This window comes from Streptomyces sp. NPDC002853 (genome assembly GCF_053591915.1).
Window position 1 is genome coordinate 514,909 of record NZ_JBSFUS010000006.1, and the last position, 57,007, is coordinate 571,915.

At 70.6% G+C, this 57,007-nt stretch carries 53 protein-coding genes and 1 pseudogene (1 of these 54 cut by a window edge); 40 read left to right on the forward strand and 14 right to left on the reverse strand.

Features of this window, described 5'->3' with window-relative positions:
• From ACWD02_RS19440 to ACWD02_RS19465, 6 genes are all read right to left on the reverse strand, one after another.
• Nucleotides 1–7 carry the beginning of an NAD-dependent epimerase/dehydratase family protein gene (locus ACWD02_RS19440; RefSeq protein ID WP_451211885.1) on the reverse strand. It extends 998 nt beyond the left edge of the window, so 7 of the gene's 1,005 nt are visible here — the first part of the coding sequence; it begins with the start codon at nt 5–7; the stop codon falls past the left edge of the window.
• Entirely contained in the window at nt 4–945 is a 942-nt protein-coding gene (locus tag ACWD02_RS19445) for a phytanoyl-CoA dioxygenase family protein (protein WP_451211888.1), read from the reverse strand. The genes ACWD02_RS19440 and ACWD02_RS19445 overlap by 4 nt, the downstream gene beginning before the upstream one ends.
• Nucleotides 946–962: 17 nt before the next feature.
• Complete coding sequence (locus ACWD02_RS19450) at nt 963–1,853, reverse strand: phytanoyl-CoA dioxygenase family protein (protein WP_451211891.1); 891 nt, start codon at nt 1,851–1,853, stop codon at nt 963–965.
• Entirely contained in the window at nt 1,850–5,155 is a 3,306-nt protein-coding gene (locus ACWD02_RS19455; protein WP_451211894.1) for a lantibiotic dehydratase, read from the reverse strand. Before ACWD02_RS19455 ends, ACWD02_RS19450 begins: the two co-directional genes overlap by 4 nt.
• A gap of 55 nt (nt 5,156–5,210) precedes the next feature.
• The gene (locus ACWD02_RS19460) at nt 5,211–6,644 is read right to left on the reverse strand and encodes a lanthionine synthetase C family protein (RefSeq protein ID WP_451211897.1); all 1,434 of its coding nucleotides are present in this window, start codon (nt 6,642–6,644) and stop codon (nt 5,211–5,213) included.
• A 130-nt stretch (nt 6,645–6,774) separates the two neighbouring features.
• Entirely contained in the window at nt 6,775–6,966 is a 192-nt protein-coding gene (locus ACWD02_RS19465) for an FDLD family class I lanthipeptide (protein ID WP_365818900.1), read from the reverse strand.
• Between the two features lie 157 nt (nt 6,967–7,123).
• Between ACWD02_RS19465 and ACWD02_RS19470 the strand changes: the two genes are divergently transcribed.
• Entirely contained in the window at nt 7,124–8,050 is a 927-nt protein-coding gene (locus ACWD02_RS19470; protein ID WP_451211900.1) for an LLM class F420-dependent oxidoreductase, read from the forward strand.
• 176 nt (nt 8,051–8,226) lie between these two features.
• On the forward strand, nt 8,227–8,679 hold the full coding sequence (locus ACWD02_RS19475; RefSeq protein ID WP_451211902.1) for a hypothetical protein: 453 nt from the start codon (nt 8,227–8,229) through the stop codon (nt 8,677–8,679).
• A 25-nt stretch (nt 8,680–8,704) separates the two neighbouring features.
• On the opposite strand, the gene ACWD02_RS19480 is transcribed toward ACWD02_RS19475, so the two are convergent.
• On the reverse strand, nt 8,705–9,436 hold the full coding sequence (locus ACWD02_RS19480; protein WP_451211905.1) for a class I SAM-dependent methyltransferase: 732 nt from the start codon (nt 9,434–9,436) through the stop codon (nt 8,705–8,707).
• 216 nt (nt 9,437–9,652) lie between these two features.
• Here ACWD02_RS19480 and ACWD02_RS19485 point away from each other — a divergent pair, with 216 nt between their 5' ends.
• Nucleotides 9,653–10,324, forward strand: a complete 672-nt coding sequence (locus tag ACWD02_RS19485) for a response regulator (protein WP_451211908.1) — start codon at nt 9,653–9,655, stop codon at nt 10,322–10,324.
• A gap of 36 nt (nt 10,325–10,360) precedes the next feature.
• Here the strand turns inward: ACWD02_RS19485 and ACWD02_RS19490 are convergent, their stop codons facing one another.
• Nucleotides 10,361–11,380, reverse strand: coding sequence for a Gfo/Idh/MocA family protein (locus ACWD02_RS19490; RefSeq protein WP_451211911.1), 1,020 nt, complete (start codon nt 11,378–11,380; stop codon nt 10,361–10,363).
• A 127-nt stretch (nt 11,381–11,507) separates the two neighbouring features.
• Between ACWD02_RS19490 and ACWD02_RS19495 the strand changes: the two genes are divergently transcribed.
• Nucleotides 11,508–12,257, forward strand: coding sequence for a GntR family transcriptional regulator (locus ACWD02_RS19495; protein WP_451212103.1), 750 nt, complete (start codon nt 11,508–11,510; stop codon nt 12,255–12,257).
• Between the two features lie 63 nt (nt 12,258–12,320).
• Here ACWD02_RS19495 and dps read toward each other — a convergent pair whose 3' ends face one another.
• Together dps and ACWD02_RS19505 are read right to left on the reverse strand one after the other, a co-directional pair.
• Nucleotides 12,321–12,881, reverse strand: coding sequence for a DNA starvation/stationary phase protection protein Dps (gene dps / locus ACWD02_RS19500; protein ID WP_451211914.1), 561 nt, complete (start codon nt 12,879–12,881; stop codon nt 12,321–12,323).
• Between the two features lie 103 nt (nt 12,882–12,984).
• On the reverse strand, nt 12,985–13,851 hold the full coding sequence (locus ACWD02_RS19505; RefSeq protein WP_451211917.1) for a SigB/SigF/SigG family RNA polymerase sigma factor: 867 nt from the start codon (nt 13,849–13,851) through the stop codon (nt 12,985–12,987).
• A gap of 183 nt (nt 13,852–14,034) precedes the next feature.
• Between ACWD02_RS19505 and ACWD02_RS19510 the strand changes: the two genes are divergently transcribed.
• From ACWD02_RS19510 to ACWD02_RS19545, 8 genes are all read left to right on the forward strand, one after another.
• Nucleotides 14,035–14,208 (forward strand): CsbD family protein, encoded by a 174-nt coding sequence (locus tag ACWD02_RS19510; protein WP_451211920.1) that lies wholly within the window; start codon nt 14,035–14,037, stop codon nt 14,206–14,208.
• Nucleotides 14,209–14,433: 225 nt separating this feature from the next.
• Nucleotides 14,434–15,426 (forward strand): sugar ABC transporter substrate-binding protein, encoded by a 993-nt coding sequence (locus tag ACWD02_RS19515; protein WP_451212106.1) that lies wholly within the window; start codon nt 14,434–14,436, stop codon nt 15,424–15,426.
• Nucleotides 15,427–15,521: 95 nt separating this feature from the next.
• Nucleotides 15,522–16,535: a sugar ABC transporter substrate-binding protein gene (locus tag ACWD02_RS19520; RefSeq protein ID WP_451211923.1), complete on the forward strand. Its 1,014-nt coding sequence runs from the start codon at nt 15,522–15,524 to the stop codon at nt 16,533–16,535.
• The gene (locus ACWD02_RS19525; protein WP_451211926.1) at nt 16,532–17,602 is read left to right on the forward strand and encodes an ABC transporter permease; all 1,071 of its coding nucleotides are present in this window, start codon (nt 16,532–16,534) and stop codon (nt 17,600–17,602) included. The genes ACWD02_RS19520 and ACWD02_RS19525 overlap by 4 nt, the downstream gene beginning before the upstream one ends.
• A complete protein-coding gene (locus ACWD02_RS19530) occupies nt 17,599–18,408 on the forward strand; it encodes an ATP-binding cassette domain-containing protein (protein WP_451211929.1) in 810 nt (269 codons plus the stop codon). The genes ACWD02_RS19525 and ACWD02_RS19530 overlap by 4 nt, the downstream gene beginning before the upstream one ends.
• A gap of 209 nt (nt 18,409–18,617) precedes the next feature.
• Nucleotides 18,618–19,775, forward strand: a complete 1,158-nt coding sequence (locus tag ACWD02_RS19535; protein ID WP_160508012.1) for an ROK family glucokinase — start codon at nt 18,618–18,620, stop codon at nt 19,773–19,775.
• A gap of 4 nt (nt 19,776–19,779) precedes the next feature.
• Complete coding sequence (locus ACWD02_RS19540; protein ID WP_451211932.1) at nt 19,780–20,382, forward strand: sugar kinase; 603 nt, start codon at nt 19,780–19,782, stop codon at nt 20,380–20,382.
• A 53-nt stretch (nt 20,383–20,435) separates the two neighbouring features.
• A complete protein-coding gene (locus ACWD02_RS19545; RefSeq protein WP_451211935.1) occupies nt 20,436–21,710 on the forward strand; it encodes a sulfite oxidase in 1,275 nt (424 codons plus the stop codon).
• Between the two features lie 4 nt (nt 21,711–21,714).
• Here the strand turns inward: ACWD02_RS19545 and ACWD02_RS19550 are convergent, their stop codons facing one another.
• The gene (locus ACWD02_RS19550) at nt 21,715–22,650 is read right to left on the reverse strand and encodes an ornithine cyclodeaminase family protein (RefSeq protein ID WP_451211938.1); all 936 of its coding nucleotides are present in this window, start codon (nt 22,648–22,650) and stop codon (nt 21,715–21,717) included.
• Nucleotides 22,651–22,792: 142 nt separating this feature from the next.
• On the opposite strand from ACWD02_RS19550, the gene pcaDC reads away from it, so the two are divergent.
• The 3 genes from pcaDC to ACWD02_RS19565 are packed head-to-tail and all read left to right on the forward strand — an operon-like array spanning nt 22,793 to nt 25,589.
• The gene (gene pcaDC, locus ACWD02_RS19555; RefSeq protein WP_451211940.1) at nt 22,793–24,091 is read left to right on the forward strand and encodes a bifunctional 3-oxoadipate enol-lactonase/4-carboxymuconolactone decarboxylase PcaDC; all 1,299 of its coding nucleotides are present in this window, start codon (nt 22,793–22,795) and stop codon (nt 24,089–24,091) included.
• 40 nt (nt 24,092–24,131) lie between these two features.
• Nucleotides 24,132–24,764, forward strand: coding sequence for an MBL fold metallo-hydrolase (locus ACWD02_RS19560; RefSeq protein ID WP_451212108.1), 633 nt, complete (start codon nt 24,132–24,134; stop codon nt 24,762–24,764).
• Nucleotides 24,765–24,809: 45 nt separating this feature from the next.
• Complete coding sequence (locus ACWD02_RS19565) at nt 24,810–25,589, forward strand: exodeoxyribonuclease III (protein ID WP_451211943.1); 780 nt, start codon at nt 24,810–24,812, stop codon at nt 25,587–25,589.
• Nucleotides 25,590–25,642: 53 nt separating this feature from the next.
• Here ACWD02_RS19565 and ACWD02_RS19570 read toward each other — a convergent pair whose 3' ends face one another.
• Together ACWD02_RS19570 and ACWD02_RS19575 are read right to left on the reverse strand one after the other, a co-directional pair.
• On the reverse strand, nt 25,643–27,439 hold the full coding sequence (locus tag ACWD02_RS19570) for an SGNH/GDSL hydrolase family protein (protein ID WP_451211946.1): 1,797 nt from the start codon (nt 27,437–27,439) through the stop codon (nt 25,643–25,645).
• A gap of 215 nt (nt 27,440–27,654) precedes the next feature.
• Nucleotides 27,655–28,656 (reverse strand): ScbA/BarX family gamma-butyrolactone biosynthesis protein, encoded by a 1,002-nt coding sequence (locus ACWD02_RS19575; protein WP_451211949.1) that lies wholly within the window; start codon nt 28,654–28,656, stop codon nt 27,655–27,657.
• 357 nt (nt 28,657–29,013) lie between these two features.
• On the opposite strand from ACWD02_RS19575, the gene ACWD02_RS19580 reads away from it, so the two are divergent.
• The 3 genes from ACWD02_RS19580 to ACWD02_RS19590 all read left to right on the forward strand — a co-directional run bounded on the left by ACWD02_RS19580 (nt 29,014) and on the right by ACWD02_RS19590 (nt 31,430).
• The gene (locus tag ACWD02_RS19580; RefSeq protein ID WP_451212111.1) at nt 29,014–29,697 is read left to right on the forward strand and encodes an HAD family phosphatase; all 684 of its coding nucleotides are present in this window, start codon (nt 29,014–29,016) and stop codon (nt 29,695–29,697) included.
• A 99-nt stretch (nt 29,698–29,796) separates the two neighbouring features.
• Complete coding sequence (locus tag ACWD02_RS19585) at nt 29,797–30,567, forward strand: SDR family NAD(P)-dependent oxidoreductase (protein WP_451211952.1); 771 nt, start codon at nt 29,797–29,799, stop codon at nt 30,565–30,567.
• Between the two features lie 191 nt (nt 30,568–30,758).
• Nucleotides 30,759–31,430, forward strand: coding sequence for a ScbR family autoregulator-binding transcription factor (locus tag ACWD02_RS19590; protein ID WP_451211955.1), 672 nt, complete (start codon nt 30,759–30,761; stop codon nt 31,428–31,430).
• 182 nt (nt 31,431–31,612) lie between these two features.
• Here ACWD02_RS19590 and ACWD02_RS19595 read toward each other — a convergent pair whose 3' ends face one another.
• Nucleotides 31,613–32,329 carry a ScbR family autoregulator-binding transcription factor gene (locus ACWD02_RS19595; protein ID WP_451211958.1) on the reverse strand — a complete coding sequence of 239 codons (717 nt, stop codon included), beginning with the start codon at nt 32,327–32,329 and terminating at the stop codon, nt 31,613–31,615.
• Between the two features lie 387 nt (nt 32,330–32,716).
• On the opposite strand from ACWD02_RS19595, the gene ACWD02_RS19600 reads away from it, so the two are divergent.
• The 22 genes and pseudogenes from ACWD02_RS19600 to ACWD02_RS19705 form a co-directional block, all read left to right on the forward strand.
• On the forward strand, nt 32,717–33,436 hold the full coding sequence (locus tag ACWD02_RS19600) for a response regulator transcription factor (protein WP_451212114.1): 720 nt from the start codon (nt 32,717–32,719) through the stop codon (nt 33,434–33,436).
• A 67-nt stretch (nt 33,437–33,503) separates the two neighbouring features.
• On the forward strand, nt 33,504–34,379 hold the full coding sequence (locus ACWD02_RS19605; protein ID WP_451211961.1) for a hypothetical protein: 876 nt from the start codon (nt 33,504–33,506) through the stop codon (nt 34,377–34,379).
• A 312-nt stretch (nt 34,380–34,691) separates the two neighbouring features.
• Complete coding sequence (locus ACWD02_RS19610) at nt 34,692–36,161, forward strand: FAD-dependent monooxygenase (RefSeq protein WP_451211963.1); 1,470 nt, start codon at nt 34,692–34,694, stop codon at nt 36,159–36,161.
• 82 nt (nt 36,162–36,243) lie between these two features.
• The gene (locus ACWD02_RS19615) at nt 36,244–36,573 is read left to right on the forward strand and encodes a TcmI family type II polyketide cyclase (RefSeq protein ID WP_365818852.1); all 330 of its coding nucleotides are present in this window, start codon (nt 36,244–36,246) and stop codon (nt 36,571–36,573) included.
• Nucleotides 36,570–37,841 carry a beta-ketoacyl-[acyl-carrier-protein] synthase family protein gene (locus tag ACWD02_RS19620; protein WP_451211966.1) on the forward strand — a complete coding sequence of 424 codons (1,272 nt, stop codon included), beginning with the start codon at nt 36,570–36,572 and terminating at the stop codon, nt 37,839–37,841. Before ACWD02_RS19615 ends, ACWD02_RS19620 begins: the two co-directional genes overlap by 4 nt.
• The gene (locus ACWD02_RS19625) at nt 37,838–39,052 is read left to right on the forward strand and encodes a ketosynthase chain-length factor (protein WP_451211969.1); all 1,215 of its coding nucleotides are present in this window, start codon (nt 37,838–37,840) and stop codon (nt 39,050–39,052) included. Before ACWD02_RS19620 ends, ACWD02_RS19625 begins: the two co-directional genes overlap by 4 nt.
• 81 nt (nt 39,053–39,133) lie before the next feature.
• A complete protein-coding gene (locus tag ACWD02_RS19630) occupies nt 39,134–39,406 on the forward strand; it encodes an acyl carrier protein (RefSeq protein ID WP_451211972.1) in 273 nt (90 codons plus the stop codon).
• 26 nt (nt 39,407–39,432) lie between these two features.
• Nucleotides 39,433–40,218: a 3-oxoacyl-ACP reductase FabG gene (gene fabG, locus ACWD02_RS19635; RefSeq protein WP_451211975.1), complete on the forward strand. Its 786-nt coding sequence runs from the start codon at nt 39,433–39,435 to the stop codon at nt 40,216–40,218.
• Between the two features lie 44 nt (nt 40,219–40,262).
• Nucleotides 40,263–41,207 (forward strand): aromatase/cyclase, encoded by a 945-nt coding sequence (locus tag ACWD02_RS19640; protein ID WP_451211979.1) that lies wholly within the window; start codon nt 40,263–40,265, stop codon nt 41,205–41,207.
• A pseudogene (locus ACWD02_RS19645) lies at nt 41,159–43,501 on the forward strand (SDR family oxidoreductase); the annotation flags it as partial. The gene ACWD02_RS19640 and the pseudogene ACWD02_RS19645, both read left to right, overlap by 49 nt.
• Before the next feature lies 1 nt (nt 43,502).
• On the forward strand, nt 43,503–44,891 hold the full coding sequence (locus tag ACWD02_RS19650) for an MFS transporter (RefSeq protein WP_451211982.1): 1,389 nt from the start codon (nt 43,503–43,505) through the stop codon (nt 44,889–44,891).
• Between the two features lie 12 nt (nt 44,892–44,903).
• Complete coding sequence (locus ACWD02_RS19655) at nt 44,904–46,445, forward strand: acyl-CoA carboxylase subunit beta (protein WP_451211985.1); 1,542 nt, start codon at nt 44,904–44,906, stop codon at nt 46,443–46,445.
• Nucleotides 46,446–46,525: 80 nt separating this feature from the next.
• Nucleotides 46,526–47,383, forward strand: a complete 858-nt coding sequence (locus ACWD02_RS19660) for an SDR family oxidoreductase (RefSeq protein ID WP_451211988.1) — start codon at nt 46,526–46,528, stop codon at nt 47,381–47,383.
• Nucleotides 47,384–47,628: 245 nt separating this feature from the next.
• Nucleotides 47,629–48,783: a nucleotide disphospho-sugar-binding domain-containing protein gene (locus ACWD02_RS19665; RefSeq protein ID WP_451211990.1), complete on the forward strand. Its 1,155-nt coding sequence runs from the start codon at nt 47,629–47,631 to the stop codon at nt 48,781–48,783.
• Nucleotides 48,784–48,797: 14 nt separating this feature from the next.
• Nucleotides 48,798–49,382, forward strand: a complete 585-nt coding sequence (locus ACWD02_RS19670; RefSeq protein ID WP_451211993.1) for a dTDP-4-dehydrorhamnose 3,5-epimerase family protein — start codon at nt 48,798–48,800, stop codon at nt 49,380–49,382.
• A gap of 92 nt (nt 49,383–49,474) precedes the next feature.
• Complete coding sequence (locus ACWD02_RS19675) at nt 49,475–50,533, forward strand: glucose-1-phosphate thymidylyltransferase (protein WP_451211996.1); 1,059 nt, start codon at nt 49,475–49,477, stop codon at nt 50,531–50,533.
• A complete protein-coding gene (rfbB, locus tag ACWD02_RS19680; RefSeq protein ID WP_451211998.1) occupies nt 50,530–51,513 on the forward strand; it encodes a dTDP-glucose 4,6-dehydratase in 984 nt (327 codons plus the stop codon). The genes ACWD02_RS19675 and rfbB overlap by 4 nt, the downstream gene beginning before the upstream one ends.
• 31 nt (nt 51,514–51,544) lie before the next feature.
• On the forward strand, nt 51,545–52,849 hold the full coding sequence (rfbH, locus tag ACWD02_RS19685) for a lipopolysaccharide biosynthesis protein RfbH (RefSeq protein ID WP_451212001.1): 1,305 nt from the start codon (nt 51,545–51,547) through the stop codon (nt 52,847–52,849).
• Nucleotides 52,846–53,622 (forward strand): NAD-dependent epimerase/dehydratase family protein, encoded by a 777-nt coding sequence (locus ACWD02_RS19690; protein ID WP_451212005.1) that lies wholly within the window; start codon nt 52,846–52,848, stop codon nt 53,620–53,622. The genes rfbH and ACWD02_RS19690 overlap by 4 nt, the downstream gene beginning before the upstream one ends.
• Before the next feature lie 39 nt (nt 53,623–53,661).
• Nucleotides 53,662–55,068, forward strand: a complete 1,407-nt coding sequence (locus ACWD02_RS19695) for an NDP-hexose 2,3-dehydratase family protein (RefSeq protein WP_451212008.1) — start codon at nt 53,662–53,664, stop codon at nt 55,066–55,068.
• Nucleotides 55,038–56,042, forward strand: coding sequence for a Gfo/Idh/MocA family protein (locus tag ACWD02_RS19700; RefSeq protein WP_451212011.1), 1,005 nt, complete (start codon nt 55,038–55,040; stop codon nt 56,040–56,042). Before ACWD02_RS19695 ends, ACWD02_RS19700 begins: the two co-directional genes overlap by 31 nt.
• 42 nt (nt 56,043–56,084) lie before the next feature.
• Nucleotides 56,085–57,007: 2-oxoacid:acceptor oxidoreductase family protein (locus ACWD02_RS19705; RefSeq protein WP_451212014.1), on the forward strand; the 923-nt coding region annotated here is incomplete at its 3' end.

Here is a 57,007-nt window from a genome sequence, read left to right on the forward strand (position 1 = left end):
GCCTCACGCGGGGGCCTGCGGGGCGCTCGCCCCTGACACCGGACCGCCGGAGACCCCGTGCACGTCGTCGTCGGGGCTGCCGATCATGGCCAGCTCCCGCATCCTGGCGATGACCGGGGCCATCTTCGGGTCGCGTACGGCCTGCTCCACCCACCGTTCGTCGTAGCGCGGGTAGGCCGTCGTGTCGTAGGCGGCGTCCGGGTCGACCGAGCCCGCGCTGTGGAAGAAGCGGCTGAACGCCGTCTCCTCCTCGTCGGTCGTCGGCTCGTTGGCGTAACTCACCGACCACTGGAGGCGGTCGACGCCGTTGATGCTGGCGTGCCACACCTGCCAGTCGAAGACGATGACATCGCCGCGCCGGGTCTCGGCCACGTCGAGCGGCAGCTCCGACACCTGCTTGCGGACGGCCTTCTCGCCCCACTCGTCCGCCCAGATGCCGTACGTCTTCTTCCACGCGTCGGACGCGGCGGAGAAGTCGGCGTGGTGCGAACCGGGCAGGAAACGCAGGGCACCGGTGTCGGCGGTGAGCGGCTCCAGGTAGACGGCGAAGGTGACCCCGTGCATGCCCGGCATGCAGTCGCGGTGCAGCGGCGTCTGCGTGAACAGCAGGATGCTCTCGGCGAAGGTGGGCAGCGCGCGGGCACCGACCAGATCGTTGGCGACGCCGTAGAACCGCTTGTCCTCCATGAGTTCGAGGCTTAGCGGGGTGCGCTCCGTGCTCATCATCGGCAGCAGGTACGAGGGCAGGCCCTGGCCCTCGGGACGGGCGCCCGCCAGATAGCCGAAGGCGTCGGCGTGACACCGCTCGACCTCGTCGGCGAGCCGGGTCATCTCGTCCTCGTCGAGGAGCTGGGGCAGCACGAGATAGCCGAACGTGTGGAAGAAGTCGATCTGTTCCTTCGTCAGATACCGCTGGGTGTCGGGTCCTTGCTGGTCATGCGTCATGCCGGGAACCTCCTCCATTACGAGAACCTCTTTCGTGCCTGTGCCACCCGGGCACGTGCTTCGGTGCATTCGTCCGCGTGCTCCTCGTCGGCGCGCCGCCACGCCTCCCACGCCGTCCGCTCGGGGACGGTGAAACCCGCGTTCTGCCGCCGGTCGAACATCTCGTCCTCGCCGAAGAGGCGCAGCATCCGCCGGTCCCGCGTCTTGCGCGCCGTCGCCACGATCGCCCGGACATTGGGTCCGGTGTAGGACTCGTCGTGGCGCATGGCCGAGGTGTTGTAGCCGATGCCGAGGAACTGCCGCCGCCCCTCGCTCACGCTGTGCGTGCCGGAGTGCAGCAGGTTGTGGTGGATGAGGACGACGTCGCCCGGCGTGGTGTGCAGCAGCACCTCGTCCTCGTGCGGCTCCTCGAGGCGGTCCTCGGGGATGCTCACGGGGGAGCGGTGGGAGCCGGGGATGACCCGCAGCGGCCCGTACTCGAGGGTCATCTCCTGGAGGTACGCGAAGCAGATGACGAGCAGCGGCTTCATGTACGAGCCGTTCGGGAAGTACCCGAACCGGTCCCGGTGCCAGTGCACGGGCCGCCCCTTCGCCTCCGGTTCCTCGGCGTCGGCACTGAACAGGACGGTGCTGTCCAGCTGCACGGCCGGACCCATCACGGCCTCCGCCAGATCCAGGAGCGCGGGGCGGGTGACCGCGCCGAGCGCCACCCGCGGGCTGCGCTCGACGAGATGGCCGACGATCAGCGGGGGGTCCTCGCGGCCGTGCACGAACTGCCAGTCGTCCGCGCCCTCGTCGTACAGCCGCCGGAACGCGGCGACCTCGTCCTTGCCGAAGACGCCGGGCAGGACCACATAACCGTCCTCGCGGAACGCCCGGACCCGATCGGCCAGTTCACCGTCGCTCATCGTGATGTCACCTCCGTGCGGTCGGGACGCTGTTCCAGCGCGTCCAGCGCCTTGCGCCAGAACGCGTAGATCTTCCGCTCGCGGCTCGGGCCGATGCCGCACACGCGGTTGACGTGCATGTGGACCAGGCTGGCGAGGATCTCCCGCGGGTCCTGCCAGAGCGAGCCCTCGCGGTGCAACTCGCGCAAGTCCCTTGCTGTGTCGGCGAGTTGCGCGTACGGCTCGGTCATGGCGAGCAGGACGCGGCGCTGCGGATCGTCGGCAGGCCGCCGCCAGGGGCGCAGGAGCTCGCAGAGTTCGGTGCGGTGCGGCTTGAAGGCGTCGCTGAACTCGTCCTTGTCGGAGCGGGCCCGGATGAAGGCGAGCCGTTCCTCGAAGCCGAGCCCCCACGCCCCGGCGATGCGGTCCAGGCAGAACGCGGTCGACACGGCGGGGTCGAGGCGCAGCGCCCCGGCCTGCCGAGCGGCCAGCACGGCCTGGCCGACCTCGCTGTCGGTGCCGAAGGCCCGCTCCACCGCGGTCATGGCCACGGGGCCGCCGTACCGCCACACCTCGGGGAAGTAGGTGTCGAAGCCGAACTTCCAGGCGAGTCCGGAGCGCACCACGTCGCCCGCCCATGCCGCGGTCCGCGCCAGGAGTTCGCCGCCCCGCCGCGCGTCGGCGGCCAACAGCCTGACGCGCAGGTGCGGTTCGGGGTCGGCGAAGCGCATGAAGAACCAGTCGGCGAGCAGCCCGTCGGCGCGCAGCGACGCCACGAACGGAGCGAGCGGGCCCGCGACGGCCTCGTCCTGTCGCTTGGCCGAGGTGTAGAGCTTGAGGTACACCCACCCGTCGCCGGGCAGCACGCGCAGCTCGTCGGCGGCCGGCGGGCGCTTCGGATACCGCGCGAGCCGTACCGGCAGCGGCTCGTCCGCGCCGGGCTTCGGTGGTGGCCCGGCCTGCGCCCGCCGTGTCACCGGCACCACGACCTCCGACGTGTACGTCCTGCCCTCGGTGTCCCGCAGCCAGTGCCGGTCGTGCGCGGGCAGCGCCTCCTGCACGGCGACGCGGCCGGGAGCCGTGGACTTCCGCAGCGCGGTGAGCAGTTCGGCCACGCACATGGGGTGCCGCAGATCGAGCAGCAGCCGGTTGTCGAACTCGACCAGGTGGACCCAGCGCGGCACCCGCCAGCGCGCACGCCACTCCTGGACGCCGCGGTACCAGCGCGTGCTGTCGTCCCCCGGACCCGTGGGAGCGACCGAGCCGTGCTGGAGGATCCACTGCGCCGGGCTGATGACGACCTTGCCCCGCACCAGACGCGGCAGGAACGGCGCGCTCTTGTACGGGCCCCAGTGGAAGGCCGCCAGCAACGGGTGGCGGTCCTGGCCGATCTCCAGGAGGAAGCGGCACACGTTGGGTGCCTGGAGGTCGGTCAGGAGGTGGCTCTGCCCGACCACGACCTCCTTGCCCAGGCGCTGCGAGCAGACGTAGAAGTGGCCGTCGTGCACGCCCACCATCAGGTCGGAGAGCGAGATCGTCCGCTCGTCGGGGACCGAGGCGGAGGCGTTGACCACGATCTCGTGATCGCGCAGTTCGGGGTGGACGACGACGTTGGCGGCCCGCCGCACCAGCGGCAGATAGCTCAGCTCGGCGAAGACGGCGTCCGGCCGCGCGGCCTCCTCGCGGCGCGCGCAGTGCCGCAGTGCCCCGGTCACCTCGGCCGGCAGCACATCGGTGAACCTGCCGAAGGTACGGCCGCCGTCCGCGAGGGGAGTCGGACACAGCACCGCCCGCCAGTCGTCACCCTGCAGGGCGGCGGCGTCGGCTGCCTGCAACTGCAGGTACACGTCGAGGACTTCGGGCGCCCGGGGCCCGTTCTGAGGCCGCCAGTTGGCGAGCGTGTCCAGGAGGGCGTCGGTGAGCTCGACCTCTTGCGCGCCGCTGCGCAGCGCCTCGGACACCAGGCCGCACAGGGCGACATCGCGGTGCGGGTTCAGGGGAGCGGGCGGCGCCTGACGGGGCGGGTCGGGCAGCGGCTCGGTGTAGGTCGCGGGTGGCCCGAGGCCCGACTCGGCGTCGAGGAGTTCGAGCAGCGGTACCTGTGCGTCCTCGCCGTAGCGCTGTGCGAAGTCGTCGTGGTAGCCGCGCAGGTGCTGGAAGCCGGAGGGGAAGAGTCCGAGGCGCAGGAGCACGTCGGCGGCGTCCGCCGCGGCGTCACCGACACCCCGCGGGAGACGGTCGCCCACGGTGTTCAGGGCCATGTCGACCTGGAAGGGCGGTGCGCTCGACTCGTGGATGCCCGTCTGGTGACGGTGCAGCTCGGCGAAGAGGCGTTCACGGTCGGCGGGCTCGGCCGCCTGGGTGCGCCCCGCGAGGTCGATGGCCGTGCCGAGCGCGGCGCGCAGCAGCGCCGTGCGGGGCCCGTCCGGCAGCCGGGCGGCGAAGGTCTCGGCGGCCCGGGAGTCGCTCAGCGCGGGCCGCAGGTCGCTCATCAGGAACCGGTTGGCCCACAACTTCCGCAGCAGCGCGTCGATCCGCTGCTCACCGGCCTGCGGCAGATCACGGATCAGACCGGCGCGCAGCTCGGCGTACGGGAGCGGGCGTCCGGCCCGGCGCAGCACCTCCAGGACGACCGAGGTGGCGCGCAGGGTGATGGAGCGGGTGTCGCGCGTGCCGTAGATGTCGGCGACCGGCAGCACGAGACGGTCACCGGCGACGTGGGCGGTCGGGTTGGCGACGACGCCGAGGTGGTCCGGCGCGTCCGCGTCGCGCTCGACCTGTTCCACGAGCGCCATCAGCCAGTTCATGTCGGGTCGGGTGCGCACGGCCCCGGTCACGGGCAGGCCCAGCCGCAGCGTGTCCCCGGCGGCGTCGGCCCCCTCCGTCGCGCGGTCCGTGAAGCGTCCCGCGGCGACGCCCGCGAAGAGGCCGAAGGGAGTGGCGCGGGTGCTCATCCGCGTCAGATAACGCAGCAGGCTGCGGTAGGTGCGCTCGGTCCGGCGCTCCGAAGTGCCGCCCGCGTCCAGGCAGTCGACCGCGGCGAGCAGCGGCGGGCTGGCGACCGCGAGCGCCTGCCTGATCTCGGCGTCGGCCGCGCGCTTGCGCAGCAGCTCCCGGGTCCGGTCACCCGCGGCGTGCAGGGCGGACTCCAGATCCGCCGCGTGCGGCCCCTCGGGTACGTCGTCGGCGGGGGCCGTGAGCCGGTGGAAGGAGGCCAAGGGCAGGGCGGGCGCGCGCAGCAGGAAGAAGCCCGCGGGTTCGTAGGTGGCGTCGGGCCCGGAGGCGGACGGGGGAGGAGGTGTGCCCTTGTCGTGCCGGCTCATGGGTACGTGATTCCTGCCTTTCGGTCTACGTGGGTCCACCGCGCCGCCCGCCCGGTCACGACATCAGCAGCGCCCGGTCCCAGGTCGGCGCGACCGGGGTGGCCGCGGCGAGCAGGGCGAGCGCCACGCCTGCGGCACCGGTGAGGAACCCCGGGTCGTCGACGAACACGCCGGGCTGTTCCTCGTCGCGGAAGCACAGGGGCGCCTCGGGGTCGAAGAGGTCGGTGATCTGCTCGGTCAGGGCGGAGACGTGGTCCCGCAAGGGGGAGTCGGGGTCGTCCTGGGCCAGGCGCAGGCACACCATCAACAGGCCCGCCACGCCGTGGCAGAGCGAGGGCGAGGGGATGTGCCGCTCGGACACCGGTCGGCGCAGCGCGCTGTGCACGGCCTCGACCGCGAGCCGCCTCAGTTCCGGCGCGTCCAGGGCGTGCCCCGCGTGCCACAGCGCCATCGCGATGCCCGGTGCGCCGTAACACCAGCCCGCGCGGGACGGTGGCCGGCCGGTGGTCGCGCCCCGCGCGGGCGGATCGTGACGGCCCACGTGGTTGGGCCAGTTGACGCCCCAGGGATCCTGTACGCGGTGCTCCACGACCCAGTCCGCGAGCGTCCGCACGGCCTGGAGCTGACCGGGGGCCCGGTGGCCCGCCCGGCAGGCGAGCGAGAGAGCGGCCAGCGGCCCGGCGGCGCCGTGGGCCGTCCCGAGGTCGAAGTAGCCCTGCGGGCACTCGTCGAGGAGCGCGGGGTCGACGGAGTCGGCGGGGGAGAGGAGCCGCCCGCTGCCGTCCCCGTCGGCGACGCCACTCAGGTAGCGGATCAGGAGCCCGATTGCGTCCTCACGCGCCGCGTTGTCGACGCCGCCGGCCAGGAGGGCGCCCAGGACCCCGGAGGCGCCGGTGACGACGTCGTACAGATGGTCCTTCGTGTAGGTCCGATGCTCCGTGTGGGTCCGGCCCTCCGCGTACGTCCCGGGCGCCGAGGGCGGCTTCAACTGCCAGGGCCCGGACGTCACTTGGCCCAGCAGCGCGGTCTGCACCTTGAGCGCCGTCGGCGCGTACCGCGGCTCCGTCTCGGCCGCCCCTGCGAGCACCAGGGCCAGGCCGCCCGTGCCGCCGTACAGCCCCGGTCCGTGCAGCGGGCTCTGCGCGGTCGAGCGCGCGGAGAGCCCGAGGGCGGTGTGCAGGCGCTGCTCCCAGCCCTCGCCGGGCAGTGCGCGGGCGAGGTGCAGGAGCGTCAGCGCGACGCTCGGGAAACCGCAGGCCAGGGAGGAGCCCGCGAACTCGAAGCGGTGGGACGCGCGGGCGGCCTCGGCCGCGGTGGCGAGCACCCGCTCCGGGTCGGCGAGCCGCAGGCCGACCGCCCTCGCGCATGCCACGGCCCGCTCCTGGAGGGCGCCGGACAGTGCGGGGCGCCACGAGGTCGCGGACGGCGTGCCGGTGACGGCGGTGCTCTGCTGGTCCGTAGGGGCGGGTGCGCGCGGCGGCGAAGGCATGGGCGTCCTCACGTGCGGTCGGTGCCAGAGCTGGGACGAGCCACTGATGGACCGCGGCACGTCCCAGCCGCCGGCCTCCGTCAGGCGGAGTCATGTCGGCGGGAGCAAGCGGTCGCCCCCGGCGCGGCTGCTAGTTCCAGTACTCGGTGGGCATGTTCTGCATCAGCTCACCGGAGCAGCACTTGGTCCAGCGGCAGCTGTAGCGGTGGGTGCACCACCAGGCCATCGGGTCGGTGTCCTCCGTTCCGGCTTCCGGGACGTCGACCCGGATATCCAGATCGAATTCGTCCAGGGGTATGTCGATCAATTGCTGGGTTGTCATCGGTTGAGCCTCCAAGTCGATTGAGGCAGGACGATCAGTGACGCTAGAGACCCCGCTCAAAGGCCGAAACCCCTATGTTGAACAAGGGGGATGCCCCTATGCGGAAGGGGTTCGACTGGGGTAGCCAGGGTGGTTCCGCCCTGCCAGCCTCGACGCCATGCGTGGATTCCGGTTTTCCTTCAACATCTGCCAAGCGGATTCCCGAGAAGCCTTCGCCCAGAAGTGCCGGGAGAGTGAGGAGTACGGCTATGACGTAGTTCTGGCGGCCGATCACCTGGGAATGCTGGCGCCTTTTCCCGCACTGGTCGCCGCGGCGGACGCCACCGAACGGATGCGTGTCGGCACGCTGGTCCTGAACACCTCGTTCTGGAATCCGGCGCTGCTCTCCCGCGAGATCCTCAGCACCGACCTCCTGACCGGCGGCCGCCTCGAAGTGGGGCTCGGCGCGAGCCACATGCGCTGGCAGTTCGACGAGGCCGGAATCCCCTGGGACCCGATCGGCGTCCGCGCCGAGCGCCTGGAGACCACCGTCACCGAGCTGGAACGGCACTTCACCACGGAGGTCGGCGCCCCGCCCGAGGCCCGGGGCGAGTCGCGGGCCGTGCAGCGGCGCGGATTCCACCGCACGGGCCCGCCGCTGCTCATCGGCGGGGTCGGCGACCGGGTGCTGCGCATCGCCGCCGAACACGCCGACATCGTCAGCATCTCCGGTGTCCATCAGATGCCGGGCAAGCCCGCGGGAGCCTGCCGGCTCGGCTCGGCGGCCGAGGCCGCCGACCGGGTGCGCTTCGTCAGGGAACACGCGGGAGACCGGCTCCCCGACCTGGAATGGCACATGCTGGCGCACGCCGTCGAGGTGACCAACGACCGGCGGGCCACGGCGGAGAAGCTGCTGACGCAGCTCGGCATGGGCATCAGCGTCGAGGACGCCCTGGAGACGCCGTACCTCCTCATCGGCACGGTGGACGAGATAGCCGAACAGCTGGTGGCCAACCGCGAGAAGTACGGCTTCTCGTACATCACGGTCCACCAGCCCTACATCGAGACGTTCGCGCCCATCATCGAGAAATTGCGGGGCAGTTGACCGGCCGTACCCCCGCGGCCGGCGCGCCGAGGGCGCCTTCCGTCCGATTCCCCCCGTCGGACGGAAGGCGCCGTTCCATGCGCTGTGTACCGCGTCCGTACAGCTCTCAGGCGTGAATCCGCCGATGGTACTGTCGCGGTGCAAATGCCCCTCTTGAGTGTGGAAATGGGACGTACATGACCGAGCAGCGGCAGCCCTGGCTGAAGCGGCCGTCCTCCCTGGTCCTGCTGATCGGCGCGGCCCTGCTCGCCGCCTGGATGGGGACGGTCATCGTCTCGATCGTGCACGAAGAGCCGGAGGGGGAAGCCTCGTTGGACGGCCTGCGCTCCGCCGTGCAACAGGCCCTGACCGACCGGGACGACGGCGAGTTCGGGCGGCTCGTCGACCCCGACAGCGCGGGCGAGGACTACGCCAAGAACTACGTGGCCCGTCTCGGCGACACGGACCCGCGACGTATCCGCGCCACCGTGGCCGAGGGCGGCGGCGACCCGGTGCTCACCGTCACCGCCGACGCCGGGGCCAAGGGCACGGTGTGCACCACGTGGTCCGCCGTGCGCAGCGACGACCGCTGGGTCCTCGACGCGGCGCCGCCCGTGGGGCGCGAGAAGGGATGCGGCGCGGCGGGCTGACGCCCACACGCGGCGTTGCTGACGCTCACACGCGGCGGGCCCGCGCCCACCACGCCGGGCTGTGCACCACCCCGTAGGCGTCGGCGTCGCCGTCGGGGCTGAAGCGGCTGAGGTAGATCTCCCGCAGTTCCTCGGACGGCACGCACCCGAGCAGCGTGCCCCGGCGCAGCTCACAGCTCTCCCAGCCCTCCGCCTTCAGGGAGCCGCGCAACTCCTGGGCGGAGATGCGGAAGAGGTCGGGGTTCCCGCGCGGCAGCGCGTCCGAGAAGCACAGCAGGTGCAGATGGGCGCCGGGCGCGGTGGCCCGGTGCAGCGCCCGCAGATAGCGGGGCCGTTCCTCCTGGTCGAGGCAGTGGAACAGGGCGCTGTCGACGACGGTGTCGAACCGGCCGTCGTAACCGCTGAGTCCGGTGAGGTCGGCGACGGTGAACGTGACGCCCGCACCGCGCCCCCGCACGAGGTCCCGCGCCCGTCCGATCGCCTCGGGCGAGGAGTCGATGCCGGTGACCCTGTGCCCCCGCGAGGCGAGGAACGCGGCGTTCCGGCCCGAACCGCAGCCCGCGTCGAGCACTTCACCGCGGATGGTGCCCTCGCGGTCCCATTCGACGACGGCGGGCTGCACCTCGCCGATGTCCCACGGGGCGCGTTCGCCGCCGCTTTCGGCGGGTGCGCACAGGAGCTCGCCCTGCCGGAAGGAGTCGCCCGGCGCGGCACGCGGAGAGCGCACGCGTGCGGAGAGCTGCTCGCTGTCGACCATGGCGCATACCTCCATGCCTCGGGCTGCCCAGCCGAACCGACCCGCGTCCGCCGCGAGCCAAGGGTCCGCCAAGAAGGACCCTAGACTCCCGCGCCGGTGGCTCTCCAGGCGTACGGGCTCTTCTAGGGGGTGCTGTTCCGGCCCCCTACCGTGCCCCGGCCCGACCCCGTACGGCAGGCGTGATCGGCGGTCCGGAGATCTCGTTACTGTGGGCCCATGAACCCGATCCGCGTGCTTCTCGTCGACGACGACCCGCTGGTCCGCGCCGGTCTGTCCTTCATGATGGGCGGCGCGGAGGACATCGAGATCGTCGGCGAGGCCGCGGACGGCTCACAGGTGGCCCCGCTGGTCGGTCGGCTCCGCCCCGACGTCGTCCTGATGGACATCCGCATGCCCACGATGGACGGCCTCGCGGCGACGGAGGCCCTCCGCAAGCGCCCCGACGCACCCGAGGTCATCGTCCTCACCACCTTCCACGCCGACGAACAGGTGCTGCGGGCCCTGCGCGCGGGAGCGGCCGGGTTCGTCCTCAAGGACACCCCGCCCGCCGAGATCGTCGCGGCGGTACGGGCGGTCGCGGCCGGGGAGCCGGTGCTCTCCCCCACGGTGACACAGCAGCTGATCACCCGGGTGACGGGCGTGGACCCCCAACAGGGCCGCCGCGAGCGGGCGTTGGACCGCCTCGCCCTGCTCGCGGAGCGGGAGAGGGAGGTGGCGGTCGCCGTGGGCCGGGGCGCCTCGAACGCGGACATCGCGGCGGAACTCTTCCTGAGCGTGGCCACGGTCAAGGCCCACGTCTCCCGCATCCTCACGAAGCTGGACCTCAACAACCGTGTACAGATCGCCCTGTTGGCGCATGACGCGGGGCTGCTGGACGGGGCGGAGTAGCACGCGCCCCGGAAAGGGAGCCGGTCGGACGGGTGATCAGAACCCGTCGATCTCCGCCATCCGCACCAACCGCCCCTCCCTGCGGGACAGTTCGCACGCCTCGGCGACGCGCAGTGCCTCCAGTGCCTCGCGCCCGTCACACGGGTTGGTCCGTTCGCCCCGGACCACGTCGACGAACGCCGCGAGTTCCGCCTCGTACGCGGGCGTGAAGCGTTCGAGGAAACCGGGCCACGGCTTCTCGGGGGGCGGCGGGCCGGAGGGTTCCACGGACGACAGGGGAGTGCGGTCGTCGAAGCCGACCGCGATCTGGTCCTCCTCCCCGGCCAGCTCCATCCGTACGTCGTAGCCCGCGCCGTTGCACCGGGTGGCCGTCGCCGTGGCGAGCGTGCCGTCGTCCAGGGTGAGGACCGCCGCCGCCGTGTCGACGTCGCCCGCTTCGCGGAACATCGAGGGACCGGCGTCCGACCCGGTCGCGTACACCTCCGTCACCTCGCGGCCGGTGACCCACCGCAGCATGTCGAAGTCATGGACCAGGCAGTCGCGGTAGAGCCCGCCGGAGAGCGGGAGATACGCGGCCGGCGGCGGCGCCGGATCGGAGGTCATCGCCCGGACGGTGTGCAGCCGCCCGAGCCGCCCCGACCGCACGGCCTCGCGCGCCGCCGCGTACCCCGCGTCGAACCGCCGCTGGAAGCCGAGCTGGAGCACCGTGCCCGCGGCCTCGACCTCACGGAGCGCGGCGAGCGTGCCGGGCAGGTCGAGGGCGATGGGCTTCTCGCAGAACACCGGCAGCCCCGCACGCGCGGCCTTGCCGATCAGCTCGGCGTGCGCGGCGGTCGCCGCGGTGATCACCACCGCGTCCACGGCCCCCGTCCGGCTGCCGCCCGTGAAGACGTCGTCCACCGACGGCACGGAGGCCGCGCCGATCCGTGCGGCGAGTCCGGCCGCGCGCCCGGCGTCGGCGTCGGCGACGACCAGTGCGTCCACCTCCGGATGCCGCTGCAGAGCCGCAGAGTGAAATGTGCCGATACGGCCCGTTCCGATCAATCCGATGCGCATGGACCAACCCTCGCGACGCCCCGCGATCCTGTCAATCCTTTGTCCGGACAACAGAACTTCAGAACTTCCCGTCATCATTCCCTGCGACTACGCTCGCCACGTGCCCAAATCTGCCGACAAACCAGCCGTGGACCCGACCGTCTCGCTCCAGCTCGGCGTCGACCGCAGCAGCCCGGTCCCGCTGTACTTCCAGCTGTCCCAGCAGCTGGAGGCGGCGATCGAGCGCGGCGCCCTGACCCCGGGCACCCTGCTCGGCAACGAGATAGAACTGGCCGGACGCCTCGGGCTTTCCCGCCCGACCGTCCGTCAGGCCATCCAGTCCCTCGTCGACAAAGGCCTGCTCGTGCGCCGCAGGGGCGTGGGCACCCAGGTGGTGCACAGCCAGGTCAAGCGCCCGCTGGAGCTCAGCAGCCTCTACGACGACCTGGAGGCGGCGGGACAGCGCCCCGAGACCCGCGTCCTGCGCAACACCGTCGAGCCCGCGTCCGCCGAGGTCGCGGCCAGGCTCGGCATCGCGGAAGGCGACGACGTCCACCTCGTCGAGCGGCTCCGGCTGGCCCACGGCGAGCCCATGGCGTGCCTGCGCAACCACATCCCGTCCGGGCTCCTCGCCCTGGACACCGCGCACCTGGAGGCGACCGGCCTCTACCGCCTGATGCGCGCCGCGGGCATCACCCTGCACAGCGCGCGCCAGTCCGTGGGGGCCCGCGCCGCCACCGCCGACGAGGGCGGGCAGCTCGGCGAACCCGCGGGGGCCCCGCTGCTCACGATGCAGCGCACGACCTTCGACGACACCGGCCGCGCGGTCGAGTTCGGCTCGCACATCTACCGGGCTTCGCGCTACTCCTTCGAGTTCCAGCTCCTCGTACGCCCATAAGGCGCCGGACACACGTCGGCGGGGCCACGGTGCGCGAGCACCGCGACCCCGCCGCGAGGGAGATCACGCGCCCGAGGACTTCTCGGCGGCCTCGGTCTCGGTGGTGGCGCCCGCCGTCGTGAGCGTGCCGCCGGCCGTCTCCAGGTGGGCCCGGACGAACCACTGGAACTGCTCAAGGGCACGAAGCTGCTCGATCAGCAGATCCTCGGTGGCGGGGTCGATCTCGCCGACCTTCTTGATGGCGGCGCGCACGTCCTGGATGACGCCGGTGTAGACGAGGTCCAGGGCGCCGAGGTGGGCGATGGCATCGGCGCGGCCCACGCTGTAGTCCTCCCACGTGCGCTCCTTGACCAGGGCGCCGGGGGTGCCGTGTGCGATGCCGCCCAGGGCGGCCAGGCGCTCGGCCGTGTCGTCGGCCAGGTCGCGGACCCGGTCGACCTGCGGGTCGAGCATCTGGTGCACGGCGATGAAGTGCGGGCCGACCACGTTCCAGTGCACGTGCTTCAACGTGAGGTGGAGATCGTTGAGCGCGTGCAGGCGCTGCTGCAGCAGCTCGATGACCGTGCCGGCCTCCCGCACCGTGATGCCAGGGACGGTGTACTTGGGGGTGGCCTCGGAAGTCAACGGAGTGCCTCCTGTCTCGTATGTTCTGTACGGGTTTGTGTCCACCTGGTGCCCCAGGAGGACACCGCTACACCCGCAACTGCCCGGAAGGTCCGAATCTAGGTCAGTCGTTGGCCATCAGGCCGGCGCGGAGCTTGCCCACGACGCGGGTGATCAGCCGGGAGACGTGCATCTGCGAGTAGCCGAGCTCGTCGGCGATCTGCTGCTGGGTCTGCTCCTCGACGAAGCGCAGATGGATGAGCGTGCGGTCCCGCTCGTCGAGGTCCGCGATCAGCGGGGCCAGGGAGTGGAAGTTCTCGACGAGCTCGAAGGACCGCTCGTCCACGCCGATGAAGTCGGCGAGCATCGTGTCGGACTCGTCGTCGGCGCCGTTGACCGCGGCGTTCAGGGAGATGGCGTTGTAGCCGTTGGAGGCCTTCTGCGCCTCGGCGACCTCGGAGGGCTCGAGCTGCATCAGCTCCGCCAGCTCGGCCGTGGAGGGCAGGCGGCCCAGGCGGGTGCGCAACTCCTCGGTGGCCTTGGACAGTTCGAGACGGGCCTCCTGGAGGCGACGCGGCACGTGCACGGCCCAGGAGGTGTCGCGGAAGAACCGCTTGATCTCACCGGTGATGTACGGCACGGCGAAGGAGGTGAACTCGACCTCGCGGGTCAGCTCGAAGCGGTCGATCGCCTTGATCAGGCCGATGGTGCCGACCTGGATGATGTCTTCCATCTCCTGCTGGCCCCGGTGCTTGAACCTGGAGGCCGCGTAGTGCACGAGGGAGAGGTTCATCTCGATCAGGACGTTGCGCACGTACTGGTACTCGTGCGTGCCCTCCTCGAGTTGCGTGAGGCGGTCGAAGAAACGCTTGCCCACCTCCCGCGCGTCCCTCGGCGCGATGGAGGAGGGGTCCGTGTACGCGCGTTCAACGAGGTCTTCTTCGGCCTTGGTGACCGAATCCTGCGTCTGCTCCTGCGCCGCGGTGATCATGCGTTCCGCTCCTTGTTCAGTTCGAAACTTCCTTCGGCGACGGCCCGTGTACCCCACCGATCGTCACCCACACACAATTATTTCGGAACGAAAGAAGTCTCCCGGCGAGGATGTTTGCCGGGCGGCTCGGCGGTCAACCGGAGTGACAGCACACGTAGTCGATGCCAAGGAGCGTGAGCGGCCATGACCGCCAACGAGAAGGCCAAGGCGAAGACCGAGCAGGTCACCGGTGCCGCGAAGGAAGCCGCCGGGCGCGCCGTGGGCAACGAGCGGCTGACCACCGAGGGCCGGGCCCAGCAGATGAAGGGCGACGCACGTCAGGCCAAGGAGAAGACGAAGGACATCGGCAAGCACTGACCTCACCGGTCACGCAAGCGCTGTTGGGGCGGCCCCGTCTGACGGGGCCGCCCCTTCTGTCGGCAGCGACCCGTCGGCGCCGGCGCGCCTGATACCAACTGGCCAACGGTCGTAAGAATGTTCTGACAAATCCATTGACGCTGCCGCGCGCCCGCCGCTAGAACTCCCACCAGCCGCACTCGGGCGGCCGGGAGAAGAGGTGGTCCCACCATGCGTAGTCCCACCATGCGTACAGCACGCACGGCAGCAGCTCTCGCGGCGGTGGTCGTGCTCGCGGCCGGGTGCAGCGGCTCCGGCGGCAAGGACGACGAGGACAAGTCGGGTGACGGCGGGGGAGGCGGCAAAGGCGTGAACACGCCCCGCCTCAAGATCGCCATGATCACGCACTCCGGCGAGGGCGACACCTTCTGGGACATCGTCCAGAGCGGCGCCAAGCAGGCGGCCCGCAAGGACAACGTCGAGTTCCTCTACTCCAACGACAAGGAGGCCAAGGGGCAGGCCGAGCTCGTCCAGTCCGCCATCGACAAGAAGGTCGACGGGATCGTCGTCACCCTGGCCAAGCCCGAGGCGATGGAAGCGGTCCTCGGGAAGGCCGAGGCCGCCGGGATACCGGTCGTCACGATCAACTCCGGCGGCGAGTTCTCGGCCGACTTCGGCGCCCTGAGCCACATCGGCCAGGACGAGTCCGTGGCGGGCGAGGCGGTCGGCGACGAGCTCACCGAGCGGGGCAGGAAGAAGGTGCTCTGCGTCATCCACGAACAGGGCAACGTCTCCCTCGAGCAGCGCTGCGACGGCGTCAAGAAGACCCTCAAGGGCTCGGTCGAGAACCTGAACGTCGAGGGCACCAACGCGCCCAACGCGCAGTCCTCCATCAGTGCGAAACTCCAGGCGACCAAGGACATCGACGCGGTGGTCACGCTCGGCGCGCCGATCGCCGCCCTCTCGGTGAAGGCCAAGGAGGACTCCGGAAGCAAGGCCGAGGTCGCCACCTTCGACCTGAACGCCGAGGTCGTCAAGCGCCTCAAGGCCAAGGAGGTCGGCTTCGCCGTGGACCAGCAGCCCTACCTCCAGGGCTACCTCGCCATCGACGAGCTGTGGCTCTACAAGACCAACGCGAACGTCCTGGGCGGCGGCAAGCCCGTCCTCACCGGCCCCGCGATCGTCACGGAGAAGGACGTACCGAAGCTGGAGAAGTACACCGCCCGCGGCACCCGATGAACACATGCGTGATCCGCGTGGTCGATACTTGGGCGGCTGGGGCCGGGGATCCGGACCGGCCTCACCGAGGAGCAGAGCTAGAAGGGCACGGCGTCGTGGCAAGGGTTCAGACAGGGGTACGTGCGGTGGGCGCCGTGCTGGTCGCGGTGCTCGGGGTATCCCTCGCGGGGTGCAGCAGCACCGGCGGCAAGCGGGCCGAGGACGCACGCAAGGCGGCAACGGCACACGGCAAGGCAGCGGTGAGCACGCCGAGGTGGACGTTCGGCATGGTGACCCACTCGGGTGACGGCGACACGTTCTGGGACATCGTCCAGGAGGGCGCCGAGGAGGCGGCCCGCAAGGACAACATCAAGTTCCTCTACTCCCACAACGCCGAGGCCCAGCAGCAGGCCCAGCTCGTGGACTCGTACATCGACAAGAAGGTCGACGGCATCATCGTCACCCTCGCCAAGCCCGACGCGATGAAGGGCGCCCTGGCCCGCGCGAAGAAGGCCGGCATCCCGGTGATCACCGTGAACTCCGGTTCCGCGGAGTCCAAGGAGTTCGGCGCGCTCACCCACATCGGTCAGGACGAGACGATCGCGGGCGAGGCCGTCGGCGACGAGCTCAACAAGCGCGGCAAGAAGAAGGCGCTCTGCATCCTGCACGAGCAGGGCAACGTCGGGCACGAGCAGCGCTGCGACGGCGCCAAGAAGACCTTCGACGGCAAGATGCAGAACCTGTACGTGACCGGCACGAACATGCCCGACGTGCAGTCCTCCATCGAGGCCAGGCTCCAGTCCGACAAGTCCATCGACTCGGTGGTCACGCTCGGCGCGCCCTTCGCGGACACCGCGGTGAAGGCCGCAGACAGCGCGGGCAGCAAGGCCGAGGTCGACACCTTCGACCTGAACGAGAAGGTCGCGGCGGGCCTGAAGGACGGCACGCTCGGCTTCGCCGTCGACCAGCAGCCCTACCTCCAGGGCTACGAAGCCGTGGACCTGCTCTGGCTCTACAAGTACAACGACGACGTGCTCGGCGGCGGCAAGCCGGTCCTCACCGGTCCGCAGATCGTCACCAAGGGCCAGGCCGCCAAGCTGGAGGAATACGCGAAGCGAGGGACCCGATGACAGCCACAGCCCCGGCGCCCGCCCCGTCACCCGGCTCCCCGGGCACGAAGTCGGACGAGCGCCTCCTGAAGGCCTCGCCGCTGAAGAAGCTGATGGGCCGGCCCGAGCTCGGCTCCGTCGTCGGCGCCATCGCCGTCTTCGTCTTCTTCGCGGTTGCCGCGGACAGCTTCCTGCAGGCCAGCAGCCTCGCCACGGTGCTGTACGCGGCATCGACGCTCGGCATCATGGCGGTGCCGGTGGCGCTGTTGATGATCGGCGGCGAGTTCGACCTGTCGGCGGGCGTCATGGTGACGTCCTCCGCGCTGATCTCGTCGATGTTCAGCTACCAGATGACGGCGAACGTCTGGGTCGGCGTGCTCGTCTCGCTGCTCGTCACCCTCGCGATCGGCGTCTTCAACGGCGTGATGCTGACGCGCACCGACCCGCCGAGCTTCATCATCACGCTCGGTACGTTCCTGATGCTGACCGGCATGAACCTCGGCTTCACCAAGCTGATCAGCGGCACGGTCTCCACGAAGTCGATCGCCGACATGGAGGGCTTCACCTCCGCCAAGGACGTCTTCGCCTCGACGATCACCATCGGCGGCGTCGACTTCAAGATCACGATCCTGTGGTGGCTCGGCCTGATCGCGGTGGCCACCTGGGTCCTGCTCCGTACCCGCGTCGGCAACTGGATCTTCGCGGTCGGCGGCGGCGAGGACGCGGCTCGCGCGGTCGGCGTCCCGGTCGCCGCGACGAAGATCGGCCTCTACATGGGCGTCGCCTTCGGCGCCTGGATCTCGGGCCAGCACCTGCTCTTCTCGTACGACGTCGTCCAGTCCGGCGAGGGCGTCGGCAACGAACTGATCTACATCATCGCGGCCGTCATCGGCGGCTGCCTGATCACCGGCGGCTACGGCTCCGCGGTCGGCGCGGCCGTCGGCGCCCTCATCTTCGGCATGGTCAGCAAGGGCATCGTGTTCGCCGAGTGGAACCCCGACTGGTTCAAGTTCTTCCTCGGAGTGATGCTGCTCCTGGCGACCCTGCTCAACCACTGGGTCCGCAAGCGCGCGGAGGCGACGAAATGACGGAAGTGACCGACGCGACGCCCGCCACGGAGCGCACGCCCCTCGTCGAGCTCGACGACGTCAGCAAGTACTACGGCAACATCCGCGCCCTCGAAGGCGTCTCCCTGGAGGTCCACGCGGGCGAGATCTCCTGCGTCCTCGGCGACAACGGCGCGGGCAAGTCGACCCTCATCAAGATCATCGCGGGTCTGCACCAGCACGACGCCGGGACCTTCCGGATCGAGGGCGAGGACGCGAAGCTCGGCACGCCCCGCGACGCGCTGAACCACGGCATCGCCACGGTCTACCAGGACCTCGCCGTGGTCCCGCTGATGCCGGTCTGGCGCAACTTCTTCCTCGGCTCCGAGCCGACGAAGGGCGTGGGCCCCTTCAAGCGCCTCGACGTCGACCTCATGCGCGAGACGACACGCGCGGAGCTGCTGCGCATGGGCATCGACCTGCGCGACGTCGACCAGCCCATCGGCACCCTGTCGGGCGGCGAGCGCCAGTGCGTGGCGATCGCGCGCGCGGTGTACTTCGGCGCGAAGGTCCTCGTCCTGGACGAGCCCACCGCCGCGCTGGGCGTCAAGCAGTCGGGCGTCGTCCTGAAGTACGTCGCGGCGGCGCGGGACGCGGGCCTCGGAGTGGTCTTGATCACCCACAACCCGCACCACGCCTTCCTGGTCGGCAACCGTTTCGTCCTCCTGAAGCGCGGCACGATGTTCGGCAGCTACGCGCGTGACGAGATCACCCTGGACGAACTGACCCGCCAGATGGCGGGCGGCTCCGAACTGGACGACTTGCGTCACGAGCTGGAGAAGCGCTGAGCAAGGCCCCGTCAGGGGCGCGGGGAACTGCGCGCTCAGCCCAGGAAAAGCCGCAGTCGCGACTGCTCTGTGACCCAGCAGACGCGTTTGCGGCTTTTTTGTGGTCGCTCGCGCAGTTCCCCGCGCCCCTGACGGGGCACCCCCGGAGCCTGGGGGCACCCCGGGGTCCGTTGTGCGCGCCCCCGCGAGTGTGAGGCAGAATCGCCGCAATGAGCACCTACCGCGATCTCGCGCACCGCGGCTCCGCCCGAGCCACCGTCCTGCGGACCGTGGGCACGCGTGAGCGCCGATCACATCTGACGGCGCCCCGTGTGCCCACCGTCGGCATCGACATCGGCGGCACGAAGGTGATGGCGGGCGTCGTCGACGCCGACGGAAACATCCTGGAGACGCTCCGCACGGAGACCCCGGACAAGTCCAAGAGCCCCAAGGTCGTCGAGGACACCATCGTCGAGCTGGTCCTCGACCTCTCCGACCGGCACGACGTGCACGCGGTGGGCATCGGCGCGGCGGGCTGGGTCGACGCGGACCGCAACCGCGTCCTGTTCGCCCCCCACCTGTCCTGGCGCAACGAACCCCTCCGCGACCGCATCTCCGGCCGCCTCGCGGTGCCCGTGCTCGTCGACAACGACGCGAACACCGCCGCCTGGGCGGAATGGCGCTTCGGCGCGGCCCGCGGCGAGGACCACCTGGTCATGATCACGCTCGGCACCGGCATCGGCGGCGCGATCCTGGAGGACGGCCAGGTCAAGCGCGGCAAGTTCGGGGTCGCCGGCGAGTTCGGGCACATGCAGGTCGTCCCCGGCGGCCACCGCTGCCCGTGCGGCAACCGCGGCTGCTGGGAGCAGTACAGCTCCGGCAACGCGCTGGTCAGGGAGGCCCGCGAGCTCGCCGCCGCCGACTCCCCGGTTGCGTACGGGATCATCGAGCGGGTCAAGGGCAACATCCCCGACATCACGGGCCCCCTGATCACGGAGCTGGCCCGCGACGGCGACGCGATGTGCGTCGAGCTCCTCCAGGACATCGGCCAGTGGCTCGGCGTGGGCATCGCGAACCTGGCCGCCGCCCTCGACCCGTCCTGCTTCGTGATCGGCGGCGGCGTCTCGGCCGCCGACGACCTCCTGATCGGCCCGGCCCGCGACGCCTTCCGCCGCCAGCTGACCGGCCGCGGCTACCGCCCCGAGGCCCGTATCGCCCGCGCCCAGCTCGGCCCCGAGGCGGGCATGGTGGGCGCGGCCGACCTGGCCCGTCTGGTGGCCCGCCGCTTCCGCCGGGCCAACCGCCGCCGGGTGGAGCGCCACGAACGGTACGAGCGGTACGTGGAAGCGCGCCGCACCAACGACCGCACCTCTCAGGGAACCCAGTAAACAGATGACCGTCCCCCGCCAGCCCTCGTCCCCGGACTCCGCGGACTCCCCGGACACCGCCGACGAGGGTGGCCGCCCCCGCGAGGGCCGCCGCCACATGCTCCGCCGCCGCTGGCTGACGGCCACGATCATCGTGCTCCTGATCGGCGTGCCGGCCGGCTATCTGGTGATCTCCGCGAACCAGAGCCGCAACAGCGGCCGCGACAAGGAGGCAAAGTACTCCGCGACCGGCCTCACCGCGGGCTGGCCCTCCAAGGTGCAGCGCCGTCTCTACGACGTGCCCATCCCGTACTACTCCCGGGAAGTCGCCTACTACGAGACGAACAACTGGCGCACCAGCCGCCTGTACGCCCAGTTCCTGACGAGCAACGAAGGTCTGGACAAGTTCCTCAAGCAGATCGGCACGAGCACCAAGGCGCTGGAGAAGAACGACATCACCATCAGCAAGCGCGACCGCAAGGTGGTCGGCTGGGAGTTCACGGACCCGGGCCCCTGGATGGGTCTGACCCATGTGCAGAAGGACCCGGTGCCGACCCTGGACGTGGTGGTGAACCGCGTCAACGCGGAGCACCCGATGGTCTATGTAGTGTCTACGACAACCCCGTAACTGGCGTGTTTCATCGGTGAGTTGACCGACGGGCGACTCGTACGATGACGCCCATGATCTCCAGAGTGACGTCCGAAGAGGAGTACGACAGACGCCGGCGCGCCCAGTGGCTCGCGGGGGAGGCGCGCGCGGACGGGGTGGCACGCAGGGACATGCTGCGGCTGCTCGCGGCGGCCGGGGCCGCGGCGACGCTGCCGGTGGCACTGGGCGCACCCCGGGCACAGGCGGCGCAGGGCGCTGTCGCAGCCGGGATCGTGAAACCGCTCCCCGCGGACCGCTTCACGATCCGCGGCACGAACGCGGAGACGAAGTTCGAGGCGCTGGCCGAGACCGGCTTGCACACCCCCGCGTCGCACTTCTTCGTGCGCAACCACACGGCGACGCCACGCCTGGACGCGAAGACGTGGACCTTGCGGATCTGGGGCGACGGCCTCCGGGACGGCAGGGCCAGGGAGTTCACGCTCGCCGACCTCAAACGCCTCCCGTCGACGACACGCACCGCCTTCGTCGAATGCGCCGGCAACGGCAGAAGCTTCTTCACCACCCAGCAGGGCCGACCGGCCTCCGGCACGGCCTGGACCCTGGGCGCGATCGGCAACGCGCGCTGGCGCGGCGTGCGCCTCTCCGAAGTCCTGCGCCGGGCAGGCGTCTCCCGGCACGCGGTGGACGTGCTGCCCAGCGGCCTGGACGCGGAGTACGTCACGGACGACGGCACCAACCTGGGCCGGGTCCGCCGCCCCCTGCCGCTCGCCAAGGCGATGGACGACGTACTCCTGGCGTACGAGATGAACGGCGCCCCGCTCCCCGCGGACCACGGTTACCCGGTGAGGGTCCTGGTCCCGGCGTGGGTGGGCATCGCGTCGATCAAATGGGTGGGCGACATCGAGGTCTCGTCCACCCCGCTCTACTCGCCCTGGAACACGCAGTTCTACCGCCTGTTCGGCGACGCGTACCCCCCGGAGGGCAGCGCCCCACTCACCCGCCAGACGCTGAAGTCCGCCTTCGAACTCCCCTGGAACGCAAGCCTCCCGGCGTCCACGACCCACCACCTCACCGGCCGCTCATGGTCGGCGACGGGCGCGATCACCCGCGTGGACATCAGCACGGACGAGGGCCGCACCTGGCAGCCGGCCCACCTCAAGGACACCCCCCACCGAGCCACGTGGACCCGCTGGACCACCCCCTGGCACCCCCGAACCCCGGGCCCGGCAACACTCCTGGCCCGCGCCACGGACACCACGGGCCGCACCCAGCCGAAGACGACGACACACAACACACAGGGCTACCTGTTCGACGCGGTGGTGCGGCATGCGGTGAGGGTGGTGTGAGCCTCTAGCCGGCTCCGGCCCCCTCATAAACGGCCGCCGCCACCCCCAAGTCCTCCCAGGCCATCCCCGCGGACTTGAACAGGCGAGGTTGGTCGTCGGGGATCTTTACCTCGCCTCGTACCAACTCGGCCAGCGTGCGCAGGTTCTGTACGTCGAAGGCGCCCGTGGCCGTCGCGAGGACGATGTCGCCGCACTCCCGCAGCGCGACCTCGTGGGACTCCGCGACCATCACCGCGCGGGCCGGCAGGTGCTCGTCGACCTCGCGTGCGTCCGGTTCGTGGGAGCCCACCGCGGCCACCGTCGCGTGGGGCGGGAGCAGCGTGCTGTCGAAGAGCGGTTCGCGGGACGTGGTGCAGCAGCAGACCACGTCGGCGGTCGCGACGTCCGCCGGGGTCGCGGGCGCCGCCGAGAGGCCCGCCTCGCGGCATCGGCCGACGAAGGCCGCGACGCGCTCGGGGTTGCGCGCCACCACGTCCACGTGGGTCAGCGTCGGGCGTACCGCGCGGACCGCCTCCACGTGGCCCCAGGCCTGCGGGCCGGTGCCGAAGACCAGCAGGCGGCGGGCCTCCGGGACCGCCAGGTGCTTGATCGCCGCGCCCGACACCGCGGGGGTCCGCAGCGAGGTCAGCGCGATCCCGTCGAGGACGGCAAGGGGCGTGTGGGTCGTGCCGTCCAGGAGGAGGTACAGGCCCTGGACACGAGGGAGATCGCGGGCGGTGTTCTCCGGGGTGACCGTGGCGATCTTCACCCCGGTGTACGCCCTCGTGGAGGACGGCATCAGCAGCAGTTGGCCGCCCGGCACGTCGACCACTCCCCGCGGCGGCTCCGCCTCCGGGTCCAGGCCCGCCCTGAGGGCGGCTTCCACCGCCTCGATCGCCGCGGACATCGGGACGGACCGGGCCATGGCCTCGGCGTCGATGTAGGGCGGGGCCTCGCTCATTGCTGGTTCCTTTCGGGGGCGGGCAGTTCAGGAGTATCTGCTCGTATTTGTCGCGCGCAATCCCGCGTCGCGGACAACCGTCCCGGCGAGAGCTTGCGCACCCTCTTACTCACGCGTCAGCTCCGCCCGTTAGCGTAGAGCGGTGAGCGAGACGACTACCCCTGCCCTCCAGTACCGCTTCGACGGCCCCGAAGACGCCCCCGTGCTGATCCTCGGACCCTCGCTCGGCACCACCTGGCACATGTGGGACCGGCAGGTGCCCGAGCTGGTCAAGCAGTGGCGTGTGTTCCGCTTCGACATGCCCGGACACGGGGGCGCCCCCGCGCACCCCTGCGGCTCCGTCGGCGACCTCGTCCAGCGGCTTCTCGTCACGCTCGACGAGGTCGGCGTGCAGCGCTTCGGGTACGCGGGCTGCGCCTTCGGCGGCGCGATAGGGGCCGAGCTCGCCCTGCGGCACCCGCAGCGCGTCGCCTCCCTGGCGCTGATCTCCGCCTCGCCCCGCTTCGGCAGCGCCGACGAGTTCCGCCAGCGCGGGGTGATCGTGCGGAGTAACGGCCTCGACCCCATCGCGCGCACGTCCCCCGAGCGCTGGTTCACGCCCGGCTTCGCCGCCGCGCAGCCCGCCATCACCGACTGGGCCGTACAGATGGTGCGGACGACCGACCCGGGCTGCTACATCGCCGCCTGCGAGGCCCTCGCCGCCTTCGACGTGCGCGCCGAACTGGGCCGGATAGGAGTGCCCACCCTCGTCCTGGTCGGGTCCGAGGACCAGGTCACCGGGCAGGGCGAGGCCCGTACCCTCGTCGCCGGCATCCCGGACTCCCGCCTCGCAGTGGTGCCGGGGGCCTCCCACCTCGCCCCCGTCGAGCAGCCCGCCGCCGTCACCGACCTTCTCGTACGCCACTTCTCCACCGCCTGGCAGCTCGCACCCGACGCCACCGGGACGCACGCGGCGATCAGCGCGACGCCGGTCAAGCCGGTGCTCGCCCCGCCGCCGCCCGTCTTCCCCGTGGCCGAGATCGGCCCCATGGAGCAGCCCGAGGCCGTGGGCGACGGCCGCCCCGACCTCTATGAGGCCGGGATCAAGGTCCGCCGCGAGGTGCTCGGTGACGCGCACGTCGACCGCGCGCTCGCCGCGGCCGACGACTTCTCCACGGACTTCCAGGAGCTCATCACGCGCTACGCGTGGGGCGAGGTCTGGAACCGTCCCGGCCTGGACCGGCGCTCCCGCAGCTGCGTCACGCTGACCGCGCTCGTCGCGGGCGGCCACCTCGACGAGCTGGCCTTCCACACCCGCGCCGCCCTGCGCAACGGCCTCACCGCGCAGGAGATCAAGGAAGTACTGCTCCAGGCGGCCGTCTACTGCGGCGTCCCCGCGGCGAACTCCGCCTTCAAGGTCGCCCAGGCCGTGATCCGTGAGGAAACCACGCCCCAGGAGTGAGGCGTAGCAGGATGGGGCAATGACGACTGCCGCGAAGCGCATCAAGCTCACGAAGAAGACGCACGCCTGTGTCCGCCTGGAGCGGGACGGCCGGAGTCTGGTCATCGACCCGGGCGGCTTCAGCGAACAGGACGCGGCGCTCGGCGCCGACGCGATCCTGGTCACGCACGAGCACCCCGACCACTTCGACGAGGAGCGGCTGCGGGCCGGTCTCGAGGCCAACCCCGCAGCCGAGATCTGGACCCTGCGCTCCGTCGCGGAGAAGATCTCGGCGGCCTTCCCGGGGCGGGTGCACACCGTCGGGCACGGCGACACCTTCGAGGCCGCCGGATTCGCCGTACAGGTGCACGGCGAGCTGCACGCCGTGATCCACCCGGACATCCCGCGCATCACCAACGTCGGCTATCTGGTGGACGGTTCGGTCTTCCACCCGGGAGACGCCCTGACCGTCCCCGAGCAGCCGGTTCAGACGCTGATGCTGCCGGTGATGGCGCCCTGGAGCAAGATCTCCGAGGTCATCGACTACGTGCGCGAGGTCAAGCCGCAGCGCGCCTACGACGTCCACGACGCCCTGCTCACGGACCTGGCCCGGCCGATCTACGACTCGCAGATCGGGTCACTCGGCGGCGCGGAGCACCTGCGGCTCACGCCGGGGGAGTCCGCCGAGCTGTGACCGGCGGGCCGGGGACTGTCAGTGGCGTTCGGTAGGTTGGGAAGCATGCGCATTGCCACCTGGAACGTGAACTCGATCACCGCTCGGCTGCCCAGGCTCCTCGCCTGGCTGGAGAGCAGCGGTACGGATGTGCTGTGCATCCAGGAGACCAAGACCACCGCGGAGCAGTTCCCCGCCGTAGAGCTCCGCGAGCTCGGGTACGAGTCGGCGGTGAACGCGACGGGACGGTGGAACGGCGTCGCGCTGGTCTCCCGCGTGGGCCTCGACGACGTGACCACCGGCCTGCCCGGCGGCCCGGACTACGACGGGGTCCAGGAGCCGCGCGCCATCTCCGCCACCTGCGGTCCTGCCCGCGTCTGGTCGGTGTACGTGCCCAACGGCCGCGAGGTGGACCACGCGCACTTCGCGTACAAACTGCGGTGGTTCGAGGCGCTGAAGACCGCGGTCGCCGCCGACGCGGCGGGCGAGCGGCCCTTCGCGGTCCTCGGGGACTTCAATGTGGCGCCGACCGACGCGGACGTGTGGGACCCCGCCCTGTTCGAGGGCGCCACGCATGTGACCCCCGCCGAGCGCGCGGCACTCGCGGCACTGCGGGAGGCGGGCCTCTCGGACGTCGTGCCGCGGCCCCTGAAGTACGACCACCCGTTCACGTACTGGGACTACCGCCAGCTCGGCTTCCCCAAGAACAAGGGGATGCGCATCGACCTGGTGTACGGGAACGAGGCGTTCGCCAAGGCCGTCTCCGACTCGTACGTGGACCGCGAGGAGCGCAAGGGCAAGGGCGCGTCGGACCACGCGCCGGTCGTCGTGGACCTGGACGTGTGACCCAGGGGCGCCGACCGGGGTGAGGACCTCCGGTCGGCACCCCGGCCCGCTCCCTACGGCTCCAGCAGCCGCAGATCCACCGACTCCGCGATGGCGGCGAGCCCCGCGTCCCCGGGATGCAGATGGTCTCCGCTGTCGTACGCGGCCAGCATCCGTGCCGGGTTCGCCGGATCCCGCAGTACCGCGTCGAAGTCCAGGACGGCGTCGAAGTCGTCGCCGTCGCGCAGATAGTCGTTGACCTTCACCCGTTCCGCGTCCGCCGCCGCCGTGCACAGGGACTCGCCCTGGCAGGGCGCGATGGTCGCGGCCACCACGTGCAGGCCCCGCGCACGGGCCCGCTCGGAGATCTCGCGCATACCGGCGATCACCTGATCCGCCGACGCGCCCCACCGCACGTCGTTGACACCTTCGAAGACGACGACCGTACGGGCCGACGTCTGGGCGAACACGTCACGGTCCAGGCGGTGCAGCGCGCTGACGCCGCCCGTGTCGGTGGAGACCCCGTCGCCGGGGTAGCGGTCCGCGACCACGCGGTTCGCCGAGATCCCCTGGTTCAGGACACCGAAGCGCGGGACCTCGTCCTGCTGGAGCAGCCGTGTGGCAAGGACATTGGGCCAGCGGCGGTTCGCGTCCTGCGTCGACTTCACGCCGTCCGTGATGGAGTCGCCGAGCAGCACCACCGACCCGGGGCCACCGCCCACGTCGACCCCCGTGAGCAGCGGCCAGGTCGTGATCGTCGACGTGTACGCCGCCGGGGAGCCGTCCGCCGCGTGGTCGCCGGGACCGCTCACGTACGAGCGCTGGATGGCCTGGCTGTGGACGGGGGCGGTCGTCACCGTCTCCGGAAGATGGAAACTCACCAGGAGATTCGTGTCCTCGGGCACGTCGAAGTCGAGCGGATCGCTGAACGCCTGCGCCCCCGCCGGGACTTCGGTTCCCGCCCTGCCGCGGAAGGAGAGTGCCCGGGGCTCGTCCCGCGCTCCCGCCCCGGATTCCTGCACGGCCACCGTCGCGCTCCCGATCCGCACCGGGGCGGAGGCGAAGGTGTTGTCGAGCCGGATCCGCACCCGCGGCCCGCCCGTGCTGGTGTGGACGACAAGGCGTACGGTCCGGTCGGTCCAGGGGCCCACCGTCGTCCGACCGGCCGTCGACGTCGACCAGCTGCCGGTCCATCCCTTGGCCTGCTGCCTTACGGAGAGCGCGAAGACGTGCAGATCCGGGGCGCCCGGATCCTTCGGCAGGGTCACCGAGGCGACCTCGCGCCCGCGCGCCACCGGCACGGTCACCACGTACAGCCGTGTCTTCTCGGCGAGTTGACCGCCCGGGGTGTTCAGATGCGGCAGCGCGACCGCCTTCGTGGCGAGCGGGCCCGAGCGCCAGTCCGGCGCCGTCAGGCGGTACGTCCCCTTCCGGCCGTCCCGGTAGCGCACCGTCCCCGTACCGCTCGCCTCGCCGCCCGTGCCCGCGACGAGGAACGCCAGGGCGTCCCCGCGTCCGCGCACCCGCACGGACTGCCCGTCGGCGCGGACGTTGTCCGCCTCGCCCGCGGCCGTGCGGGGCAGGGTGAGCCGTGCCCCGTCCACGGCGAGCGAACGGCCCGGGGTCCAGCCCGCCGCGGCGAGGTCCCGCGCCGAGAGCGAACCGCCCGAGCTGTCGAAGTCCGCATCGCCCGGCCGCGCGTCATCGCTGATCGCCCGGTTGTCGAAGAGCCGCTCCAGAGGGAGCGGCCCGGGTCTGTGCGGGGCGGCCTGTGCCGTCGCCACGGGCACGGCGCCGCTGATCACCGCGAGTACGGCGGCCGCACCCCAGATACGTGAGATACGCGAGGTACGCGAGCTGCGTGGGCGCACACCAGACCCCTCCCCTTGGCTGAAGCTGACGTGACGACAGGTGCGCCATGAAGCTAAGGAGGTGGGAGAGAAGCGTCAATGAGGTGTGCGTGAACATGACCCGAACTTGCCGGGATACCGGGGTGATCGCGGTGAGCGCGATACGGCCGTTCGGGTGGGGCGGCCACTGCCCGCCGCACCCCGGCCTCCCGGCCGCGGGTCATGCGCGGGTGGGGCTACACCATGGGTGTCGGGTTCAGCGCCGTCAGGCCCACGGTCGTGGTGAAGACGGTCTCGCCGTCCTGACGGCCGGTGACGCGCACCGTGCAGGCGTCGGGCGACGTGGCGTCGCCGTCGATGATCTCGGCGTCCACCCAGCACGGGCTGTCGAACTCCGCGTACCGGTGGAAGGTGCTGTCCAGTGTGACGGGGAGGACCGGGCGGTCCTGCGACCCGATGGCGTGCGCCGCCTGGCGCGCCGCCTCCAGGAGGACCATGCCGGGTACGTGGTCCACGTAGTGGTCGAAGAGCACCGGGTGGGCCGCGTTGACCCGCAGCTGCCAGCGCCCGGCCTGCTCGGCGGGGGCCAGGACCACGTCGAACGGCGAGGTACGGGCGACCAGTTGGGGCAGCACGGAGGCGCCCGGGATCACGGGGCCGGTCGAGCTCTCCAGGCGTGCGGCGCGCAGTCGGCGGTACGCCTCCGGTGAGGTGGTGGTGAAGCTTGCCCCGCCCGTGGCGATGATGCGCTCGGCGTGCCTGATGGTGGCCTCGTAGCGCAGACCGGCCAGCCGGTTGCCGCGGCGGCGGATCTCGGTGCAGGTCACGGAGAGTTCGAGGTCGGCCGGCGCGGAGTCCATGACCAGGCCCTCGGGCAGCGCGGTGTAATTCAGGTCCCACAGCAGGAACTTGTGGGTGAGTGCCACGTCGAAGACCGTGTGGGACAGGAGTGCGCCGACCTGGCGTATGGTCTCGGCGATCAGCAGGGGGTCGTACCTGCCGTGCACGGAACCGTAGAAGCTGTGGCCGCGGGGCCACTGGGCGGTCACGGTGAACTGCTCGTCGCTCAGCTGTCGTATGCCGGTGAGGAATACCTCGGCCACCGCGGCCCGATGCACGAACTCTCGCGGAACGGTCCTGGTCAGCGTGGCTTCGATGCTCCCCACCGTGCGTCTCGCGGCCGTGTGGTGCGTGTCCGTGGTGCGGACCGACTCCGTTGACTCCAGCGTCTGCAGCATGGTTCCCCCATAGAGATGTCGACAGACCGAGGCGTGCTTGGCAGGGAAAAAGATACGTACTTCGTGGTTTGGTTTACAACAAGATTCGCGAGCAACTTTTCGGCGCTCTGTGGGTCGCCGACTGATCCAGCATCTGAAGATCCTCTGTTTCCGCAGGTGAAACGCCGCTTGGTGGTTCAACTCGGCCCGACAGGTGTTGCGTACATCCATGAGGATCTTGCTCTCGCACCGCTGCGCGCGTGCTGTTTCCGGTATGTTCCTGACGCAGAACATCCGGTCCACGCGGTTTTGTTTCCGTCTCTTTAACGCCGGGCCACGCCGCGTCACACCACTCAACGGGGAGACCTTGTGCAGCACTTGGAGCAGATACGGCTCGCCGCCGTGAACATCGACGGCGTGCTCCTCAACGACACCTTCAGCCCCGTGATCCACCGCTTCATCACCCGGCGCGGCGGCAGCTATGACGCCGTGACCGAGCGCGAGATCTTCTCCCAGACCCAGCTGACCGCCTGCAAGGCGCTCGGGGCGGCGGCGGGGATGACGGAAACCGCGGAGGAGATCCGGGACCTCTACTTCGCCGAGCGCGCGGAACACCTCGCCGAGGACCCGGTCCGCGTCCTCGACGGAGCTGCCGAACTCCTGGGCCGCCTGCGCTCCTTGGGTCTGCGCACCATCTGCTACGGCGGTCTGGAGAAGACCCACTTCGACCGCCACCTCGGCGACCTGGCCCCGCTCTTCGACGAGCCCCACTACGTGTGCACCAATGACTTCAGGCCCGGCGTCCAGGAGATCGTCCGCGATGTCTTCGGACTCGAACCGGCCCAGGTGGTCTTCATCGACGACGTGGCGCGGGTCGCCGAGGTGGCCAAGGAGCTCGGGACGGCGTTCATCGGTCACCCGAGCGGCTTCGAGCACGGTCACCAGGGCGAGTTGATGCGCAAGGCCGGTGTGCGGCACGTGGTCGGAGCGCTCCAGGAGATCGACGAGGACCTGCTGCGCAGGGTCGACGCCGAGGCCGCCGCCGGGGCCGTGTGGGCCTGAACCGCCCTACGGACAACACCGGTTGATGTGACAGGGGAAATCCACGTGACAAGGGAAAATTACGTGACAGGGGAGAAGACAGTGACGGGGGAGAAGCCGATGACCAAGCAGGGGGCATTGCTCGACGGCCGGGTGGCGCTGATAACGGGGGCGAGCAGCGGGATCGGGGAAGCGGCGGCCCGGGTCTTCACTCGCGAGGGTGCCAAGGTCGTGCTCGCGGCACGCAGGGAGGACCGGCTCAAGCAGCTCGTCGCGGAACTGTGCGACGCGGGGGCCGAGGCCGAGTACGTGGTGACGGACGTGACACGGCCCGGGGACACGGCGGCGGCGGTGGCCCACGCGGTGGACCGCTTCGGAAAGCTGGACGCCGCGTTCAACAACGCCGGCTGGGGCACCGGGCGCACCCCGCTGCACCTCATGGACGACGGCCTCTACGACCAGATCATGGACGTCAACGTACGCGGGGTGTGGAACTGCCTGCGTGACGAGATCACCTCGATGCTCACTTCCGGTGGCGGCGCGATCGTGAACACCAGCAGCGTGGGCGGCCTCCTCGCGACCCCGGTGGCCGCGCCCTACGTGGCCGCGAAGCACGCGGTGCTGGGGCTCACCAAGGCCGCGGCCGCGGAGTACGCGGCGCAGGGGATCAGGGTGAACGCGCTGGCCCCGGGCACGACGCGGACCGAGGTCGTGGGGGAGTGGTTCGCCGCGAACCCCGGCATCGAGGAAGTGCTGCACCAGGCGACCCCGCAGCCGCGCACCGCGGAGCCCGAGGAAGTGGCCGAGGCGGCCGCATGGCTGCTCAGTGACCGTGCCTCCTTCGTCACCGGCATGACCATGCCGGTGGACGGCGGGCTCACCATCGTGTGACGCGTGACGCGTGGGGCGTCCGGGATGCCGGTGACGCGGGACGCCCTCTTGCGTGAACGATCTCAAAAGCATATGCGACTGACGTATTGATTACATACAGACCTGGCGGTTTAGAATGGCTCCGTCAGCGTGCACCGGCACGTGGAGGTATACAGGGCCCGCACGGATGGGCGCAGATGGGTGGAGTGGCCATGGCGAAGCAGGACCGCGGGATCAGGACCCGCCGCGTGATCCTCGAGGCGGCCGCCGGCGTCTTCGAGGAGTGCGGGTACGAAGCCGCCAAGATCACGGACATCCTCACCCGGGCGGAAGTGACCAAGGGCGCGCTGTACTTCCACTTCGAGTCCAAGGAGGCGCTCGCCCTCGCGGTCCTCGCCGCGCAGGTGAGTGACGGGCTGCCGGTCATCCCCCGCAAGTCCAAGCTGCAGGAGGTGGTCGACATCGGCATGGTGTTCGCCCACCGCCTGACGTACGACCCGGTGGTGCGCGGCAGCGTCCGTCTCGCCCTGGACGACACGGGCCCGCGGCTCGACCGCAGCGGACCGTACCGCAACTGGTCCGAGCTGAACGTGGACACGCTGCGGCAGGCCAAGAACAACGGCGAGTTGCTGCCGCACGTCGATCCGCTCGAGTCCGGCCTGATCATCGTGGGCGCGTACGCCGGGATCAACATGATGGCGCGGTCGACGGGCGAGCAGGCGGAGCTGCGCCACCGGGCCGCGGCCCTGTACCGGCACATCATGCCCAGCATCGCGCTGCCCGGCGTGCTGGCCACCCTGGACATGTCTCCGGGGCGCGGCGAGCTGGTCGAGGCGGAGATGGCACGGACGGACGTTCGGGAGGACGTGGGCGCGGCGGTCTGAGGCAGGCCGTACGCGGCACACTTCGCGCGGGTCGGACCGGGCGCCCTTGTGGCGTACCGGCCCGGCCCGCGTTTTCGTGTGCTGCCCGCGACGCCGCCGCCGGGGGGCTGTCCGCGCGACGGTCGTGCGTGCGCGCGGCGCCCCTGACAAACCGGCTCAGCCGTTTGCCAGGGGCGGCCGGCTCAGGTGGTGGCCCGGCGTGCTCCCGGGCGCTCGGTCCGCGCGCCGTCCGGGCGGGCCCAGCGCCCGTCGCCAGGCCGGGTCACGCGCGGCCCGTGCACGGCCGTGTCGGAGCCTGCCGGGCTGAGCCGGTCGAGAACCTCCGGGGCGGCGATGCACGGGAGCTGCAGGCTCCAGAAGCCGCTCAGAGCGTGCCGGGAGAGCCACTGGAAGTCGTCGCGGCTCAGCACCTCGAAACCGACCGTCGCCGCCACCAGGGCGGCCACGATGCTCTGCCGCGAGGCACCGGGCGCCAGTGAGCCCTCCCTGGCCGCCTCGGCGAGCAGCCGCTGGACGCAGGCCTGCCACTCCTGGCACAGGTCGGTCCGACTCGCGCCGTGGCCCGCGCGGTTGAGCCGGAATCCGGCTCGCACGACGGTGTCGGAGCGGAGGAGCTCGGCGAGCGCGTGCGAGGTGTCGATCAGGCACTGCAGGGACGAGGTGCCGGCCCGGTAGGACTGCCGCGCCGCGTCCTGGAGCGCACGGGACGCCTGCTTCACTACCTCGGTGGCCAGCGCTTCCTTGCTCTCGAAGTGGAAGTACAACGCCCCGGAGCTGACGCCTACTTGATGGCTGATGTTCGTGAGGCTGGTGCGGGTGAAGCCGTGCTGGTGGAACGCGAGAGCGGCCGCGGCGATCAGCTGGGATCGTGTACGAACGGCCCGTACCTGCTTGGTCATGAGATTCCTGACGGTTCTGGAGCGGGGGCGGGCGGCCCGGGTGACTGCGGGACCCGCGGGGGCGGCGTGTTCATGAACTGTATTTAAACCGCCAAGTCTGTTTTGTTTCTACAGCTGGCGCCAATTTTTCCCGTAGCTTCGTGGGGTCAAGGGTCGCTGGGGGAGTCGTTCCGGCCGGATTGGCGTGGCTATGTCCGGGTTCAGCTCGGGTGCGACGTCGGTCTCAAGGAAACTTTTTTCTTTGACAAACCGGCACCGAGGTTTGTAAATTTCTACCCGTCTTGACGCGAGGTAGTAGCTGAGCTGCATCGATCGAGGGGGAAGACGATGAATCAGAGTGCGGCAGACCTTCTGGAGCCTCATATACCGACCTCACGCGACATGAGAATGTCCGTGCTGGTCAGGCCGACAGGCGTCCCGGGGAGGGAAGTTCGCGCCACGAACGACGTGTGGCGCGTGCTGGTCGCCGAGAGCGACGTCGATGACGCCAACAGCCTGGTGAGGGGGTTGCGCAGGCACAGCCACGAGGTCGAGCACGTCACGACGGGGCGCGAGGCGCTGCGATCGTACGAGACGGCCGACCTGATGCTCCTCGACCTCGAACTGCCCGACCTGGACGGGCTGGAGGTCTGCCGGGACATCCGGCGGGTCAGCAACATCCCGATCATCGCCGTCACCGGCCGCGGCAGCGAGCTGGACCGTGTGCTCGGTCTCCAGGCAGGCGCCGACGACTACCTGGTGAAGCCTTACGGGTTCCGGGAGTTGATGGCCCGCATGGAGGCGGTCATGCGCCGGACCACGCGGCAGCCGTCGTCCACCGCCGAGGCCATCTCCCGCGGGCCGTTGAGCATTGACGCGGGCGCCCGCGAGGTCAGCCTCGAAGGCAGGCGCATAGACGTGACGCGCAAGGAGTTCGACCTCCTCTTCCTGCTCGCCTCCCACCCCGACACCGTCATCCCGCGCAAGCAGCTCATGCAGCGCGTCTGGGGCGACTCGTGGTCCCGCAGGACCGTCGACACCCATGTCAGCAGCCTGCGGAGCAAGTTGGGCTGCAGCGGCTGGATCATCACCGTCCGGGGTGTCGGATTCCGGTTCGGCCAGGCGTGAGCGTGCATCAGTGCCCGCGCAAGGCCCCGCTCCTCCCGACCCGACCGAGAGACCTCCGGAGACACCCGTGACGCATCGGACAGCCGCCCGCCCGACCACGAGCACCCTGTGCGAGGGAGACGGATGCAAGTACCGCGCGGCGACCGGCGAGGGCAGCCGCCTCGCCGTGCGGGGGCAGCGCCTCTGCCCGCTGTGCCGCGAAGGATTCGTCGTGCAGCTGCGCCGGCTGCCCGGACTCCACGAGGATTGCGGCAGCGTATTGGGCGGCGGCTCGGCGCAATTGCCGGGGGAGCGGGCGACCGGCGGTGGATCGCTTCCCGGAATGCCCTTCAACGGCGCCGCCGCCGATGTGCGGACATCTATTCTCACCACCTTGAGTTCATGGTGCGGACTTGTCGCGGAGGGGCGTGGAATTTCCGCTCCCCGGCGTTCTGTCGAACCCCTTTCCCTCTTCCTCGTGCGGCACGCCGACTGGCTCGCCGTGCACCCCGCCGTCGGTGAGGCCACCAGGGAAGTGGCCCAGCTCGCCCGCAGGGCCCGCCGGATCGCCCACGGGGAGCGGCGGCGCACGGTCCGCGTCGGACCGTGCGCGACACAGGGCTGCGGAGGAGAGCTCACCGCGGCCGTCAACGCGGCCACCGGGGCCGCGGCCACCGAGATCCGGTGCGACCGGAACGCGGAGCACGTGTGGGAACGCCACCAGTGGACGGAGCTCAGCAGGGCGATAGCCCGGGTTCCCAGGGTCGCGGCCACCGAACAACCGCCCGCCGCCCGCTGGTTGACGGCGGCGGACGTCTGCAGGCTCTGGGGCACCCCGAAGGGCACCGTCTACCGGCTCGCCAGCGAGCAGCGGTGGCGGCGCGAACAACGCGTCGGGCGCACCTACTACTTCGAGCAGGACGTGCACGAGAGCTTCAGCCGCCGAGCGGCGCGCACCCTCTGACCCACCCCGCCAACCCCACCGCCCCCCCACGAGGCCCGATCGGCAGCCGCCGGCCGGGCCTTGTCGCATGTCATGGGTGCGCCGCCGTCCAGCCATGGCTGATCTGCTGTTCTGACCGGCATTTGACATTCCCCTGGCAATTCTCCCGCACGTTTCTGTCGGATTCCCGCACCTATTCATGACTCAACTTCACCAACGTATGACATGGGAAATCTTGAAAAGGACAGCACCGGCGAAGAAGCTTATTAATAGCTTCCGCTGCTCTGTGTCGAGCTGTCGGGCGGGAATTCGACGATTACCAAGGAGATGCGTATGGACGCTGCAGTGATTGTCGTGGGGGCGGGGCCGGCCGGGCTTGTGCTCGCCGGTGAGCTCAGGCTCGCGGGTGTCGATGTCATCGCCCTGGAGCGCCTGCCGGAGCGGACCGGCGAGTCCCGCGGACTCGGTTTCACCGCCCGCACCATGGAGGTGTTCGACCAGCGAGGTCTGCTCACCCGCTTCGGCGACGTGGAGACCAGCAACGTGGGCCACTTCGGCGGCCTTCCCGTGGACTTCGCGGTGCTCGAAGGCGCGCACCAGGCGGCGAAGTCCGTGCCGCAGTCGCAGACCGAGGCCGCGCTCGAGGCCTGGGTGAACGAATTGGGCACGGATCTGCGACGCGGCCACGAAGTGACGTCCATCGAGGACGACGGCGACGGCGTCGAGGTCGGTGTGCGCGGCCCCGACGGCGAATACACCCTGCGCGCCTCCTACTTGGTCGGCTGTGACGGCGGCCGCAGCATGGTGCGCAAGGCCGGCGGGTTCGACTTCCCCGGCACCGCGTCGACGATGGAGATGTTCCTCGCCGACGTGGAGGGGCTCGACCTCGCGCCCCGCATGATCGGCGAGACATTCGCGAGCGGCATGGTCATGGTGGGCCCGCTGCCCGGCGGCGTCACGCGCCTCATCCTCTGCGAGCGCGGCACTCCGCCGCAGAAGCGCACCAGCGCCCCCTCGTACGAGGAAGTGGTCGTCGGCTGGAAGCGCGTGACGGGCGAGGACATCTCGCACGGCAAGCCGATCTGGGTGAGTTCCTTCGGCGACGCCACCCGGCAGGCCACCGAGTACCGGCGCGGCCGGATACTGCTCGCAGGCGACTCCGCGCACATCCATCTGCCCGCCGGCGGCCAGGGCATGAACACCAGCATCCAGGACGCCATGAACCTCGGCTGGAAGCTCGCGGCCGTGGTGCGGGGCAAGGCGCCCGAGGGGTTGCTCGACACGTACCACGACGAGCGGCACCCCGTGGGGCAGCGGCTCCTGATGAACACCCGCGCCCAGGGCCTGCTGTTCCTCAGCGGTTCCGAGGTGCAGCCGCTGCGCGACGTCCTGGGCGAGCTCATCCAGTACGAGGACGTCAGCCGCCACCTCGCGGGCATGGTCAGCGGCCTGGAGATCCATTACGACGTCGGCGGCGGGCGGCACCCGCTGCTCGGCCGCCGGATGCCCGACCTGGAACTGGTGGGCGCCGACCTCAAGACCCGGGCCACCCAGCTGCTGCACTCCGGGCGGGGCGTCCTGCTCGACCTGGCGGACAACGCCGTGCTGCGGCGCAGGGCCGCGGGCTGGGCCGACCGCGTGGACGTGGTGACCGCCGCCCCGCACGGCCTGGCCGAGAACAGCCAACTGGCCGGAACCACCGCCGTCCTGATCCGCCCCGACGGCTACGTCGCCTGGGCCGCACCCGGCAGCCACGACGACCTGCCGATGTCCCTGGAGCGCTGGTTCGGACCGTCCCGCTAGAGCGGCCGCCGGTCACGGCAGACCAGATCCACCACGAACGTACGACGACCGGACCGATCCGGTAGTTGAGGAGAGAGAAGACATGCACAGCACACTGATCGTGGCCCGGATGGACCCCGGTTCCGGTGTCGACGTGGCCCGTCTGTTCGGCGAGTTCGACGACACCGAGATGCCGCACCGGATGGGCACGCGCCGCCGCCAGCTGTTCTCGTACCGCGGCCTGTACTTCCACCTGCAGGACTTCGACCAGGACAACGGCGGCGAGCTGATCGAGGAGGCCAAGACCGACCCGCGGTTCGTCGGCATCAGCCAGGACCTCAAGCCGTTCATCGAGGCGTACGACCCGGCCACCTGGCGCTCGCCCGCCGACGCCATGGCCAAGCGCTTCTACAACTGGGAGGCCTCCCAGTGACCGGTCGCCGGGTCGTCATCACGGGGATCGGTGTCGTCGCCCCGGGCGGCATCGGGACCAAGAACTTCTGGGGTCTGCTCAGCGAGGGCCGTACGGCGACGCGCGGCATCACCTTCTTCGACCCGGAGCCCTTCCGCTCCCGGGTCGCCGCCGAGATCGACTTCGACGCCGAGGCACTGGGCCTGAGCCCGCAGGAGATCCGGCGCATGGACCGGGCCGCGCAGCTCGCCGTCGTGGCGACGCGCGAGGCGGTCGCCGACAGCGGCGTGGAGCTCGGGGCCTACGACCCCCACCGCGTCGGCGTGACCGTCGGCAGCGCGGTCGGCGCGACGACGGGGCTCGACGAGGAGTACCGCGTCGTCAGTGACGGCGGCCGGCTCGGGCTCGTCGACCACGCGTACGCCGTGCCGCACCTCTACAACTACCTGGTGCCCAGCTCGTTCGCCGCCGAGGTCGCCTGGGCCGTCGGCGCCGAGGGCCCCTCCGCCGTGGTGTCCACGGGCTGCACCTCCGGCATCGACTCGGTGGGCCACGCGGTGGAACTCATCCGCGAGGGCACCACCGACGTCATGATCGCCGGATCGTCCGACGCGCCGATCTCACCGATCACGCTGGCCTGCTTCGACGCGATCAAGGCCACCACACCGCGCAGTGACGCGCCCGGGGAGGCGTCGCGGCCCTTCGACAACACCCGCAACGGCTTCGTCCTCGGCGAGGGCTCCGCCGTCTTCGTGCTCGAGGAACTGGAGAGCGCGCGGCGCAGACACGCCCACATCTACGCCGAGATCGCGGGCTACGGGGCGCGCAGCAACGCGTACCACATGACGGGCCTGCGGCCCGACGGCGCGGAGATGGCCGAGGCGATCCGGGTGGCGCTCGACGAGGCCCGGATGAACGGCGACCAGATCGACTACATCAACGCGCACGGTTCCGGCACCAAGCAGAACGACCGGCACGAGACCGCGGCCTTCAAGAGGGCGCTGGGCGACCACGCGTACCGCACGCCGGTGAGCTCCATCAAGTCGATGGTGGGCCACTCGCTGGGCGCGATCGGCTCCATCGAGATCGCCGCGTCCGCGCTGGCCATGGAGTACGACGTGGTGCCCCCGACCGCCAACCTGCACACCCCCGACCCGCAGTGCGACCTCGACTACGTGCCGATCACGGCACGCGACCAGCGCACGGACACGGTCCTGACCGTCGGCAGCGGGTTCGGCGGATTCCAGAGCGCCATGGTGCTCGCCAACCCGGAGAGGAAGGGCGCATGACGGCCTCCGCCGTTGTCACGGGCCTGGGCATCGCGTCCCCCAACGGCCTGGGCACAGACGATTATTGGGCAGCCACCCGCAGCGGGAAGAGCGGCATCGGGCGCGTCACGCACTTCGACCCGACGCCCTACCCGGCCACGCTCGCGGGCGAGGTCCCCGGCTTCGTCGCCGAGGACCAGCTGCCCAGCAGGCTCCTGCCGCAGACCGACCGGATGACGCGCATCGCGCTCGTCGCCACCGACTGGGCGCTCGCCGACGCGGGCGTCGAGCCGGAGAAGATGTCCGCGTACGACATGGGCGTCATCACGGCGAGCTCGTCGGGCGGCTTCGAGTTCGGGCAGGGCGAGCTGGAGAAGCTGTGGGGCAAGGGCAGCCAGTACGTCTCGGCGTACCAGTCCTTCGCCTGGTTCTATGCCGTCAACAGCGGCCAGATCTCCATCCGCAACGGCATGAAGGGTCCGAGCGGGGTCGTCGTCAGCGACCAGGCGGGCGGCCTCGACGCGCTCGCCCAGGCGCGCCGCCAGATACGCAAGGGCACCAGCCTGATCGTCTCCGGCTCCGTCGACGCCTCCATCTGCCCCTGGGGCTGGGTGGCGCAGCTGGCCGGCGGCCGGCTCAGCACCCACGACCAGCCGAACCGTGCCTACCTGCCGTTCGACGCGGATGCCGCAGGGCACGTGCCCGGCGAGGGCGGCGCGATCCTCGTCGTGGAGGACGAGGAGGCCGCCCGCAGGCGCGGGGCGAAGATCTACGGCTCCATCGCGGGGTACGGCGCGACCTTCGACCCGAAGCCCGGCAGCGGACGCGAGCCCGGCCTGCGCAAGGCCATCGAGATCGCACTCGCGGACGCCGACGTGGCCCCCGAGGACGTCGACGTCGTCTTCGCGGACGCCGCCGCCGTGCCCGAACTCGACCGCGTCGAGGCGGAGGCCATCAACGCGGTCTTCGGCCGCGGCAAGGTCGTCGTCACCGCGCCGAAGACGATGACGGGACGGCTCTACTCGGGCGCGGCACCCCTGGACGTGGCCGCCGCGCTCCTCGCCATCGACGAGGGCCTGATCCCGCCCACGGTGAACGTCGCGCCCGACGCCGCCTACGGCCTCGACCTGGTCGTGAACCAGCCGCGCCCCGCCGAGGTGCGCACCGCGCTGGTCCTGGCCCGCGGCGAGGGCGGCTTCAACTCCGCCCTGGTCGTCCGCGCCGCCGACTAGGCGCCCCACCGGCGGAGCCCCCGCCACCACGACCACGACCACAACCACAACCACACCTGACCGCACCACGAAGGGAACAACGTGTCCGCACCTCGCTTCACCCTCGAAGACCTCAAGCGCATCCTCCTCGAAGGCGCCGGCGCCGCCGAGGGCGTCGACCTCGACGGCGACATCCTCGACACCCCGTTCGAGGACCTGGGCTACGAATCGCTGGCGATGCTCGAGACGAGCAGCCGAATAGAGCGCGAGTACGGCGTGACCCTCGACGAGGACATGGTCACCGACGCCGCCACCCCCCGCAGGTTCATCGAAGCGGTCGGCGCGCAGCTCGCCCCCACGGCCACCGCCGCCTGACCGGCCGCATCAAGGGAGAACGAACCATGGCACAGGACAACCAGCGCGTCGCCCTCATCACCGGAGCCACCAGCGGGATCGGCCTCGCCGCCGCCCGGCTCCTCGCCACCCAGGGACACCAGGTGTTCATCGGCGCACGTGACGCCGAGAACGTCGCCGCGACCGTCAAACAACTGCAGGACGAGGGTCTCGACGCCGACGGCGCCGTCCTCGACGTACGCGACGAGGCAGCCGTCAAGGCGTTCGTCCAGGCCGCGGTCGACCGCTTCGGCACCGTCGACGTCCTGGTGAACAACGCCGGGCGCAGCGGTGGCGGCGTCACCGCCGACATCACCGACGAGCTGTGGCACGACGTCATCGACACCAACCTCAACAGCGTCTTCCGCATGACCCGTGAGGTGCTCAACACCGGCGGCATGCGCCACAAGGACCGCGGACGGATCATCAACATCGCCTCGACGGCCGGCAAGCAGGGCGTGGTGCTCGGCGCGCCCTACTCGGCGTCCAAGCACGGCGTCGTCGGCTTCACCAAGGCGCTCGGCAACGAGCTCGCCCCGACCGGCATCACCGTCAACGCGGTCTGCCCCGGGTACGTCGAGACGCCGATGGCACAGCGCGTGCGCCAGGGATACGCCGACGCCTACGACACCTCCGAGGACGCCATCCTCGCGAAGTTCCGGGCCAAGATCCCGCTCGGCCGCTACTCCACGCCGGAAGAGGTCGCGGGTCTCGTCGGATACCTCGCGTCGGACACCGCCGGATCCATCACCGCGCAGGCCCTCAACGTCTGCGGCGGCCTCGGCAACTTCTGAGCCGCGAGCGGCACCGACCCGATCAACAGTCAAGGAGCGTGAACATGTCGCAGCACGGCCTGCGTGAGGTGGAGCACGAGATCAGTGTGGAGGCACCGGCCGATGCCGTGTACCGGCTGATCGCGGAGGTAGGGAACTGGCCGCGCATCTTCCCCCCGACGATCTACGTCGACCAGGTGGAGAGCAGCGGGAACGAGGAGCTCATCAGAATCTGGGCGACCGCCAACGGCGAGGCCAAGAACTGGTCGTCGCGCCGCACCCTCGATCCCGAGGCCCGGCGGATCACCTTCCGGCAGACGGTCTCCACGCCCCCCGTCGCCTCGATGGGCGGCACCTGGATCATCGAGGCGCTCTCGGCGACCTCGTCGCGGATACGCCTTCTGCACGACTACCGCGCGGTCGACGACGACCCCGCGGGGCTGAAGTGGATCGACGAGGCGGTCGACCGCAACTCGCGCTCCGAGCTGGCCGCCCTGAAGGAGAACGTCGAACGGGCGCACGCCGCCGAGGAGTTGACGTTCTCCTTCGAGGACACCGTGCAGATCGACGGCTCGGCCAAGGACGTCTACGCCTTCATCGACGAGGCGGACAAGTGGGAGGAGCGGCTGCCGCACGTGGCCAAGGTCCGCCTCGACGAGGACACCCCGGGCCTGCAGACCCTGGAGATGGACACCAGGGCGAAGGACGGCTCCACCCACACCACGAAGTCGTACCGGGTGACCTTCGAGCACCACAAGATCGCCTACAAGCAGGTCACCCTGCCGGCCCTGATGACGCTGCACACCGGCTACTGGACGTTCGAGGAGAACGGCACCGGCGTCGCCGCGTCGTCCCAGCACACCGTGGTCATCAACCCGGACAACATCGCCCGCATCCTCGGCGCGGACGCCACGGTCGCCGACGCCAGGGAGTACGTGCACTCGGCGCTCAGCACCAACAGCCGCGCCACCCTCGGCCATGCCAAGGACTACGCGGAGTCGAGGGCCTGACCATGCCGTCGCACCAACACGAGCGCCACCAGGACCATCACCTGGACAGTCAGGTCATCGTCGTGGGTGCCGGTCCCGTGGGTCTGATGCTCGCCGGGGAGCTGCGGCTCGGCGGCGCCGACGTCATCGTCCTGGAGAGCAGGGAGGCCCCGACGACGGAGTCGCGGGCCTCCACCCTGCACGCGAGGACCATGGAGATCCTCGACAGCCGGGGCCTCCTGGAGAAGTTCGGCACCCCGCCGAACGAGCCCCGCGGCCACTTCGGCGGCGTCCCGCTCGACCTGACGCTGCCGAGCCCCTACCCCGGGCAGTGGAAGGTCCCGCAGACCCGCACCGAGGAGGTCCTCCAGGAGTGGGCGCTGTCCCTCGGCGCGGATCTGCGGCGCGGGCACGAGGTGCGCGCGCTGTCCGTCGAGGACGACCACGTCGAGGTCGAGGCGGCGGGGCCCGAGGGCGCCGTACGGCTGCGTGCCCTGTGCGTCGTCGGCTGCGACGGCGAGAACAGCGCCGTGCGGCGATTGACCGGGGCCGACTTCCCCGGCACGGACGCCGGCCGTGAGCTGATCCGGGCGGACGTCGCCGGGATCGACGTACCGGGCCGGCGCTTCGAGCGCCTGGAGAAGGGGCTCGCCATCGCGGCGCGCAGGGACGACGGCGTCACGCGCGTCATGGTGCACGAGTTCGGCCGCCCGGCCGGCGCGCGCACCGGCGAGCCGTCGTTCGACGAACTCTGCGCGGTGTGGAAGCGGGTCACCGGGGAGGACATCAGCGGCGGAACCCCGCTGTGGATCAACTCCTTCGGTGACGCGAGCCGCCAGCTCACCCGGTACCGCGACGGGCGGGTGCTCTTCGCGGGTGACGCGGCGCACCAGCAGATGCCGATCGGCGGCCAGGCCCTCAACCTCGGCCTCCAGGACGCCGTCAACCTCGGCTGGAAGCTGGCCGTCCAGGTAGCGCGAAAGGCGTCGGACGGTCTCCTCGACAGCTATCACCAGGAGCGGCACACGGTCGGGCGGCGGGTCCTGACCAACATCAAGGCGCAGGCCCTGCTGCTGCTCGGCGGCCCCGAGGTGGAACCGGTGCGGGCGGTGGTCGGCGAACTCGTCGCGAGCCGCCGCGCACGGGAGCACCTGGCGGGCATGGTCTCGGGCCTGGACGTGCGCTACGACGTCGGCGCGGGACCGTCCCCGCTCCTGGGGGCCCGCCTCCCGCACACCGAACTCACCACGTCCGAAGGCCCGGTGACCACGACGGCCCTGCTGCGTACCGGCCGCGGACTGCTCATCGACCTACGGGACAACCCGGAACAGCACACCGCCGTAAGGGAGTTGACCGAGCCCTGGCACGACCGCATCACCGTCACGGCGGCCCGCGCATCCGGCACGGAGCTGGACGACGCCGGCCTGGTCCTCGTACGCCCCGACGGCCATGTCGCCTGGACGGGCTCCGGAACGGACGGTCTGCGCGCCGCTCTGGAGCGCTGGTTCGGGACGACGCGAGCCGCGACATCAGCCGACCACAGGAGAAACAGCATGAGCAGGCTTGAAGGAAAGACAGCCCTGGTCACGGGATCGAGCCGTGGCATGGGCCGTGCGACGGCCCTGCGTCTCGCACGCGACGGCGCACTGGTCGCCGTGCACTACACCAGCAACAAGGAGGCCGCCGAGGAGACCGTTGCCACCATCGAGAAGGAGGGCGGCCGGGCCTTCGCGGTCCGCGCCGAACTCGGCGTCCCGGGCGACGTGCACGAGCTGTTCCTCGGCCTGGAGGAGGGCCTCAAGGAGCGCACGGGGTCCACGACGCTCGACATCCTGGTCAACAACGCCGGTGTCATGGGAGGTGTCGCCGCGGAGGAGACCACTCCGGAGGCGTTCGACCGCCTCTTCGCGGTCAACGCGCGGGCGCCGTTCTTCATCATCCAGCGGGCGCTGAAGAACCTGCCGAGCGGCGGCCGCATCATCAACATCTCCTCCGGCCTGACCCGGTGCGCCAACCCGTCCGAGATCGCCTACGCGATGACCAAGGGCGCGGTGGAGCAGCTGGCCCTGCACTTCGCCAAGCACCTGGGCCCGCGCAACATCACGATCAACAGCGTGGCGCCCGGCATCACCCGCAACGGCACCCCCGTGTTCGACATACCCGAGGCCGTCGAGCAGATGGCTGGCCTCTCCGCCTTCAACCGGGTCGGCGAGCCCGAGGACATCGCCGACGTCGTCGCCTTCCTCGCCTCCGACGAGGCCCGCTGGATAACCGGCTCCTTCGTGGACGCCACCGGCGGCACCCTCCTTGGCTGACGTGACCGCCGCGGCCACGGCCGGGCCCCGGGCCTCCGGGGCCTGGGGCCCGCGTCTGTGGGGGCTGCTGATCGTCCTCGCCGGCAACATGCTCATCGACGCCCTTGAGGTGTCGGTGATGGTGGTGGCCGTCCCGTCGATCGGCGCGGACCTGCGTCTGACGCCGGCTGCCGCGCAGTGGACGATGACCGGCTTCGCCGTCGGCTTCGGCGGTCTGATGCTGTTCGCGGGACGGGTCGTGGGCCTGCTCGGGCGGCGGCGCGTCTACCTGTGGGCGCTGTTCGGTTTCGCCGCCGCCTCGCTCGTCGCGGGGTTCGCGGGGGATCCGGCGACGCTGCTCGCCACCCGCTTCGTCAAGGGGTTCTGTGCGGCGCTGACCGCGCCGACCGGGCTCGCCATCATCGGTGCCACCTTCAGGGCGGGGCCGGACCGGGACCGGGCCGTGTCGGTCTACACCCTCTTCGGCGGGTGCGGCTTCACGGCCGGGCTCGTCCTCTCGGGCCTGCTCACCGAGGTGGACTGGCGCTGGACCATGGTGTTCCCCGCCCCGGTCGTGCTCGTGCTGCTCGTCGTCGGCAGGAAACTCATCCCCGGCGACGACGGAACCGGCCACGAACAGAGCACGGACACACGGCAGTTGGGCGTGGCGGGCGCGCTCACCCTGACCGGCGGGCTCCTCGCCCTCGTCCTCACCGCCGTCACCGTCACGGAGCGGGGGTGGGCCGACGCACGAACCCTGGGCGCCGCGTCGGCGGCCCTCGCGCTCCTCGCGGCGTTCTGCCTCACCGAACGCCGCGCACGGCGGCCGCTGGTACGGGCCTCGCTGCTGCGCCACGGGCCGCTGCTCCGCTCGGCCGTGGGTGCCGCCGCTCTCAACGGCTCCTTTCTCGGGCTGCTGTTCGTCGTCACCTACCAGTGGCAGGCGGCGCAGGGGTGGGGGCCGCTGCGCACCGGTATCGCGCTGCTGCCCGCGAGTGCGCCCCTCGCCCTGACGGCCCTGTCGTCGGGGCGCATGGTCCAGCGCTTCGGCGCGCCCCGGCTGATCGTCCTCGGCGCCACCGCGCCTCTCATCGGATACGTCCTGTACCTGCGGGACCCCGCGCACGCGACGTACGCCACCGGAGTCCTGCCCACGCTGCTCCTGGTGGGGGCCGGCTTCGTGTGCGCCTTCGCGGCGCTCAACACCCAGGCGGTCGCGGGCATCGCGCCCGCCGAGCGCGGCCCGGCCGTCGCCACCTACCAGACCGCCGTGCAGAGCGGCGCCGTCCTGGTGATCGCGCCGACCGCCGCGCTCCTGACGGCTCACGGCAGCCGCACGGCGATGGTCCTGGTGACCGGCGCCGGCGCGGTGGGGCTGCTGGCCGCACTGAGACCTCTTCGCCGATCGTGAAGGAGCATTGCCTTGCAACAGCTGGAAGAACTGCTCGACCTGAAGGAGAAAGCACTCGCGGGGCCGAGCGAGAAAGCCACCGAGGCGCAGCACGCCAAAGGGAAACTCACCGCCCGCGAGCGCATCGAACTCCTCCTCGACAAAGGCTCGTTCAACGAGATCGAGACCCTGCGCAGACACCGGGCCTCCGGCTTCGGCCTGGAGAACAAGAAGCCCCACACCGACGGTGTCGTCACCGGCTGGGGCAACGTCCAGGGCCGCACGGTCTTCGTCTACGCCCATGACTTCCGCATCTTCGGCGGCGCGCTCGGAGAGGCGCACGCCGAGAAGATCCACAAGGTGATGGACCTGGCCGCGTCGGCCGGCGCCCCGCTGGTCTCGCTCAACGACGGCGCGGGCGCCCGCATCCAGGAGGGCGTCACCGCGCTCGCCGGGTACGGGGGCATCTTCCGGCGCAACACACGTGCCTCCGGCGTCATCCCGCAGATCTCCGTGATGCTCGGCCCGTGCGCCGGGGGAGCGGCCTACTCGCCCGCCCTGACCGACTTCGTGTTCATGGTGCGCGAGACCTCGCAGATGTTCATCACCGGACCGGACGTGGTGCGGGCGGTGACCGGCGAGGAGATCAGCCAGAACGGCCTGGGCGGCGCCGACGTGCACGCCGGTACCTCGGGTGTCGCGCACCTCGCGTACGACGACGAGGAGAGCTGCCTGGAGGACGTCCGCTATCTGCTGTCCCTGCTGCCCGCCAACAACCGTGAACTGTCGCCCGTGCAGCACAGCGACGACCCGGCCGACCGTTTGACCGACGCGCTCCTCGACATCGTGCCGAGCGAGCCGGGACGCTCGTACGACGTGCGTGAGGTCATCGAGGAGATCGTCGACGACGGCGAGTACTTCGAGGTGCACGCCGCCTGGGCGCCCAACCTGGTCTGCGCGCTGACCCGCCTGGACGGCCAGGTCGTCGGTGTCGTCGCCAACAACCCCAAGGCCATGGCCGGAGTCCTGGACATCGAGGCCTCGGAGAAGGGCGCGCGCTTCGTCCAGTTCTGCGACGCGTTCAACATCCCCCTGGTGACCCTGGTGGACGTGCCGGGCTTCCTGCCCGGCGTCGACCAGGAGCACAACGGCATCATCCGGCGCGGCGCCAAACTGCTCTACGCCTACTGCAACGCGACAGTCCCGCGCATCTCCCTGGTCCTGCGCAAGGCCTACGGCGGCGCGTACATCGTGATGGACTCCCGTTCCATCGGCGCCGACCTGGCCCTCGCCTGGCCCAGCAACGAGATCGCCGTGATGGGCGCCGAGGGCGCCGCGAACGTCATCTTCCGCCGGGAGATCGCCGCCGCCGACGACCCCGAAGCGCTGCGGCAGTCGAAGATCGAGGAGTACCGGGAGCAGCTGATGCACCCGTACTACGCCGCCGAGCGCGGGCTCGTCGACGACGTGATCGACCCGCGCGACACCCGCAGGGTGCTCACGAGCTCCCTGGCGATGCTCCGCGCCAAGCACGCCGACCTGCCGTCGCGAAAGCACGGAAACCCGCCGCAGTAACGGCAGTTGACCCCGACGGCACCGCACCGCACCACATCGCACCCCACCTCGCCCCACCCACGTACGAGAAGGACACACCCATGCCCAGAACCATCCTGGTCACCTGCGCCACCGGCAACGTCGGCCCGCACGCCGTCGCCGAACTGCAGAAGACCGGCGCCACCGTCCGCGCCCTGGTGCTCAAGGACGACCCGAACATCGGCCGCCTCCCGGAGGGCACCGAGATCCACTACGGGGACCTCGCCGACCCCGACAGCCTGGACGCCGCGCTCGACGGCGTCGACGGCGTCTTCTGGATGTGGCCGTTCTTCGCCCTCGACGTCACCACCGCGCCCGCCGTACTGCGCAAGATCGAGGCACACGCGAGCCGCATCGCGGTCGTCTCCTCGGTCGGCGTGCACATCGGCCTCGAACCGGTCGACAACAACTGCCACGCCTACCTGGAATCGATCGTCGAGAAAACGAGCCTGGACTGGACGTTCCTGCGCACCACCGGCTTCCACGCCAACGCCCTCGGCTTCGCCGGCCAGATCCGCGAGGGCGGCGTCGTCCACTTCCCCTACGGCGCCGCCACCCGCACCTCCGTCCACGAGGGCGACCTCGCCGCCGTCGGCGCCGCCGCGCTGACCCAGGACGGACACGCGGGGCAGAAGTACCTGGTGTCAGGACCCGAGGAGCTCTCCCAGGAGGGCCAGGTCCGCGTCATCGGCGAGGTCATCGGCCGCGAACTCGGCTGGCAGGACATCGAGCACGACGCCGCCCGCCAAGCCATGGTCGACACCGGCTGGCCGCCCTCGTACGCGGACGGCGCCCTGGACTACTTCGCGATGCTGACGAAGGAGCCCGAGGTCGGCTCCACGGTCGTGGCGGACGTCACCGGACGCCCCGCGCGCACCTTCCGCCAGTGGGTCCAGGAGCGGCCGGACGCGTTCCGCTGACCCCTCCCGCGGGGACCCGTATTCCGCGCGGAATGCGACGCATGACAGAACCTCACCGCCCGGTCCGGTCCGCGTCAATTCCAGGTGAAGTGTGTTGACGGGGTTGCCGCGCACCCAAGAGTCTTTAATCAGCTGCCCATGCATATCGGCTGCCCTCGCATTTTCCTCGCCGACCGGAATTCAAACCGTGGGCGGCGCGGTCGAAGCGGCTTCGCAATGAAGTCCCGCACTCTGGAGAAGAGTTAATGCGCGTCCTATTCATCAGCACTCCTTCCGCGAGCCATTTCACCCCGCTCGCGCCCCTCGCCTGGGCGCTGCGCGGCGCCGGACACGACGTGGTGGTGGCGGGACAGCCGGACATCGACGAGGCCGTACGGGCCTCCGGGTTCGTCGGCCTGCAGACCGGAGCGGCGTTCGACGGCGAGGCCGTGCTGCTGCGGGGGCTCGAACCGTGGCAGCGCCCGCTGCAGGTCCGCCCGCGTGAGCGGCTGCGGATCGAGGGCTACGCCCAGGCGTGGTCGGGGCACGCGGCGCGAGTGGTCCGCGGGCACCTGGACTTCGCGCGGGCCTACCGTCCCGATCTGATCGTCGGCGACCCGCTCGAGTACAGCACCCTCGTGATCGGCCGCGCACTCGACGTGCCCGTCGTCCACCACAGGTGGGGCGTCGACAGCCTGGCGGGGGCGGCGCGCGGCCTCGCCAGGGAGAACCTGCGGGAGCTGTGCGAGGAACTCGGCGTCGGCGCCCTGCCCGACCCGGCCGTCATCCTCGACCCTTGCCCGCCCTCGCTCCAGCAGCCGGGCGCCGAGCCGGGGCTGCCGGTCAGGCACGTTCCGTACAGCGCCAACTGGCGGCTGCCCGAAGGATTTCCCTGGGAGGCACGGCAGGACGGAAAGCGGCGCGTCGGTCTGTCGCTCGGCGGGACACTGCGGCTCAACGGGGCCGGGTTCGTCGTCCGGCTGCTGCGGGCCATCGGCGAGATCCCGGGCATCGAGGTGCTCGCCACGCTGCCCGCGGAGTTCCGCGGCCTGGTCGGCGAGGTGCCTGCCCACATCCGGTGCGTCGGCTCCGTGCCGCTCGGCCTGCTCCTCGACCGGTGCGAGGCCGTGGTGCACCACGGCGGCTCCGGCACCTCCATGACGGCCACCCTCGCCGGGCTTCCGCAGCTGGTGCTGCCGCAGATCGCCGACAACTTCGGCCACGGCGACCGCCTGGCACACCTGGGCGCCGCCGTCTCGCTGGACACGGCCGAGACGCAGGACGCGCCGGGGCGGCTGCGGGACGCCCTGACCGACCTCCTGGACAACCCCGAGTACACCGAAGCGGCCGGGCGGCTGCGCGCCGAAATGCTGCTGATGCCCACGCCGGCCGGGGTCGTCGACGACCTGGCGAACCTCTGAGGACTGGAGCACACGTGCGCATCACCGAGCTGGAGATTCCCGGCGCCTTCGTCATCGCACCGAACCATCTGCGGGACGAACGAGGGTCGTTCCACGAAGCGCTGCGGACCGAGGAACTGGAGAAGGCCGCGGGACGCCCCTTCACCCCACGGCAGATCAACTACTCCGTCTCCCGGCGCAACACGCTGCGGGGCATCCACAGCGTCACCAACCCGCCGGGCCAGGCCAAGTTCGTCACCAGCGTCCGGGGCGTCCTGCGGGACATCCTGGTCGACCTGCGCCTCGGGTCGCCCACGTACGGGCGCCATGTGACCAACGAACTCGATGCCGACGCGGGCACCTCGGTCTTCGTCCCCGAAGGCGTCGGACACGGCTTCCTCACCCTCACCGAGGACGCCTGCATCTGTTACGTCCTGTCCACCGCCCATGTGCCGGGCACCCAGGTCGACATAGATCCGCTCGACCCCGAACTCGCCCTGCCCTGGGGCTTCACGGAGCCGCCGCTCATCTCCGACAAGGACGCCAAGGCGCCGACGGCGGCACAGGCGGCAGCCGCAGGGCTGCTCATGCCCTATGAACCCCACACCCCCTACGTATAGGCGCGGCCACGGAATTCAATCGGAATTCCGTCGGAATTCAGCCACAAGCGAGGACCGCCACAAGCGGGCACCGCAATGAGGAGGACATCTTCATGAAGGCCCTGGTTTTGTCGGGCGGATCGGGCACCCGCCTGCGTCCGTTCAGTTACTCGATGCCCAAACAGCTCATTCCGATAGCCAACAAGCCGGTCCTGCAGCACGTCCTGGAGAACATCCGGGACCTCGGCGTCACCGAGATCGGCGTCATCGTCGGCGGCGGCGCCCAGCAGATCGAGGCGGCCGTCGGCGACGGATCGTCGCTCGGCGTGCGCATCACGTACATCCCGCAGGAGAACCCCACCGGCCTCGCCGCCTGCGTCTCGCTCGCCCGGCCCTTCCTCGGGGACGACGACTTCGTGATGTACCTCGGCGACAACATGCTCCCCGACGGCGTGGGGGAGATCGCGGCACAGTTCGCGGCGGACCGCCCCGCGGCCCAGGTGGTCGTCCACAAGGTGGCCGACCCCACCGCGTTCGGCGTCGCCGAGCTCGACTCGGACGGCCGGGTGACCCGCCTGGTGGAGAAGCCCAAGCAGCCCCGCAGCGATCTCGCCCTGATCGGCGTGTACTTCTTCACGCCGGCCATTCACCGGGCCGTCGCCTCCATCGAGCCCAGCGCACGCGGCGAACTGGAGATCACCGACGCCATCCAGTGGCTCCTCACCCACGGCGCCGACGTGCGCGCCAGCCAGTACGAGGGCTACTGGAAGGACACCGGCCGCGTCGACGACGTACTGGCGTGCAACCGCAAGCTCCTCGACGACGTGAAGCCCGACGTCCTGGGCGAGGTCGACGCCACGAGCGTCATCACCGGCCAGGTCATCGTGGAGGCCGGTGCCCGCATCGTCCGCTCCACCGTCGAAGGCCCGGCGATCATCGGCGCCGGAACGCTGGTGGAGGACAGCCGCGTCGGCCCCTACACCTCCATCGGCAAGGACTGCGTCCTGCGCGGCACCCACATGGACGAATCCATCGCTCTCGACGGCGCGACGGTCACCGAGGTCCGTGGTCTGCACGGTTCGGTGATCGGACGGTCCGCGACCGTCGGACAGGCGGCCCAGCACCGGCTCGTAGTCGGTGACCACACCAGCGTAGAGGTGGCAGCAGCATGAAGATCCTGGTCACAGGCGGCGCCGGATTCATCGGCTCGCACTATGTACGCAGCCTTCTGCAGGACGAGTACGCGGGCTGGGAAGGCGCCCACGTCACCGTCGTCGACAAGCTCACCTACGCGGGCAACCGCGAGAGCCTGCCGGCGAACGACCCCCGGCTGACGTTCGTGCGGGGTGACATCCTCGACGGGGACCTGCTGCGCCAGCTGCTGCCCGGCCATGACGCCGTGGTGCACTTCGCGGCCGAGTCGCACGTCGACCGCTCCCTGGAGTCGGCCGCGGAATTCGTCCGCACGAACGTGCTCGGCACCCAGTCCCTGCTCGAAGCGGTCCTGGCCAGCGGCGTCGAGCGTGTCGTGCACGTCTCCACCGACGAGGTCTACGGCTCCATCGACGAGGGCTCCTGGACCGAGACCTGGCCGCTGGCGCCCAACTCCCCGTACGCCGCCTCCAAGGCCGCGTCCGACCTGGTCGCCCGCTCGTACTGGCGCACCCACGGGATCGACCTGTCGATCACCCGCTGCTCCAACAACTACGGGCCCTACCAGCACCCCGAGAAGCTCATCCCGCTCTTCGTGACCAACCTGCTGGCCGGCCTCACCGTGCCGCTCTACGGAGAGGGCGCCAACGTACGCGAGTGGCTGCACGTCGACGACCACTGCCGCGCGATCGACCTCGTCCTGAACAAGGGCCAGGCCGGCGAGGTCTACAACGTCGGCGGCGGCAACGAACGCACCAACCGCGCCATCACCGAGCGGCTGCTCGAACTCACCGGCAGGGACTGGACGAGCGTGCGCCGCGTCGCCGACCGCAAGGCGCACGACCTGCGCTACTCGCTCGACGAGACCAAGATCGCCGACCAGCTCGGATACGCGCCGCGCGTCTCCTTCGAGCAGGGCCTCGCCGACACCGTCGACTGGTACCGCGAGAACACCGACTGGTGGCAGCACTCCAAGGCGATCGCGGCGGACCGGGCATGACGCGGCAACAACTCAGGAAGGGCACAACAGCATGAGCGTGCACAAGGAACTCGTCATGGACGAAGTCCGCAAGTACCACCGGGACGTCCAGGACGACAGGGGCTTCGTCCCCGGCACCACCGAGATCTGGCCGTCCGGCGCGGTCCTGGACGAGGAGGACCGCCTCGCCCTGGTCGAGGCCGCCCTGGACATGCGGATCGCGGCGGGGCGAAGCTCCCGCAAGTTCGAGTCGCAGTTCGCGCGCAAGCTCAAGCGGCGCAAGGCCCATCTGACGAACTCCGGCTCGTCGGCCAACCTGCTCGCCACCACGGCCCTCACCTCCCACCTCCTGGAGGACCGGCGGCTGCGCCCCGGCGACGAGGTGATCACGGTCGCCGCCGGCTTCCCCACGACCGTCAACCCGATCCTGCAGAACGGCCTGATACCGGTCTTCGTCGACGTCGAGCTCGGCACGTACAACACGACGGCCGACCGGGTGGCCCAGGCCATCGGCCCCAAGACCCGCGCCATCATCATCGCGCACGCCCTCGGCAACCCCTTCGAGGTCGCCGAGATCGCCCAACTCGCCGAAGACCACGACCTGTTCTTCATCGAGGACAACTGCGACGCGGTCGGCTCGACGTACGACGGTCAGCTCACCGGCACCTTCAGCGACATGACGACCGTCAGCTTCTACCCCGCGCACCATCTGACGATGGGCGAGGGCGGCTGCGTCCTCACCTCGAACCTGGCGCTCGCCCGGATCGTGGAGTCGCTGCGCGACTGGGGCCGGGACTGCTGGTGCGAGCCGGGCGAGAGCAACAAGTGCCTCAAGCGGTTCAAGTACCAGATGGGCACGCTGCCCGCCGGCTACGACCACAAGTACATTTTCTCGCACGTCGGCTACAACCTGAAGGCCACCGACCTGCAGGCCGCACTCGGCCTGACCCAGCTGGCCAAGGTCGACGACTTCTGCGCCGCGCGCCGCAAGAACTTCAAGCAGCTGTACGACGGCCTCGACGGTCTGCCGCACCTGCTGCTGCCGCGGGCCACCCCGCGCAGCGACCCGAGCTGGTTCGGCTTCGCCCTCACCGTGTCACCCGAAGCGCCCTTCACCCGGGCCGAGCTGGTGGACTTCCTGGAGGGCCGCAAGATCGGCACCCGCCGTCTCTTCGCCGGCAACCTCACCCGCCACCCGGCCTACATAGGCCAGCCGCACCGCGTCGTCGGCGAGCTGACCAACAGCGACATCATCACCGAGCAGACCTTCTGGATCGGGGTCTACCCCGGCCTGACCGAGGAGATGCTCGACTACGTCGTCTCCTCGATCAAGGAATTCGTGGGAGCCCGTGGATGACCATGGAAATCGTCGGAAACGGTTTTCTCGCCAGGAACCTCCGGCCCATCGCCGACCGGCACCCCGACACGGCCGTCCTGGCGGCCGGTGTCTCCTGGGCCGGCGGCACTTCGGACGACGACTTCGCCCGGGAGTCCGCACTCCTTGACGAGGTGGCCGAGCGCTGCCGGACCACCGGGCGCCGGCTCCTGTTCTTCTCCACCGCGTCCACGGGGATGTACGGAGAAGGGGGCGGCACGGGACGCGAGGACAGCCCCATCACGCCCTGCACCCCCTACGGGGCGCACAAGTTCGCACTGGAGCAGCAGCTCAAGGCCTCAGGGGCGGACTACCTCATCCTCCGCCTCGGCCACCTGGTGGGCCCCGGACAGCCGCCGCACCAGCTGATGCCCTCGCTGCTCCGGCAGGTCCTGGAGGGCGCGGTCCGCGTCCACCGGGGCGCCACCCGCGACCTCATCGACGTCGCGGACGTGGTCACCGTCATCGACTGCCTCCTGGAACGCGGCGTACGCGGCGAGACGGTCAACGTGGCGTCGGGGGAGGCGGTGCCGGTGGACCACATCGTCGACCACCTGCAGGCGCGGCTCGGCCTCGACGTCGAGCGCGAGTACCGCGACGCCGGGGCGCACCACGTCATCTGCACGGAGAAACTGCGGCGCCTGGTGCCCGAGACGGCCCGGCTCGGCTTCACCCCGACGTACTACCGGCAGGTCCTCGACGCCTTCCTCGACTCCGCGGGCGCCGGCCGCGCCACCGTACCCACCGCGTCCTGACCCGCGCCTTCCGCCCCTGATCCGCAAGGAGTGAACCCCATGAACGCCCCACCCGGCAGGCCGACCCCCCGGCCGACCACGCTGACGTCGCGCGACGACCCGGCCGTCGCACACCGCATGGCGCGGTCGGCCGCGACGGCACAGGGCGCGCGGCTGCGCACCGATGACTTCGCCGACTGGCTGGACGAACGGCGCCGCGCGCACCACTTCAAGGTCGAACGCATACCCTTCAGCGGCCTGGACGGCTGGTCGTTCGAGGCCGCCACCGGGAACCTGGTGCACCGAAGCGGCCGCTTCTTCACCGTCGAGGGCCTGCACGTCACCCGGGACACCGGCCCGCACCGCGAGTGGTACCAGCCCACCATCAAGCAGCCCGAAGTGGGCATCCTCGGCCTCCTCGTCAAGGAGTTCGACGGGGTCCTGCACTTCCTGATGCAGGCCAAGATGGAGCCCGGCAACCGCAACCTGCTCCAGCTGTCGCCGACCGTCCAGGCCACCCGCAGCAACTACACCAAGGTGCACAAGGGCGCCGACGTGAAGTACATCGAGTACTTCACGCAGGCGGACCGCGGCCGGGTCATCGCCGACTCGCTGCAGTCCGAGCACGGCGCGTGGTTCTTCCGCAAGAGCAACCGCAACATGATCGTCGAGGCCGTCGACGACGTCCCCCTCGACCCGGACTTCTGCTGGCTGACCCTCGGCCAGATCGGCGAGCTCCTGCGCCGCGACAACGTCATCAACATGGACACCAGAACCGTCCTCGCCTGTGCGCCGCTGCCCCAGGAGGACGAGGGCGCCCTGCACTCGGACACGGATGTCCTGTCCTGGTTCACCGCCGAGCGCGCCCGGCACGACGTCCACGCGGAACGCGTTCCGCTGGACGAGGCGAGCGGCTGGAAGCGCGGGGACATGTCCATCGACCACGAGGAGGGCCGCTACTTCAGCGTGGTGGCCCTGCGCGTGGAGGCCGGCAGCCGAGAGGTGACCGGCTGGACCCAGCCGGTGTTCGAACCGCACGGCATCGGTGTCACGGCCTTCGTGACGCGCAGGATCGGCGGAGTGCCGCACGTCCTGATGGAGGCACGCGTCGAGGGCGGCCTCCTGGACACGGTGGAGCTCGCGCCGACCGTCATGCACACCCCCGACAACTACGCCTACCTGGAGGGCGAATACCGCCCGCCCTTCCTCGACCTGGTCCTGGCGGCGACCCCCTCACAGATCCGCTACGAGGCGGTGCACTCGGAGGAGGGCGGCCGCTTCCTCAACGCCGAGAGCCGCTACCTCATCGTCGAGGCGGACGAGGAAACGGATCCCGTGGAGGCACCCCCCGGGTACCGCTGGATCGCCCGCGACCAGCTCAACTCCCTGCTGCGGCACGGTCATTACCTCAACGTCCAGGCCCGCACGCTGCTCCTGTGCCTCAACTCACTCGCGGGCCGGTCCTGATGGGGCAGAAGGGCGGCATACGAGTCGGTCTGCTGGGCTGCGCCGACATCGCACGGCGGCGCGTGCTGCCCGCCATGGCAGGCACGGACGGCATCCGGATCACCGCGATCGCCAGCCGGGACGCGGACAGGGCCGAGGAACTCGCCGGGTCCTACGATGCCGAGCCCGTGCACGGCTACCAGCGGCTGCTCGACCGCGACGACATCGACGCGGTCTACCTCCCGCTGCCCGCCGCCCTGCACGCGGAGTGGACCGAGGCGGCGCTGCGCGCGGGAAAGCACGTACTCGCCGAGAAGCCGTTGACGACCGACCTGGAGAGCTCCCGCCGACTCGTCACGCTGGCGCGGGAGTCGGGGCTCTTCATGATGGAGAACGTGATGTTCGTCCATCATCCGCTGCACGACGCGGTGCTCAAACTCGTCGCTGACGGCGCCATCGGTGAACTGCGCGCCTTCCAGGCCGCGTTCGCCATCCCACGGCTGCCGGACGACGACATCAGGCACCGCGCGGACCTGGGCGGCGGCGCCCTCTGGGACACCGGCGTCTACCCGGTCCGGGCCGCCCTGCACTTCCTCGGCGAAGGCCTCGAAGTCCGGGGCGCGCTGCTCGGCCGGGGCCAGGGCCGCGAGGTCGACACCTCGGGGCAGGCCCTCCTGAGCACACCCGGCGGCATCGGCGCCCGGCTGGTCTTCGGGCTCGACCACGCCTACCGGTCCTCCTACGAACTGTGGGGGAGCGAGGGTCGCATCACCGTGGAGCGCGCCTTCACGCCGCCCGCGGACTTCGTGCCGGAGATCCGGGTCGAGCGCCGCACCGGGACGGAGGTGATCCAGCTGCCGCCCGCGGACCAGGTCGCCCGCACGGTCGCCGCCTTCGTGGACGGCGTACGCGCGCGGTCCACGCCGGATCCCGTGTGCCTGCGGCAGGCGGAGCTCCTGGACGGGGTGCGCCGGGCCGCGGGCGAGCCGGCCTAGCGGCTCCCCCGGCCCATCGCTGCGACCGTCCACCAACTCCCCATGTCCCAGCGTCAATTGCGACCGCCTCCGGAAAGGGCGACTACCTTGAAGCAGAACGAGATCCGCCGCCTGGACCGGGTGATCATCCGTTTCGCCGGTGACTCGGGTGACGGCATGCAGCTCACCGGTGACCGGTTCACTTCGGAGACGGCGTCCTTCGGGAACGACCTCTCGACACTGCCGAACTTTCCCGCCGAGATCCGTGCTCCTGCCGGGACACTGCCGGGTGTCTCCTCGTTCCAGCTGCATTTCGCCGACCACGACATCCTCACGCCGGGCGACGCGCCGAACGTCCTGGTCGCGATGAACCCGGCCGCGCTGAAGGCGAACCTTCCGGATGTTCCTCGCGGGGCCGAGATCATCGTCAACACCGATGAGTTCACGCCCCGGGCCATGCAGAAGGTCGGCTTCGCCCGGTCGCCGCTGGATGACGGGTCTCTGGACGCGTTCCAGGTCCACCCGGTGCCGTTGACGACGCTGACGGTCGAGGCGCTCAAGGAGTTCGACCTCTCGCGCAAGGACGCGGGCCGCAGCAAGAACATGTTCGCGCTGGGTCTGTTGTCGTGGATGTACCACCGGCCGACCGAGGGCACGGAGAAGTTCCTGCGGACGAAGTTCGCCAAGAAGCCGGACATCGCCGAGGCCAACATCGCGGCATTCAGGGCGGGTTGGAACTTCGGCGAGACGACGGAGGACTTTGCGGTCTCGTACGAGGTCGCCCCGGCGACCAGCGCTTTCCCTACCGGCACCTACCGCAACATCTCGGGGAACCTGGCCCTCTCGTACGGTCTTATCGCGGCGGGCCGGCAGGCGGATCTGCCGCTCTACCTGGGCTCGTATCCCATCACCCCGGCCTCGGACATCCTGCACGAGCTCAGCAAGCACAAGAACTTCGGTGTGCGCACCTTCCAGGCCGAGGACGA

Excerpts from the sequence above, each read along its gene's own strand:
- ACWD02_RS19690 (WP_451212005.1), top strand. The coding sequence starts at position 52,846 with ATGACCATGGAAATCGTCGGAAACGGTTTTCTCGCCAGGAACCTCCGG.
- ACWD02_RS19455 (WP_451211894.1), bottom strand. The coding sequence starts at position 5,155 with ATGAGCCGGCACGACAAGGGCACACCTCCTCCCCCGTCCGCCTCCGGG.
- ACWD02_RS19540 (WP_451211932.1), top strand. The coding sequence starts at position 19,780 with ATGACCGTCCCCCGCCAGCCCTCGTCCCCGGACTCCGCGGACTCCCCG.
- ACWD02_RS19615 (WP_365818852.1), top strand. The coding sequence starts at position 36,244 with ATGCACAGCACACTGATCGTGGCCCGGATGGACCCCGGTTCCGGTGTC.
- ACWD02_RS19640 (WP_451211979.1), top strand. The coding sequence starts at position 40,263 with ATGTCGCAGCACGGCCTGCGTGAGGTGGAGCACGAGATCAGTGTGGAG.
- ACWD02_RS19485 (WP_451211908.1), top strand. The coding sequence starts at position 9,653 with ATGAACCCGATCCGCGTGCTTCTCGTCGACGACGACCCGCTGGTCCGC.
- ACWD02_RS19470 (WP_451211900.1), top strand. The coding sequence starts at position 7,124 with ATGCGTGGATTCCGGTTTTCCTTCAACATCTGCCAAGCGGATTCCCGA.
- ACWD02_RS19610 (WP_451211963.1), top strand. The coding sequence starts at position 34,692 with ATGGACGCTGCAGTGATTGTCGTGGGGGCGGGGCCGGCCGGGCTTGTG.
- ACWD02_RS19515 (WP_451212106.1), top strand. The coding sequence starts at position 14,434 with ATGCGTACAGCACGCACGGCAGCAGCTCTCGCGGCGGTGGTCGTGCTC.
- ACWD02_RS19450 (WP_451211891.1), bottom strand. The coding sequence starts at position 1,853 with ATGAGCGACGGTGAACTGGCCGATCGGGTCCGGGCGTTCCGCGAGGAC.
- ACWD02_RS19465 (WP_365818900.1), bottom strand. The coding sequence starts at position 6,966 with ATGACAACCCAGCAATTGATCGACATACCCCTGGACGAATTCGATCTG.
- ACWD02_RS19595 (WP_451211958.1), bottom strand. The coding sequence starts at position 32,329 with ATGACCAAGCAGGTACGGGCCGTTCGTACACGATCCCAGCTGATCGCC.
- fabG (WP_451211975.1), top strand. The coding sequence starts at position 39,433 with ATGGCACAGGACAACCAGCGCGTCGCCCTCATCACCGGAGCCACCAGC.
- ACWD02_RS19505 (WP_451211917.1), bottom strand. The coding sequence starts at position 13,851 with ATGATCACCGCGGCGCAGGAGCAGACGCAGGATTCGGTCACCAAGGCC.
- ACWD02_RS19490 (WP_451211911.1), bottom strand. The coding sequence starts at position 11,380 with ATGCGCATCGGATTGATCGGAACGGGCCGTATCGGCACATTTCACTCT.
- ACWD02_RS19695 (WP_451212008.1), top strand. The coding sequence starts at position 53,662 with ATGAACGCCCCACCCGGCAGGCCGACCCCCCGGCCGACCACGCTGACG.
- ACWD02_RS19565 (WP_451211943.1), top strand. The coding sequence starts at position 24,810 with ATGCGCATTGCCACCTGGAACGTGAACTCGATCACCGCTCGGCTGCCC.
- ACWD02_RS19585 (WP_451211952.1), top strand. The coding sequence starts at position 29,797 with ATGACCAAGCAGGGGGCATTGCTCGACGGCCGGGTGGCGCTGATAACG.
- ACWD02_RS19445 (WP_451211888.1), bottom strand. The coding sequence starts at position 945 with ATGACGCATGACCAGCAAGGACCCGACACCCAGCGGTATCTGACGAAG.
- ACWD02_RS19665 (WP_451211990.1), top strand. The coding sequence starts at position 47,629 with ATGCGCGTCCTATTCATCAGCACTCCTTCCGCGAGCCATTTCACCCCG.
- ACWD02_RS19625 (WP_451211969.1), top strand. The coding sequence starts at position 37,838 with ATGACGGCCTCCGCCGTTGTCACGGGCCTGGGCATCGCGTCCCCCAAC.
- ACWD02_RS19550 (WP_451211938.1), bottom strand. The coding sequence starts at position 22,650 with ATGAGCGAGGCCCCGCCCTACATCGACGCCGAGGCCATGGCCCGGTCC.
- ACWD02_RS19545 (WP_451211935.1), top strand. The coding sequence starts at position 20,436 with ATGATCTCCAGAGTGACGTCCGAAGAGGAGTACGACAGACGCCGGCGC.
- ACWD02_RS19675 (WP_451211996.1), top strand. The coding sequence starts at position 49,475 with ATGAAGGCCCTGGTTTTGTCGGGCGGATCGGGCACCCGCCTGCGTCCG.
- ACWD02_RS19475 (WP_451211902.1), top strand. The coding sequence starts at position 8,227 with ATGACCGAGCAGCGGCAGCCCTGGCTGAAGCGGCCGTCCTCCCTGGTC.
- ACWD02_RS19460 (WP_451211897.1), bottom strand. The coding sequence starts at position 6,644 with ATGCCTTCGCCGCCGCGCGCACCCGCCCCTACGGACCAGCAGAGCACC.
- rfbH (WP_451212001.1), top strand. The coding sequence starts at position 51,545 with ATGAGCGTGCACAAGGAACTCGTCATGGACGAAGTCCGCAAGTACCAC.
- ACWD02_RS19590 (WP_451211955.1), top strand. The coding sequence starts at position 30,759 with ATGGCGAAGCAGGACCGCGGGATCAGGACCCGCCGCGTGATCCTCGAG.
- ACWD02_RS19535 (WP_160508012.1), top strand. The coding sequence starts at position 18,618 with ATGAGCACCTACCGCGATCTCGCGCACCGCGGCTCCGCCCGAGCCACC.
- ACWD02_RS19600 (WP_451212114.1), top strand. The coding sequence starts at position 32,717 with ATGTCCGTGCTGGTCAGGCCGACAGGCGTCCCGGGGAGGGAAGTTCGC.
- rfbB (WP_451211998.1), top strand. The coding sequence starts at position 50,530 with ATGAAGATCCTGGTCACAGGCGGCGCCGGATTCATCGGCTCGCACTAT.
- ACWD02_RS19575 (WP_451211949.1), bottom strand. The coding sequence starts at position 28,656 with ATGCTGCAGACGCTGGAGTCAACGGAGTCGGTCCGCACCACGGACACG.
- ACWD02_RS19480 (WP_451211905.1), bottom strand. The coding sequence starts at position 9,436 with ATGGTCGACAGCGAGCAGCTCTCCGCACGCGTGCGCTCTCCGCGTGCC.
- ACWD02_RS19510 (WP_451211920.1), top strand. The coding sequence starts at position 14,035 with ATGACCGCCAACGAGAAGGCCAAGGCGAAGACCGAGCAGGTCACCGGT.
- ACWD02_RS19530 (WP_451211929.1), top strand. The coding sequence starts at position 17,599 with ATGACGGAAGTGACCGACGCGACGCCCGCCACGGAGCGCACGCCCCTC.
- ACWD02_RS19525 (WP_451211926.1), top strand. The coding sequence starts at position 16,532 with ATGACAGCCACAGCCCCGGCGCCCGCCCCGTCACCCGGCTCCCCGGGC.
- ACWD02_RS19660 (WP_451211988.1), top strand. The coding sequence starts at position 46,526 with ATGCCCAGAACCATCCTGGTCACCTGCGCCACCGGCAACGTCGGCCCG.